Raw genomic sequence first — 57,495 nt, forward strand, 5'->3', positions numbered from 1 at the left:
AAATGCTTACACTTTCACAAGTTATGACGGACCAGAAGTAGATACTACAGCTGATCCTCTTACTGGAGTTCCTCAGCCCCGTACATGGACATTTGGACTTAAAGCCACTTTTTAACATCTTAAATACGACAGATTATGAAATATATAACAATAAAGATAACATTCGCCTTTATCGCAGGGTTGCTTGTTTTTACAACAGGTTGTAATGAAGATGAGTTTCTGACCCGATACTCAAAAGCAGAACCTAATCCGGAAAATTTCTTTGTGGACGATGCCACAGCACGTATGGCGGTTAATGCCTGTTACCATCCTTGGTTATATGGGGGAGCTAGCATGTTGAACAGGGATATGACCATTTTACTGGATGCTATGACCGACGATAGCTATTGGAGGCCAAATCGTGGGTCTTCGATCGCTCTTGAACGATGGGATATCAGTCCCACGCATGACAATGTCTCAAGTTGGTGGAATAATATTTATCAAAGTATCAATGCAGCCAACTTTGCTATTGAGAACATTCCAAATTCATCAGATGCTAATTTCACTTCGGAAGCCCAGGCTCCTTTCATTGCAGAAGCCAAATTTTTAAGAGGATACAATTATTTGTTTCTGACCTCTCTTTATGGTGGTGTTCCTTTGTTTACAAGTACAGCGTCCGATTTTGAAAAGTTTAATACCGGTAGATCTTCTAAAGATGAGATTTTGGAACAGGTTATTGCCGATTTTCAGGATGCCAAAGAGGATCTTCCGGACGGAATTTCTCAGCAAGGTACCCCTACCAGGGCTGCCGCCGCAGCTTTTCTCGCTAAAACGTATCTTGTTCTCGAAGATTGGCCAAATGCAGAAGCAGCAGCTCGTGAGGCCATACAAATAGCCGAAGCTGATGGGTACAGAATGTTAGATGATTACATGTCTATTTGGTCTGAAGAAGGTAATGCAGAACTTCTTTTTTATTGGAGTTTCGTAAATAACAGCGAAGATTACGGCCAGAACATGACTGTGCAGCGTTTGTGCCGAGATTTGCCTTCCGGACTTCGCATCCCTATTGGAGGTGATGGATGGGGATACTCACTCCCGCAACGTGATCTTTACGATGCCTTCGAGGTGAATGATCCACGTCGTGAATATACACTTTATTCTCCCGGGCAGAATTATGAAATATATCCGGGGGCCGAGCCATTTGATTATACCCATGAAATTATTCCCAGCCAGGGAGATACCGTTAGATGGGATGTGACTTATGAAGCTGGTGATATGGTGGAATATGATTATCGCTGGTCTCCTACGGGATTGAATGTGAGGAAAATGACAAAGTCTGTAAAAGACATTGCCAACGTTAGATGGGATGGTCTTGATATCCCCGTTATGCGGATGGCAGAGGTTTACCTTATTCTTGCAGAGGCACTTGCAGAGCAAGATGATGCAGAGGCGCTGACTTGGTTAAACAAGGTTAGGAGTCGTCCTTCTGTCAACATGCCTGATAAGACAACCGCAGATGGTGATCTGGTTGATCTGGTAAGACATGAACGTCGTGTAGAGCTTGCAATGGAAGGGTTGAGACTTTTTGATCTGTTGCGTTGGGGAACGTTAGAAGAAGTGTTTGGAGATGGCACGAAAGTGAAAAGAAACTTTTATTCCGATTATTTGCCTGAAAGTTCCAGCTTGAAATATGATGCTCCGGTTGGCAATCTTGCACTTGATCCTATTTTCCCAATTCCTCAGGATGAGATCGACCAAAACTCTGAAATTAATACCAACAATCCAGGTTGGTAAACTTCCTGATAAGTAAAGGAAGGCTGGCGATTCTGAAAACAGAAGCCGGCCTTCTTTCTCTTGTTTTAATATGATTCAAAAATCTACTCAAGGACAAATAGTGTGATCACAAAATGATATTTCACATCACTTTCTCCTTCCTTCATCGTTAAAGCTTTGCCTTGAAGGAAGAAAAATTGAAAGCAAAATATTTGAAACACTATTTAGTGTTTGTCTATAAAGTCCAACTTCTGCGTTGTTGCTCAAAATCTAAATCCTCATCCCGATTGTGCTTTTTGTTGGTTTTTTGTTTAAAAAACCTTACAAAAGCTACTTCGGGACTGCGGTTTAGATTTTTCACACGGCTTGAATTTGAACGTTCTATCTCAAATACGTGAAAAACGCTTAGTTTATGGACAGACTCTATTTAGCGAATACACTAATAGCGAAAGCAAAAATCTTAGAATATGATTAAAAGAAGTGACGTTGCAGGGTTTGTTTTTCTTTTAGGATTTTTCCTGTTTATTGGCAGTTGCCATCAAACCGGCAGGAACAGCATTAAGAATACGGTGGTCAAAGATGTAAGAGACTCTGAAATTGAAAGAGCAAATTCTTATTTAGACTCTGTGCCTGTAACGGTTACAGATTTCTATTGTCAGCGCAGCGCAGGCAACCGGCATGACTTTTACTCGGAAGGAGATTACTGGTGGCCAGACCCGGAGAATCCTGATGGACCCTATATCAGAAAGGATGGCCGGACCAATCCGGATAATTTTTCCAAGCACAGACTTGCAATGATTCGTTTGAATGAAATTGTTGCCACGCTAACTTCCGCATGGTTGCTTACAAATGACCCAATCTATGCAGATAAAGCACTTAGGCACTTAAATGCGTGGTTTGTAGATTCCACAACTTTAATGAATCCTCATATGCTATATGCTCAAGCCATTTTTGGGAAGGTTACCGGCCGGGGAATTGGTTTGATTGATGCTTATCATTTGGTTGAAGTAGCGCAGTCGGTGAAAGTACTTGCAAATAAAGGGGGAATTTTACCGGAAGAGACAGTTCCCATTAAGCTCTGGTTTAATAAGTTTTTGACTTGGATGACAACTCATGAGTATGGTATTGCAGAAATGAACTGGAAAAATAATCATGGCACCTGTTGGGCAGTAACAGCTTCCAGTATGGCAGTCTTGACAGGCAATCAGGAGGTTATTGAATTGTGTACAGACCGATTTAAAAATGTACTGCTACCTGACCAAATGGCCTTAAATGGTAGCTTCCCTTTAGAATTAGAACGTACCAAACCTTATGGATATTCACTTTTTAATATCGATGCTTTTTGCAGTCTGGCTGAAATCCTGAGTACCCCTGAGAATAATCTCTGGTCTTATGAAACAGAAGATGGGAAATCGTTAAAAAAGGGAATGGATTTTATTTATCCCTATATAAAAGACAAATCAAAATGGCCTTTCCCCAAGGATATTTATATTTGGGATGAATGGCCTGTCCGACATCCGTCTTTGCTTTTTTCTGCATTGGCATTTAACAAGAAAGAATATATTGATACCTACCTGAACTTACCGGTTTACCCCGATCATCCTGAGGTGATTAGAAATCTTCCGGTCAGGCACCCGGTTATTTGGCTGCTTGATTAAGGGGATTCTATTCTTTCATTGATATTATCAAGTAATTTGCAGTTGAGATTGAGTTCGGTTACTTTTTCAATGCTGTACTACTCTATACTCCCACTCCACAAGGATTACTGCCAGCCGGTTGAGTTAGTTCCGGAGTTTTTGCTTGCCCGGAAGGCATTGATCCATCAAAGCGCAGAAACCATGGTTTTGATGGTTTTCAATGAGGTAAACGAGTTTATGAACTAGGAAGTATTCAATGCAGAGGGTTGGTTTTTTGTTGGAATTGTATGGTCCATTTGGTTTCCTTTTTTTGCCCCCAATAAAGTTTAATCCATTGTAGGTTTGTATTAATGGGAGGATTAAATATGGGAAACAAATTGCAAAGTGTTTTGAGGTAATATTGCAAGAGGAAAGAATTAAACCAATCTCTTATTTCTAAAAGCAATTCCGGAGCCTGATTTTAAATACTTTTCAAAATTAAAAGCCTTGTATTTATCCGGAAACGCTAAATATGAGATAAGCATTACAGGAAGTCTGTTGCTTGTATAGTGGACATGACCTGCATTATGTTTTTTTAATCTTTCCTCAATGTTTTGCGTGCATCCTGTGTAATAAGAATGATCGGCACACTTTAGAATGTAAACGTAGTGCATTGGTTTATGGGTTTGGGTTTCTCCTACGCTACAGCTTCGGAGAACACGGTTCTGCTATGCTACAGCTTCGGAATTGAGATTCTCCGTGGACTGCGTCCACCGTAGCTCTCCGAAGTTTTAGTGAGAGAGCAAAGCTCTCCTACGCTAAAGCTTCGGAGAGCGAAGGTGGAGCTGCAGGGAACATGTTTTGTGTTTAGGATTCCTTTTAAACAGGGGATTTTAGGTTTAATTTTCATGTTTAGGTGAAACAAAGGTGAAACGCATTTTTGTGGAGTTGATGGAACAGAACCCTTGTTCTAATTTATGGTTTTTTAACAATTTTGGCAATGTGAATGTTTCCTTTTGTGCGTTTTTTTTCTCTTGTGAATTTCATTTTTTCGATTGATAAACTGAAATATTTGAGTAGTTCAGATAAAAGTTAAATTTCAATAAACTCCTTCCTGATATCATCAATGAGCCCAGCGTTAAGCTTTTCTTCCCTGGCATATGTGTCAAACCCGGAAATAGCATTGCCCACCTTGTCAATAAGACTTTTGTAGTTCTGTATGTCATTGTTTTGGCCAATAATTTCTAAGTCTGCCCGGGTGATATTTTCGTATTTCCCGTTAACCGACAGAGAATGCCTGTTGACATAGGCAGGTGCTGCTAAATCTACACTAAAGGTTAAGTCATAAGCAGGGGAGAGCTTCCATGAGCCATCCTTATGCATGCAAAAGGCAAAGTTTTTTGAGTGATCGTCCACATTTCTGGAAAGCACGTTAAATACCATTCTGATGTATTGTTGTTCCAGATCCTCATAAGGGAGTTTGAGTTTGCGGATTACTGAAAAGATGTCTTCATAACTGTTGCTGTCAGGGTCCATGGCAGCCAATGTTTGAATGTGTATTCTCTCATTGTGAACCCGGTCGAAACGACGGGTAAGGAAATGGGTGATATTTCCAAATGTTTTTAATTGAGAAGGCATCATCTTAATACCGGCATCTAAAGCCATTCTATAATAGATGTATTCCAGTTTCCCGAAAGGATAGGCAGAGTTGTCATCATATTTTAAAATGAAATGCTGATAATCTTCCGGGATTTTTCCCTGGCCTGAGATTATTTTGCCTGTCTTTTCATTTAAAGCTACAATAGCCTTTGGGCGCTTACCACCCGGAGAGGAACTGATTTTAATTAAGTCTTGCCATAAAACAGAGTTTTCCTGGTTTAAGATGGTAGTCTCTCTTTCATTTAAAACCTGCCGGGCAAATTCATAAAGCTTTTGTACATCAACAGAAAAGGCTTTTTGATCACCTAGTTTATGGGCAGGTTCATAAGTTAAAGCGCCCATAGCCCGATTGCCGATAAATGACAAATGGTCAACAGGTGTTACTTTTTTTTGTGATAACTGATTGTCCCTTAACCAGGCATTAAATAATGAATTTCCCCATTTGTCAGGGAGAGAGTCAGCAATCATAGGCGGCAACCCCTGATATAGTTTGTCACTATTGCCGGGCCAGGGGATCTGACGTTGGCTGCGGGGCGAGTAGATGGACATCGTTAATGGGGCAATATCCAGATTTTGGTTTAAAAACTCAGGGTCATATTCAAAATTAGCAACATGGGCACTCTGGTCCCATGATAAATAACCTGCATCCAGATTCCATAACTTTACTTTTACGACGTTCGATTCCATAGCGGTTACTTTTGTTTTTGCTTTTTGTATAGAGCACGTGGACTCTCAGGTAATGGGGGTAATATTTTTTCTATTTCATCCAGGCAATCAATTGCGCGGAGCAATTTGGTAAACGATGCCATTGTGATACCGGTACCACTGCCTTTTTCAAAACTGCTGATGGTGAATACACTTAACCCGGATTTATGAGAAACTTCTTTTTGTGTTAATCCCATACGTTTTCGGTAGTCCCTATATCGTCTGCCTACCTCGCTGATTAATTCAGCCCCCGATTTTTCGTATATATTGTCCTGCATTTAAATATAGTTATATCTGCAATTTTAGTAAATATATGGGGTAAAATAAAGATTTAGCTTTATTTTTTCAAGGACAAACCTGACCTTTTTCAATCTTTCTTCTCCTTTTTCATGATATTTCTTCCTTTTATGATATTTCCCTTACCTTTTCTTTACCTTTTCGGCAGCTAATCGTGGGTTTTGATAGATAATGCAGCATGTGAAGAGGCCAAAAAACATCTGAAATTTCAGGTTGTAATTCTATTTTTCCGGGATATTGTATTAATTTTCTTCTTTTTGAGATTGGAGTTGTATTAATGATCTTTTAACTATCTTGTTTTTGTTACCTGATTTGAAAAAACTATGATTCGAAAATCAGTAAATCCTTTTTCAGCATCTATTACTATGGGACTTGAACGAGGCTACTCGCGTGAATTGATTCATAAGTCAGATGTTATATCCTGGCTACAAGGTTGGCAGGATCGTCTGTTGAAAGAGAAAAAGGTAGGGTTGAGTGTTTGTATTTCTGAATGTGAGATTATTTTTAGTGGACAAGTTGAACCTCACCTGAAACTTAGCATGATTAATTATCCCAAGTTCCCACTGAAAGAGGAGGACTTAAAAGATGTAATAGAATTACTTGTTAGAGATCTGATGGAGGCATTTAATCAGAACCGAATAGTTATTGAATATTTGGATGAAACAATAATGCTTGAAAATTCACCGGATATTGATCCACGGATAAAGGAAAGTTGAAAAAGGGACTTAGCAAAAATGGGCTGAACAAATACTATTCCTTTTTTTTTGGGCAATTCGCGCTAAATTGAGCGTAAAAACTCAATTTTTTTGCTTTTGTTGCAGGCTTGTTGCTCGGGTAAGTGCCATTTAATGAGAGAGAAGCGATTTTTTATATATTGTTTTCTCTTTGTTTTTGGTTTGAAAAAACAGGTTTTAGCCTGCAACAAATATGTGGTGAATAGACGGTGAAAATATACGGTTAATTTCTTTAATTATTCTTTTTCAATGATTAAGGGTTTAAAAATATAGTGACGGAAAATTCTAAACTTGGAAGAGAATAATGCATCAACATCAAATAACCTTGAATAATGAGAAACCTTTTTACCTTTCTTTCTTGCCTTCTGATATCTCCTTTGGTAATTTCCCAAAATGAAGAACTGCTGCCTGATACTACATCAGAAGAAGAGGCTTTAATTTTTTTCATGGAACAAGCACCGGAATTTCCTGGTGGGATGGATTCATTGTGGTGTTTTCTTGAATCCAGTCTGGACTTTACTATTTTAAATCTTAATGATAAGAATGGGAGGGTAATCGTTACCTTTGAAATAGATACAGCTGGTACAGTTTTAAATATCAAAACCAATCCGGGTTACGTTCAGCAATTGGATGATCTCGTTAATGATAGTTTGATTGAGAAAGAGATAAAAAGAGTGCTGATGTTATCTCCAAAATGGTCTCCTGCGCAACAAGGAAAACATCCTATAAAAGTCAAATATACCATCTCGTTAAAGATTCCATATTCTGAATATAAATGCAAAAATATTGATAATCCATCATTGGCTTATTGGAAAGTTGATGAAAGTGCCAAATTCAATTATGGGGAAGGAGACAAAACGTATCAAAGTGTGCAGCTTTTTATTAGCGATAATATGCAGTGGCCAAGTCAGGATGATTGTATAGGCCGTGTCTTGGTGGGAGTTATAATAGATAAAAAGGGGGAAATTACGCATTCCAAAATAATCAGGGGGCTGGGCTCATGCCGTGGATTTAATGAAGAGGCTTTGAGGCTGGTGAAAATAATGCCGGAATGGGAGCCAGCTGAAATAGATGGTAATCCAGTGAAATCATACTTTGTGATTCCGGTAAATTTTGTGCTCTAAAAGGAATGGGAATTTATTTCAAAAAGATATTAAAGGAAACCATAGCATTGGAATGAATTAGTTATCAAGAATGATGACAATAAAATTTGTTTTATCCTGTCACCTGTCCTCCTCTATCTCCAAATCCCTTAACAATCTCAATTAATCTTCCAGCCTGTTCTTCTTTAAAGACCCCGTCAAGCCCTTGAGGATGGAACTTGGTAAACGGAGGATCAAAAAGCTTAACAAGGTCTATTTTCCCGTTTCGGGTAAGAAATTGTTTGAGGGTTTCCAGAAATTGAATTTGAACGGAGGAGAGCTGAAATTCATTGATGAAATTGGCAAAAGCGGCATCGACATGCTGTTTGTTAAGGCCGGTTAGCTGAATGATGAATTCCACAAGGTTGAGATTGGTGCCCAGTTCTTTTTCAAGTTCTTCTTTTTTAACCTGACCATCAAAAAGCACATTTTCTAATGAGCGGAGTTCTTCCTGCGTGATTTTCTCACCACGTCTGATGCGTTGAATGGTTATATTGTCCTCATGGTCCCGGATAATCTTCTCTAACCGGTGAATGTTATTTTGAAATGGTGATGCTGTCTGTTTCGGGTAAGCATCCCGGGCTTCACTACCAGAGTGAGCCACAAAGTCCTTTTCCGCTATTTTAGCCCGAATGATTTCATCTTTAAAGTCGGTGGTAACATATCGCTGTTCATCCCGGTCGATGTGTTTGATGAGATCTCGGACGCCCGCTCTGAGCTTTTCAAGATGAACAAGACGGTTGGCTTTCCAGAAGTCTTCATTGAGAGGTTGTTTAATCAGCTCCTCTTTTAACTTGATTTCCGGGATGGAAGTTTTTTTCAACAGGTTCTTTGAAAGAGCTGCCACCTTGGAGATGGCCGTGATAAAGTCGTTAATGAAGCGGTCAGTTTCCGGTGTTTGTGCTCGTTTTATCATAAGGGTATAGAGCAACCGGTCGTAAAAGCGGGCCAAATCAGACTCCCCCTTTTCAGGCTTAACCAGCGGAGCCAGTTCTTCTTCAATGGTGTGCAAATCGCGGTTGTCCAGGTGATTCCACAACTCACGGTTCTCTCCACCATAATTGAGTACCTGTTCAATTTGCATGCGCACATCAAACCGGTCATGATCAAGGCTGGCAATCTGACCATGCAACTCATCCAATAACCTTTGGCGAAATTGTTGAAACTCCTCATTCTCTTGCAGAGTATCGTCTTTGAGGGTTTCTGCCAGTTGCAGTTTCAGATTAAAAACCACTTCTGTCAGACTCTTCGAAACGGTTGCTTCAATGCCTTCAGGGTTTTCATCGAAAAACTCAAAGTTGCCACATAAGTCGAAGATCAGGAATTTGCTTTTATCCTCTCCCGGTCCAAAAAGATCGGGGCGAAGACGAGAGCCGCGACCTATCATTTGCCAGAACTTGGTGTATGACTTTACCGGCTTGTAAAAAACCAGATTCACCACACTGGGGGCGTCAATCCCTGTATCCATCATATCCACCGAGATGGCGATCTGGGGCAGTCGTTCTACCTCTTCATCACAAAATCGCCTTATGAATTCCTCGGCCTTGGGCTCACTGTGGGTAATCACTTTTACATAGTTATTTCCAAACTGCTGCTTGTCCATATCCAGCAAGGTATCCTTCAGGAAATGGGCATGTTTCTGATTTCGTGCAAAAATGATGGTTTTCCCGATTTCATCCCCTCCACGTTTGCGAATTCCGTGCTCCAAAACATATTGCAGCGTTTGTATGGCAGTATCTTTATTAAACAGCCAGGCATTCAGGGCGTTTTTATCTACCCTTTCTTTGCCTGTGGGCTGATTCCCTTCCAGAATTTCTTCCTCAAACATGGCCTGTTCTTCAGGAGTCAGATCCTTGTAGGCTATGCCTTTTGTGTGAAATTTGGTGGGAACTTCAATGGATTTATAGGGAACCAAATGATCATTGGCCACAGCTTCATCAAAGGTATAAGCATCGGTGGGATGCTTGTCCGGCAAGCCAAACACCGAATAGGTATTCCGATCGATGCTGTTTTTGGGCGTGGCGGTCAGTCCCAGTAATAAGGCATCAAAATAATGGAAAATGGCCTTGTATTTCTGATAGATCGAACGGTGAGCTTCATCAATAATCACCATGTCGAAATGACCTACTCCGTAGAATTTCTGCTTCCCGCTTTTGATCTCATCAATCATCCCCATCATGGTCTGATAGGTGGAGAAAACGAGACGGGTATCTCTGTTTTCCTTATCCTCTAAAAGGTTAACGGCTGAATGTTCCGGCAAGTGCTTGCTGAATTCCCTTTTAGCCTGACTCACCAGGCTGGTTCGATCAGCCAGAAATAAGATGCGTTTGGTCCAGTTACTTTCCAGCATCACTTTGCTGAGCGATATGGCCACCCTGGTTTTTCCGGTACCTGTTGCCAGCACGAGCAAAGCACCGCGATTGGTTCCAATTAAATTTCCGGTTTGCGCGTCACTTCCTGCAAAATGCTCGGTGATACTCCGGATGGCCCGCATCTGGTAATGCCGGTCGGTTATTCGTGTGGAGATTATCGCATCCCGGATGTCCTTGCGATGTTTACGTCTGAATAGTATGGTCTGGAGCTCATTTTTTGTGTAGAAACCATATACAGGTCGGGCCTTTTTGTAGAAGCAATCGTCCCAGATGTAAGTCTCGAAACCGTTGCTGTAAAACATGACAGGTCTTTGGCCATGCATTTTTTCCAAACTATCGGCATAGAGTTGCGCCTGATTTTCTCCATTAGTAGCACTTTCCATGGCTTTTTTGGCCTCTACCACGGCAAGAGGCTTCCCATCGTCATCCCACAATACATAGTCCACATAACCCGTTTCTGATCGGTTGGTTGTCGCCGGCATATAGCTGACTTTGTATTCACGGTCGTTAGCTCCGGTTAAATCCCATCCTGCTTCACGTAGCAGCACATCTATGAAAAACTTACGCGTTTCAAATTCATTGCGGGGGTGATGCACTTCATCTTCATGCGCGGCATTTTGCTTCGTTGCCTCAAGTCTTTTTTTCAGGTCTTCCAGTTGTTGCCTGTAAAACTCATTTTCCTCAAGCAGTGATTGATTTTTTTCCTGAGTTTTTTTCAGTTCATCCTGAAATTCTTCAATCTCGGCGTCAAACTGTTCCTGTCTCTTTTTTAGCTGATTGCGGGAAAGAGAGGCATCACCCTCAGTGGGGATCAATGAAAAATCAAAAGATTCTATTTCCGGAATTTCCTCTTCAGAATAGGATTTGGCAAACCACCGCGAGAAATAGAAAAGGTTGTATATAATCTTTTCGGAATCCTTTTGTGAAACATTTTTATTGTGAATGGCCAGGTTACCCAATTTCCGGATGAGATCTATTTCCCGATACAGCTTATGTGAGAGTTGCTCCCGGAAGTCCGGGGTTTTCATCAATGAATTCAGAGTGGTATCGTAAGGCAGCTCCAATTCAGGATCATTGTTATACATCCAGTTAACCATCAGTTCCAGCCCCATGCGCGCGTAGGCCAGAGATGCCCGGGGATCGGTAATCACCATTTTCTCGGCACGGGTGACCCGGTCAGAAATTTTTGGCCATTGTGAATGTATGAATGAAAAGTTGGTAGGCATGAGTGGGCTATTATGGTATTAGAAAAAGATATTAAAACTTCACGATGTAAATATTAATCTGTTTTGGGAAAGCAGGATTATAAAAGGGTTTTGACGAAAATAATAAAATATTCTTTGTTTACCACATTATGCTACCACGATAAGGCCTTTACCAGATTACTTCCTTAAGCAGCATTTCTTATATTTTTTCCCACTTCCGCATGGACAAGGATCGTTTCTTCCTGGTTCGGGTTTTTTAATATAGGGTTTTGATTCGGATGAAAGCCAAGTGGAATCCGGTTCGTACAAAGCATCCTCTGACAATCCGTTTCTTTCAGATCTGAAGGGTTTTATTGACGAGTCTACAAGTTCACCGGTTATTGCTTTATATCTCTGAAATATGTCTAATACTGCTCTTTTATTCATAGCAGGAGATGCTGTTTCCAGATCATCCAGCACATCTTCCATGTTGCCACAAATGTCGGCTGCTACCAGGTTGTTTTCATAAGCCTTGCGAATTAGAGGAGCTGCCTCTTCTATTTTCATATCCAGGATGTCCCAAACAATGTTGCCCATAAATTCAGAATCGGGCAAATAACCTTTTTCTGTCTCGTTGAGAAAGTCTTCCAGCAATGTGATGTACCATTGTTTGACTTCTTCCTGCCTATCCGGTTGGTGCCAATAAACCTGTTTTGCCACATCAAGAAATACAGATCTGTAAATAAATGAGATGTCATTTCTGAAAAGGAACAGGCGGAAAGCATCCAGCTTATGATTGGCAATACGGTAAATGGGTTCCCACATTCCTTCAATAACAATGTCCATCCCTATAAAGGTCTCAAGGTAATCATCGGACTGGCTGAGAATCCGGAAGAAGTAGTCGAGGCTGTTTTCAGACTTTAATTCGCCTAAAAGATAAATCGCATGGACAACAAATTGAAAGTTGACAACTTTTTCTTCCTGGGTTGGCTGTTCTTCAAGTGGAGCATTGATATAAATATTCTGATGTTGAATACTCTTGGTGATGATCTCATGCAGGTCATCAATGACTTTTTCGCGAGGCTTTGACAGGTAAAATCGCAAAAAGTCTTCTCCTTCCTCCATTGCCAGGCTGTAAAGTCTTTCACTTTCAGGAATTTTAAGTTTGGGAAGTTTGTCGTAGGAAATATACATGGTTGTTTTGTTTTTGCAGGTGTTATTTATTCCACGTCACACAATTAATCATTCCGCCTTTTTCAGCCAGTTTGCTTGCATTGATTGCGATGACTTTTTTATCGTAGAGGTGTTATTATCTCCTCCTCCAATTGAAGAGCTCCCATTGAGCAATGGAGAGATTGTCGCGCTTAGCAATTTCACGAATACAATCTATATATTGTTTGTAATCATTGATGTCATCTAATTTAGACCAATCGGGCAGGTTGCAATTAATCAGTTGGTTTTTGATATGGCTTTTTACAATTCCGTCAACAGGACAATGACAGGGTTCGGGTATTTCATCTGCAGCCCACATGTATTTCAGAAATAAGTTAATGATTTTTTGAGAGATACCTATTCTAAACCGGTTTTGAAATAAAAATTTTTGGTAAAGCTCCGAGATACGGTCAGACATTTTTATGATCTGCTGAAGGTGTTTTTCTTCGTTTATTCCTTTTGTTTTAATTTCTTCCAGATATTCACTGAGCAGATCGAAAAGATCGTACTTTAATTTACTCGTATTGTCGGTGTCATAGACTTTTTCTCTGGAGAAAACATTTATTTTATCCTTATCATAGATTGGATAGTTTTTGTTCCTTGTTTGCAGACCGGCCTGTACGGAGAAAAGCATGTATTCAGTAAGGAAGAACTGCTTTCGGTATTCGTCTAAAACGTCTTTCATATTGTATGGGTTTTATTGATTTACCGGTGATCCTTTTACTCCTAATGAAAATTTCACTCAAACCCCCGCCACTTCTTCAGCTTCACTTACCTCTATCTCTCCTTTAAAGGCTTTTTGCAACAATGCATTGAAAAGATTTTCACTCCCTTCCAGACTCTTTTTTGCAAGGTCTTTTTGTTGTTCTATTAGGGCAATGCTTTCTGCAAATTGGTTTTGGAGAGAAATAGATGGAAGGATTAAGTTAAAACGCTTCATAATTGAAGTGTTTAAATTAGGCTGTGTTCCATCTGGGGCTGTTTCGCGGAAATACCTAGTTATTGAGTTTAATGCTTTTAATAGAAATATTTTATTCAATCGGTCCGTGCTTATATCAGAAAACGCTAACCAACCGTCATGTATACAACCCTCAAATGTTATTATTCTAGCAAAACCTAAGCTAACACCACAATTAGCAAAGATAAGACTTCCATCTGGCAAAAGTCTTGTTTTTTTAAGTCCGTCTTTGGTTATATGTTCTTTGGTCTTTGTAATATAGATATCATTTCCTTTTGATCCATCTCCAATTTTTATCCATGGGAATGTTCCTCCTAGATAGTGCTCAATTGGACGAGGAGAACCTCCTCTAAGAATTGTCATTAAATCCGCCATGGGCTTTTTCTCCCACCCCATCGGATTCTTCACCGGATCCCCAAACATCTCCAAAAACAGTGATTGTGCCAGTTGGTCGTAATGGTCGATGATGGCCTGTGTTCTTTGGCGCAGTGCATCGGCGGTGTCGAGCAGGTCGGCTATCTTTTTTTGGGTGGAGAGGGGGGGGAGGGGGATTTGGAGATTTTTTAATGTTGATTGGGTTATAGCCGAAAACGTAGAGCCAGTGGCTTTATTGGCAAGTTGTGGCTCAATCCATCTTAAATAATGAATGAGATATTTAAAATACAGTTTCTCAGGATTACACCTAATTGCGCTTAGACCTCTACCAATGCAGGCTTCAGTTTTGTTAATATTGGTTGGCCCCACAGGAGCTCTTACTGAAATTAGAATATCATTGGGGTTTGAAATCTTTTTTGGTTGGCTGCACCAAAAGCGGGTTTTCGGAAACCATGGGCCGAAGTCGGCTTTTCCTTGAAAAAATGGAAGACCTTCACCAGTTATATTATAACTTGTTGATGGTGGTGATTGCCCTGCAATGACTTCTGAAATATCAGATAAAGTTTTAAATATCATTCTTCTTTTTTCTTTTAATAATGGTTACCCACTACTGGGGCTTTTCCTGGTAGGCCTTGTTTCTTGTAATCTAATAGATTATTAACAATGAGATTCTTCACCACGATCAGAATGACAAAGAACAGTAAACTAAGGACTTTACTGGCGGCGATTACTCACTTAACATCTCCTTCAATTTCCGTTGCAGCTCCATGCGTTCCTTGTCCAACGTAGATATCTTATCCAGAATGGCATCGGGGTGCTCATATTCCACTTCCTCATATACAATCTCTTTGTAACGGTTGATGGAGAGATTCCAGTCGTTGGTTTTGATCTCCTCCATGGGAACGCGGAAACTTTGCTCTGTACGTTCGCGGTTTTCATTGTCCCTATCGGGGTACCGCGCAATGATGTCGGGTAAATTAAAGTTTTCGTGTAACTTGATTTTCTCCCCCTCACTAAGGTTTTCAGGAACTTTCAGATTATTGAGGATGTCTTCATCTACCAGAAGAGAGCGCTTATCGTCCAGACTGCGACCATCGGCTTTCATATCGTAAAACCATACATGATCGGTCCCACCACTGCCTGTTTTGGTAAATATTAGAATGGCAGTACTCACTCCTGCGTAAGGTTTGAACACACCACTGGGCATAGAAATAACTGCTTCCAGTTTGTTGTTTTCCACAATCTCCTGCCGGATGCTTTTATAGGCTTTGTTGCTGCCAAAGAGCACGCCATCGGGCACAATGACTGCACAGCGACCGCCTGATTTAAGCATACGCAGCATCAGGGCCAGAAACAGCAGCTCGGTTTTATTGGTATTGGTGATGTTTTTCAGTCCGGGTGCAATACTGTCCTTGTCAATAGTGCCCTTAAATGGCGGATTGGCCAAAATAAGGGAATAAGCATCCGAAATGGTATTGTCTTTACTAACGGCATCCATGTCCATGATGTTGGGTTCCTGTACACCATGGAGAAACAGGTTCATGGAAGCAATACGCAGCATAGTGGCATCGAACTCCATGCCGTTGAACATCTCTTTGTTGATGTGGTTGGCATGTTTGTCAAGGGTTACTACATCGTTATTGTGGTCGATGTAATCTTTGGCATTCACCAGAAAACCTGCTGTCCCGGATGCCGGGTCACAAATGGTATCATCAAGAGAAGGTTGTACCAGTTGCACCATCATTTTTATGATGTGGCGGGGCGTACGAAACTGGCCTGAAGTACCGCCACCTTCAAGCTTTGAAAGCAGGTATTCGTAGATGTCGCCCTTGGTGTCCTGGTTGGTCATGTCGATGGTTTCCAGCTTCTCTATCACCGCATCCAAAACCATGGGTTTACTGATGCCAAAGGAAGCACCACGCATGTGGGCACTGAAAGCACTCTGGTCTTCACCCAGATTACGCAAAAACGGGAAAATGCCATTCACCGGGTCGGCAAAAATCTGATGCCGCTGCATCACATCCATCTCCTTTAGGTTTTTCCAGCGGAATTTTTGCTGATCTTCATTGAAGATGGGCTTATATTGAAATCCCAGCTTGGCTTTCCGCTCGTTACGCGATTCTGCTTCGTCCAGGTCTTTTATGAAAATCAGATAGGTCAGCTGCTCCACAATGGTGATGGTATTGCCAATACCTCCACTCCAGAAGGTATTCCATATCTGGTCTATCTTAGATTTGAGTTCTCCGGTGATCATAGATTGTTTTTGAAGTTATTTTGGTATGCGAAAATAGTTGTTTTAACGGATAAATGGGTTGAGTTTTTAACCCATTAAACAAGTATTCTCTTTTACTTAAACATTGTGACTGACTTTGAGTGCTTCCCGCCAGGCTTTAAAGATGGTTTGCTCCTTTATTTTTATGTCTGGGTAAGGTATTTCGTTTCCGGTTTCTTTATCAAAAAATATTGTACTAAAAGTATCACGAACAAAAGCCTGGTCATTCATTTTAATCTTAAAATGAAACACTTTTCCTCCACTTTGAAAAGAGCTTCCTTCATTCATTAATGTTGCTAAGCTTGAATATCCAATGAATGGTAAGAAATGACCAAACAAAAATCCCATGGAAAAAGGTCCTCCATCTAAGCTCAAATGGCCCGAAGGTCTTTCAGAGCAAATATCTAAAGCATTAGCTAGTTTTAAATTTTCTTTATTGAATACATGAAGAAAAAAACCATTTATAAAAAAATAGTCGAATGATTTTTCATGCACCTGATACTCCTGAAAGACCCGGGAAAAGCCATCAAGCTTTTCTGATGGGTTCAAAAATAGTTTCTCTAATTCTCTTATTTGTAAAACGCCTTCCATTACGAATTTTTCAAGAAGAGGTTCACAAATACGGTACATTAATTCAACAGCCCTTCTTTCTCTTTCATTTTTTTCAATAAGCGGCTTAATAATGTCTCTGATAGAACCTTTTATTTCTGACCTTATGTTATACTCAAAAATACTCTTCGAATAAAACTTATCAATGTAACCGGAGAAGTTAACATTCTGTCCGTATTTCTCATGAAAAATGTGACGTATATTCTCCACATCGCAAACAATAATGATTTTATCAAATCCAAACTTGTTCTTTTGCTCAATAGATGAATAGCTTTGATTATCAATATGGGCGGTTAACAAATTCAGGATTCTGAAAATCTGCTCCGGATCAATCCGGTCCAGATCATCTATAATCAATAGGTTTTGAAAGTTATTATTTTCTTTGAGTTTTTGAGAGATGAAACCAGTTAGATTATCAAGCTCATAAATTGAACCTTCCTCTTGCGGCAGCTGATCAATGATAGATTCGACATATTTTTCCTCTGAATTAGCAACCTGTTCTTCTTTATATTTTACAACAAATTCTTTCAGTTTTCTTGCTCCGGATATGAACCCACCAATTTGCGGAAGACTTTCCAGTAAATCTAACACAACATCTTTCCCGTTACCTCCAATAAATCGCTTCATGCTTTGAAGTTGAGAAACATCCTCTTTATCATTAATCAGACCATGCTCAATCAGTTTTAGGAGGATATCGTATTTCAAAAGCTTAAAAATATCCCGATTGGATGAGACCTGGTAATTAACGGGAAATAAGTGGAATGCTCGATAACGCTGCTTGTTTTGCTCAAAAAACTTTTTCAAGAAGAAAGTTTTTCCACACCCAAATGGGCCGGAAAAAAGGATTCTGTTGTTTTCACCATTACCATCATTTAGATGGACTTCAAAAGCTGACATCATATTATTTACCGGAATGTCGAAAGTTTCCATGGTTGGGGTATTTAATTTTTTTGTTTTGTTAATTAAAATGCAAGATACATTTTTTACCATATTTTTATATTACAGTATTGTTCAATGGTTGAAAATAAAGTTTGAGAAATAACTAGATAAATGGTAAAAGTTAAGAGTGATTAAGATATTTGAAAATATTTCATTCCTTGATTTACGCTAAAATTAAGTAGCTGCAATTAAAATTGTCCGTTTAATGTCGAATGAGATTGAAGATTTTATTGAAAGTAAAAGAGCTGTTGTAATATGGGGCATTGCCGGAATTATTACAGGCATATTTTTTACTTTAAGTTATATTGGTGTGCCATTATCCGGGATTCCATCCTTGATAATGATTATTCCTGTGATCTCGGCTTTGGTTTTTCTATTTGGACTCTTTCTTTACGGAGGGCAATTAAGTTTTGGCTTAATTTATTTTATTTTCTGGGGAATTGGCAAGGGAATAATGTTTGTAATTGTTTTTTTAGGAAAAATTCTGAAGGTGTTTTGACCGACAATATAAGTGTTAGGTCCATATAAGTTCTAGTAGGGAAATAACCGATAATCTCCGGTTATTTCCCTACTAAAAGTCCTTCATATCTGAGAATCCTGGATTGGTAAAACCGCACTTGTTGGATGTTCTCCTGTATGGTCTCTTTATTTGAAACAATGAGTGTTTCTGTTTTCCGGATTTGGTTCTGAATATTATCAGCTTGTCCTTCTAATTTAAGAATTTCGTTTTTCAGTCGCATTCGATAGTTGTTTATTCGTTGGCGAAAAGATTCACCGGAATATCCGGTTATTTCCCAATCAGTCTTTAATAGTTTTTCCGGATTCGCTTTATCCATTTTCTTTGCAGTGAGGTATTCGGTATTCAAATAATTGTTGAATATCTGAGAGTCAGTTAACTCTAGCACAAGCTCAATTTTTTTAATGTTTATCTCCCCCGTTGTTTTTACCTGTTCTTTGAGAGTGAAAATATCGTTTGCCAGCATGTTGTTTTGGGATTTTAACTCATTTATTTCATCGGTAAGCCGTTTTATCTCATTTTCCGATTTCTCAATAAAACCAAGCATTGAATCCATGGATAGTTCTCCTTTAAGTGGAGGGGATTGAATTTCAGGTACCATGGTAAATGGTTCAATGTTTTCATAGCTTTCAGTTTTTTCTTTGGCAGCAACTCGTTTTTTGTAATTTGCTTTTGCCCTGCATTTTTCTGAGCAATAGGAAGCATCTGAGCGTTTTGGGGTAAATTCCTTACCGCAGATTAAGCATATTTTTGCATTCATAGGACTTATTTTTTTTTGACACTTGACAGTTGTCAAATTGTGAAATTGTTGTTAGATGTTTGATAATTGGATTATTGTAAGTGTTGACTTGAGGTTTTGCTTGTCAATGTGATTAACACTTCCTATGGAGAGGTGTTGACAACCTTTCGATCTGATGTTGATTGATAAGGTGTTGATAAACAATATTTTATTATGTATGCTCTGAGATGTCAGTTGTCAATTGTCAATCAGATTTGCATTTACATATTGTCTGACTGCTTCGTGACTCATTCCGACTGTTGAACCTATCTCCCTGTAACTCATGTTGCTTTTGTTGTATAGTTCGAGAGCAAGCATTTTTCGGTGTTCAGTGGTTAAACTTTCGGGTTCCCTCAAATACTCAATAACCGATTTTGCGTTATTAATAAAGAAATTACTGAGAGTGATAGCGCCTTCCATGGCTCTCAAACCGATCTTTTCTTTGCGTTCTTCCCCGCAAACCCAATAAAGCAGTTGCAGGATTAGCGCAAATCTTATGGTGTAAGTATCTATTTTGGGATAAAACCCTTTAATTTTTTCGCAGGTATCCGGATCGTTGACAATAGCAGCGTTCTTATTAAAAAAAATCTTATAGGCCTGAAGAGCTTCAACTGACAGATCAACTATAGTGGGGTTGATGTCATTGTCTTTATCCATGTTCATTGGTAATTCAATAAGCCTGTTCATTATATTGCTGTATTTTTCTAATGCAGACATTGGCATATCGTTTTCCGGGAAGTTTTCCTTTTTCAAGTTATCCGGTTTTAACAAAAGCATTCGTTCAATGAAGCCGTTTTTATTCCGGTTTCCGCCAAAAAGTTCCCCAATAAGTTTTGTTTGAATACCGCCGATAACACTTATATGAGGAGCCATCAAAGATATTGGTTCACTGGAAACACGATTGACAATGACTGGTTTGCGCGACCACATTTTAAGCCATATTTCCTGATCACTTCCTTTGTTATATTTACCCATATTATTAAACCACCCCAGGATTTCATCATAATACACACCGATTCCTTTAATGTTAGCTTGATGTGATCGGTAAATAGCCTCCATGGTTGCATCGTCCAGCAATAGTTGTTTTAGTCTTGGGCGTTCAAGCAATTCCTTTTCTTCATCATTTTTACTTTTGGAGAGTTGATTCTGTTGATACTCCTTGAGCTCGTCAGTGTAGGATTTGTAATATTCCTGATTCTTTTTAAGTAGTGGGTTTATTGCCAGTGAAATGGCATGGCTTTTTGCAATCCCGGTTTCTCCAATAATTGATATAAAAAGACTGGAACCTTCATACCATCCGTTTTTTACTTTTACTTGATGTGTATTTCCGATAGCGACACTAGCTGCATACAGAATAGAACATAGCACAAAATCAACCGGAAGGTTAAGTCCCTCTTTTGCCTCCATGGTAAAGCATTGTATGTCATAAGGGAACACGTCAAATATTTTATTTTCCATACCTACTCCTTTCAATGAAGTTAAGTTCAGACTGATTACCCAGGTCTATTTTCCTGCTTAATGGGATTAAGATTTTCAAAACACTAACACCAAACTCTGAACTTTGGGTAATAGCTCTCTGAATATCTATAAGAAGGTCAAAGTTTACCAGAAAGGCCATGTCATCATGTATGTCCCACAGAAAATCGTTTTCCTTTTGTGTTTTCAAAATGAATGACCTGTACTTGTCCTGGTCGATGGATGCAATATATTTACTGCGGCGGACGAGGAATTCTTCCAATGAAGATGCTGGATTGCAGATTGGGTAGTTTCTATTGTTATCCGTCATAACGATTTACTTTAAGGAGGTTATGCAAATCGCTTTTCTTGTAATACACCCTGGAGCCTACTTTAGTATAAGGTAGTTTCCCATTTTGGCGTTGGTTCCAGAACCATGTGGTTTTTCTGTCGAATTCCTTTTTTGCATCTTTTTCCGAAATATATTCGTCTAATACTTCAGTTTTGCTTGATTGGTCACCACATAAGATGTTGTGAATGTTTTTGGTCAGTTCTAAAAGAGATTCATACTCTTCTGCGGGTAAAAACACCATACTATTCTTCAAGTGTTTTTTATTTGTTTCTAAATCTTTCATGTCTGCGAATTTGGTTCAGCAGACATTTTTTTCTTCCCTCCTGAAATGAAATAGATTTCCTTAACCAATCTTTTTTGAAAAACTTTCCTAAGAGTCTGATGTTAATTTGTTGTTTGATTTGATGGCCCAGCTAACAGTTTTTCTTAAACTTTCATTATTTACTCTCAAATTATCAGATGGTAAGTATTCAATGTCAAGGTCAATAATTCCCATATCCAGTGCTATAAATCCGCTTATTGTTTGGATTAAATGTTCCGAAACTTTTTTTCCCACAAACGCAGATTTAACTATATGGTATATTAGTGAAAGGAACGTGTTTTTTACTTTTTTGACTTCCTTGGGCTCATAAGAAAACGGATTTAATGCATCTGTTAACTTATCAGCAACATTGTAAAAAGCCTGGGCCCTTTCCGGGACTTGTTCAATTTCAGATACGCGATAAAGCTTTAGGCCTGAAGGAGGATAGTTTGAATTTATAAATCCGGATTCTGTTTGATTAGGGATGTAAAGTCCGTAGTAAAATTTTAAATTCTTAACAGAGATGCTTTCTAAGCATCCAAGTTCAGAGGTTGTTTCTATAGTGAAGCCAAAAGTGGATTTGCAAATTTTGAGGATGCGACCATCATGGTTAATGAATAAGGGTGTGTCATTGTCCAGAATATCTTCAATGTTTTCTGCTGTATTTGGGATTTCATCGGATATCTGAACCAGATGGTCCTCAATATTTATATAAAAAGGAAGATTGTAAAAATATTCGCTGTTGATTACCTGTTCAATCGGAAAATCGGGGAGCAGAGATTTTCTTATTTCTAGCGAATTCAGATATTCATCCATATTCTTTTGAAAGAGATTTTCGTATTCTTCTGCAATTTCAAGCGAAAGGAATGCCAATTCTGTTTTATTCCGTATTCTTTTATTCGATATGTGCATATTTTGAAGTAGTTCCCACAATATCTTTAACCCTATTATCTGGGAGAGATGCTCTGTTTGAATAAACTTAAAGAAATCACCCCGGGTAAAGAATTCATAATTTTTGCCTGCATCTTTTGTATTAAACTTCTTGCGGTTGTCTATTCGTTCAAATATGTTTTTTACGAATTGAATATCAGGAAGAATGTCATCATGCTTTAACCTGTCTGCTTTATTCGGGTCGTAAGAAATGGCATCAATAAGGCGTTGGATGTGAGGTTCATTGTTGGTTAAATTTTTGAGCAGGTTGATTTGTTCTATAAATTCTATTTCTTTACCTTTTATAATTTCTATTTTCACTGTTGATTTTTTAGAAGGTGAATTTCTGCATTTCTTTTTCCAATGTGCTGGTTTGCATTTTTGCGTAAATCTGGGTAGTCCTGATATTACGATGTCCCAGAATTTTCTGGACTACTTCGAGCGGCATTCCTCTATTAAGAGCTATAGTTGCAAAAGTATGACGGGCTACATGGTGAGTCATCTTTTTATTTATGCCAGCCATGGTAGCAACCATCTTTAGATATATATTTAATTTTTGGTTTGAATAGCGCGGAAGAATGGAGCCTTCTACTTTTCTTGCCGGATCTTCTTCATACTTGTCAATTATTTCCTGGGTAGGAGGGATTACTGGCACATAAACATTCTCTTTGGTTTTGCCCATTTGAATTGAGATCAGTCTTTTCCCATCTTCTGTATTAATGATGTCATCAAGTTTTAGATTTAAGGCATCCGAAAACCTTAAACTGGTGTAACAGGAAAAGAGAAAGACATCCCGGACTCGCTCAAGTGAAATGTTATTGGAGAAATCCAGTGACTTTATGTTGTTGACCTCTTCAATGGTTAGAAAAGCCCGGTTGGTAGGAGTGTTTTTGAGTGAAAACAATCGATAGGGGTTATTATGAATGAAGCCTTCTCTTACGGCTTTGTGAAGAAGTGTCCGTAAACGCGAGTGATGCTTGTTTACAGTGTTTCTTTTTACATGTCTTCCCAATTTATCAGTATAATCGGAAAGCATCCAATCGTCAAACCTTTTCAGGAAATCATAGTCGATTGAATGTATGGTAACATCAGATCTTTTAAATCTGTCTTTTATGAATTGCGCATAGATGTTTCTGGAACTTTTGTAGTGGTTAAGAGTGTTCTCTGCATGTTCCTTTTTGTGAGTTATTTCTTTAATGTGCTCATCAGTATATTCCAGAAGAGAGCGTTTTTCTTTTCGGTCTCCTTTTAGTATTTCAACAATTATTCTTGAGGAAATTGGTTTTTCATCGTCCAAAAGTTTTCTTCTGATACGATTTATTTGTGCTTCCAATTCTGAAAGTTCATCATTGATGACCTGGTTTCTTTTGGCACGTCCTCTGGCTTCGTCCCATTTGTCCTCTTCAATGTAATAGTTGGTGGCAAATTCACTTTTTTTGCGTTGGTGAATCAGTCGTCCATAGATTTTAAACTGTTCACCTTTCCCCTTATTCTTGTTCAGGTAGAATTTAATAGAAAATGAGCTAGACATTTGAAAATGAATTAGTAAAGGGTGTTTCTCCTTTTGTTTGTGAAACTTTTCACTGGTGAAACCCTGGTGAAGCAAATATAGAAAAAAAATGAAATGGAAGGAATTCTATAAAACAGCAAAACCCTTTGTTGTGAAGGGTTCTGAAAGTTTTTGAAATGTTAAAAAAGTGATTTCGTGGAGCTGCGGGGAATCGAACCCCGGTCCAGACAAGGAAGCCATAAGCTTTCTACATGCTTAGTCGCTTCTTGATTGTCGGGTCAGGCGAGGGTAGCGACACCCGAACAAGACCTTATCTCCTTAATTTCGCCTAAGGCACGGAGCGGGCCAAAGACTAGTTTCGGTTTACCTGCACCTTCTGATCGGATAGCCCCGAAACGACGGCATCCGGAAGATGTCTCGTCCCGGTCCCTAGGACCGGGATTAAGCATAACCTACTGTTATTCGGTTACGCAGCAAGAGCGTAATTGTTTTCGCCAGTTAAAAAGTTTGAGTCCTGGGATTTACGAGCCAGCTACACAACGCTCGGCATGCTTACTTACCACTTTACCTCACTGTCAATTCCATGTCAGCCCCTTTGGTATTGGTAGTAAATTCAGAACTGCAAAGATAATGCCTTTTTATCGTTTCCCAAGAGAAATACATTACTTCTTCAATTCAGAAATCGTCTGCACCGGGTTATCCGATTTAAAAATAAAACTCCCCGATACCAAAACGTCAGCTCCGGCCTTGTATAGTTGTGCCGAATTGTCAGTAGATATTCCGCCATCCACTTCAATCAGCGCTTTGCTGTTTTTCTTGTCGATGAGGTTTCTTAGTTGTTCTACGCGCTTGTAGGTATTTTCGATGTATTTTTGACCACCGAATCCCGGGTTGACAGACATAATCAATACCAAATCAACCATTTCAATGATGTCTTCAAGTAATGATATCGGTGTGTGGGGATTGAGGGTCACACCCGCCTTCATGCCGGCGTTGTGAATTTCCTGAACGGTGCGGTGCAAATGGGGGCTTGCCTCATAGTGCACGTTGAGGAGATCTGCACCCACATCCCGGAATGCGGTGATGTATTTTTCAGGTTGAACAATCATCAGGTGGACATCCAATGGTTTTTTTGCATGTTTTTTTACAGCTTCCACCACAGGAATGCCAAATGAAATATTGGGAACAAATACCCCATCCATGATATCAAGGTGAAACCAGTCTGCTTCACTCTGATTGACAATTTCAATGTCTTTGGAAAGATTGGAGAAATCTGCCGCAAGCAGCGATGGCGCAACCATTTTTTTCATTATCCAGCTTGTTTGATGTGTTTGTAAAAAGTAAAAGACGTACAAAGGTACGCCCTCAAAATCCTGCAAAGGCCCGTCATTGCGAATGTAGTGAAGCAATCTCAATTTATTAAGCGGACACCAATATTTTTAAAACGACTCCCAACTCAAAACCCCCAACTCTCAACTCCTGTCAGTCATCATTAATGAAATTCTTCAAAATGCGGCTTCTGTAGGTGTGTTTCAGGCGTTTGATGGCTTTTTCTTTGATTTGACGTACCCTTTCTCTGGTGAGATTAAAAAGCTTTCCAATTTCTTCGAGTGAGTATGGAGGTTCACCATTAAGGCCGTAATACAACTTGATGATGTCAGCCTCTCGGGATGATAAAGTCGATAGCGACCTTTCAATCTCTTTTTTCAGAGAATTATCCAGCAACTCTGCATCCGGACTCACTGAGTCGGAGGCCAGTAATACATCGTAAAGTGTATTTTCTTCATCGGGTTTGAGCGGAGCATCCATGGAAATGTGACGGTTTGAGACTTTGAGCGCTTCTTTCACGTCCTTAGGAGCCATTTCCAGTATATCCCCAATCTCTTCCGGGGTGGGTTCCCGCTGAAATTCCTGTTCCAATCGGGAAAAGGTATTGTTTACCTTGTTGACACTTCCGATTTTGTTGAGTGGCAGTCGTACGATACGTGCCTGTTCTGCCAGCGCCTGAAGAATGGACTGACGAATCCACCAAACCGCATAGGAGATGAATTTGAATCCGCGGGTTTCATCAAATCTCTGGGCGGCCTTGATTAATCCGAGATTACCTTCATTGATGAGATCCGGAAGGCTCAGTCCCTGATTTTGATATTGCTTGGCAACGGAGACGACAAAGCGTAAATTGGCATTGATCAGTTCTCCAAGTGCTTTTTCGTCTCCCTGTCGTATTTTTTTTGCCAGGGCGACTTCTTCTTCGGCGGTTATCAATTGAACTTTCCCTATCTCATGAAGGTACTTGTCAAGTGAAGGGGATTCCCGGTTGGTAACTTGTTTGGTTATTTTCAGTTGTCTCATAAAACCTGGTTCACTGTTTAGGGATTGTAATATTAACAAAAATCTTTATTGGGTGTTTAGTTACATGCCATTTTTTGATTAATTAATTCTAGAAACGTTAAACCTGGATTATTGACTTCGTCGAACTTCGTTTCATAAATTATCTTTTACGATGTTTAACTACCCGCTAAATTCAGGCGTCCTCAATAAAAGTGACTTGAAAATAGTTTACTATTTCTTTTATCAATTTTATCTGCAGTTGCCTGAATGTATTGGCATTTCAACATCTCACAACGAAAACTTACGAATAAACCAGGTAAAAACAGAATATTTGCACATTATAAATTAATAATGTATGTTTGCAAAATAATAAGCCGTCCCGGGCAACCATTCGTTCGTTGTTCCCGGTATTTACTTTAAGAAAATTAATCCACTCTTTATCTTTGTGTTACAGTTTTAAATTTATCTGATAGACAAAGTTCGAATAATTTAAAAATCCAAATTACTTATTAAAAGTTATAAGTGTATATATATGCTTGATATTCTCGAATTAAACAACAAGAAACTTGTTGAGTTACGTCAAATAGCCAAAGATCTTGGTATTAGACGTGTAGAATCGTTTAAAAAACAGGATTTGATCTACAGAATCCTGGATGAGCAGGCTATTCAGGAGTCTGAAAGAAAAAAGAAACCTGAGAATTCTAAGAAAAATGAAGAGGCTGCTAAGAATGAAAAACGTCCCAGACGCGGGCGTCCCCCTAAAAAAGTAGCTGAAGGTCGCAACGCCGATCAAAATCAGCCTGAAGTAAAAAGGGAGGAACCCAAAAAAGAGGAACCCAAAAGGGAAGATGTTAAAAGGGAAGATGTCAAAAAGGCTCCTCAGCAACACCGGAATGAAAAATCTGAAGAATCCAATGAAAAGCAAAAGCCGGTTGCTCAGAAAGAGAAGGCTCAACATGCCGGATCTGTTGATAAGAAAAGTGAAGTAAATAAAGGTGCTGAGCATGAAAAGGGCGATCAGGGCAGACAGAATACTGCCCCTTTGCAGAGTCAGTCACCCAAAAATGACCATTCGCGAGCCGATCAGCAACAGCCTCGTAAGCAGCAGGGTAAGTGGCAGCAGCGCGAGAAACAGCCACATCCGCATCAGCGTAAGCATCAGGATAAGCAAAATCAACAGGAGAACTTTAACGATAAGGCTTTTGAGTTTGAAGGCATTGTGTCTGCTGCAGGTGTGCTGGAAATCATGCCTGATGGATACGGATTTCTGAGATCCTCTGATTACAACTATTTTAACTCCCCTGATGATATTTATGTTTCTCAGTCGCAAATTAAGCTTTTTGGACTGAAAACTGGTGATACCGTGGAAGGAAGTATTCGTCCCCCCAAGGAGGGTGAAAAATATTTCCCCCTGATAAAGGTTGAATCAATTAACGGACGTACGCCTGATTTTGTGCGTGATCGTGTCCCGTTTGATCACCTGGTGCCTGTGTTTCCTGATCAGAAATTCAATCTTTCCGAAGGTCCTTTCAGTAATATATCCACAAGAATTGTGGATATGTTCGCCCCGATTGGTAAGGGACAGCGCGGTTTGATTGTGGCTCAGCCAAAAACAGGTAAGACAGTCCTTCTGAAAGATGTGGCCAATGCCATTGCTTCCAATCATCCTGAGGTTTACATGATGATTCTGCTTATCGATGAGCGGCCGGAGGAGGTTACCGATATGGCACGAAGTGTGAAGGCTGAAGTGATCTCTTCTACTTTTGATGAGCCTGCTGATCGTCATGTGAAAGTTGCTAATATTGTGCTTGAAAAAGCCAAACGCCTCGTGGAATGTGGACACGATGTGGTAATTCTTTTGGATTCCATTACCCGACTGGCGCGTGCTTATAATACTGTGTCCCCTGCATCCGGAAAGGTGCTTTCCGGTGGTGTGGATGCCAATGCTTTGCATCGTCCCAAGCGTTTCTTCGGTGCAGCCCGTAACATTGAAGGTGGAGGTTCATTAACCATTCTGGCGACGGCCCTTACCGATACGGGTTCCAAAATGGATGATGTGATCTTCGAAGAGTTTAAAGGTACTGGTAACATGGAGCTTCAGCTTGATCGCAGACTTTCCAATAAACGTATCTATCCTTCTGTGGATATCAATGCTTCCAGCACCCGTCGTGAAGAGTTGCTGATGGATAAGGAATCTATGAATCGTATCTGGATATTACGTAACTATCTGGCGGATATGAATCCGGTGGAAGCAATGGAGTTCCTGAAAGACAGAATTCGGAAAACTAGATCTAATGAAGAGTTTTTGGTTTCTATGAATGATGGATAGAAATTAGTGAGTAGTTTGTAGATAATAGTCAGTAGTAAATTACTCTTTTTTTTGGGGAGTTTCCTGATTGTTTATAAGTTGATATTATCAAATGAAAAAAGGTCGCTGATGAGCGGCCTTTTTTATTTAAGTGATTTTACTCACTACAATCTGAAAATCCTCTTCCGGAAACGCTCTACCTCCTCCGAGATGGAATCCTCTTGTGCCATATTGATGATCGGAGTGGTTTGGGTAACCTGATAGGTCGTTTCATTGCCTTCCATGTCATAAGTATTTTGGGGTTTCCCTATTTTTTCGGTTTTTATTTCGATGGAAGTCAACTGTTGTTTTAATGGTTGCAAGGCAGTCAAAATCTCCTTTACTTCATTATTGTGTTCAAATTTCTTCAACCATTCCTCCAGAATTGTCAGGCATATTTGCTGATCTCCCAGTCGAATCATCAGTGTCTCATCGTTCTGAGATCTGGCATAGTGATTAAGCAGATGCATTCCTTCAATCCAGGCTCCCAAAACCATGAAGAGTCCTGTTTCAATTCGTTGTGGAGTAAGTAATTCCCGCTCCATGTTATTGATTTGCATGGTACTCATCATTAACAGAGAATCCACCTCTTCAGCAGAAACAGAGGCTGTTGCTATGTCTTTTAAGGACTCAAAATCGAAGAACTGAGAAATGTAGAGTGCGTTAGACAGCTCCCTGATTTGATTTAAAGGACGAAGGGTTGCTGATTTTTGTTCAAAACTACTGATGTATATCAGGTCCGCTCCAATTGCTCCCAGTGCCAGGGCTTTTTCTTTGGGCGTGTGATATTTTGAGATGTCCGTATTCAAAAGAATCTTATTTGAAAACCGGTAATTTGAATATTTGATGGCGGCAGCAACTTCTGCAGGAGACGCAATATTAGAGGCCATTGTTTGAACTGTTTGCGACAGTTCTTCCTTTAATTGTTTATGATTATTAAAAAAAATGCTGTCAGAGGGACTCAAAGTCAACTCCTTTTCCTGATAATTTTGATTTTCGTGGAGGGTTAATGTTACAAAACCTAAGATTGAAATAATGAAAATGGAAGCCAGAATTAGGGTGTTTCTTTTGTTAGATAGATTTTTCATAGGTTAAAGTTTATGGGTTTATGAATGTTTTAGTCTCTATGTTGATTTCTTTTCAAATTATGCTCATGCAAAGTGGTGAAAGAAATCAGGTAAGCATAAAAAATCTCAGCTAATATTGACACTGAGGGGAGATTTTATAGGAATTTGAAGTGTTTTTCATTTTTTGGTTTGGTTAAACAATGATAATTCATTTGAAGGGAAATTCAAAGAAGCGGGGTAATTTTATATCGGTGGTTTTTATTCTAAGAGACTATTGTCTGGGGGAATATCTCATTTGAAAAGAGATTGCTTCGCCTTGCTCGCTATTATGCTTTTTGCAGACTTTATGGTGGTTGGAGGGGGTTGATTTTTGGCGAGGCCGAAAATCAACCCCCTCCAACCCTTCAACTCTTGTTGAGGCGCGTTCATTGCGAACGTAGTGAAGCAATCTTAAATTTTTAACCGGACACCACTGATTCTAAAATAATCAAAAACCGTTAAAAACCACGCTTTTTTGTCCCAACCTCAGTGCCAGTCTGATGTCCCCTTAATTTGCCCTCCCCTTTATTATCTTTACTAAATATAAATAACAATCAGGCGTAAAAAATGTAATCTGCATATTGCAAAAACAAAAAACCATTGTTTAAATTTGCCAACAAATACTAATAGTTTTGATGCAGGCATTTATAAAAACACACCGTTATTTATTGGAGCATTTAAGTGTTCCGATACATCGACATTTACTTGATTACATTGACTGGGATCATCGTCTCATCGGTGTTCAGGGTGCAAGAGGTGTGGGAAAAACAACCTTTCTGCTGGATTATGCCAAAACCTATTATGGTAACTCCAGATCATGCCTGTATGTGAATTTGAACAATCTTTATTTTTCTGAAATAAGTGTTGTTGCTTTTGCAGATGAATTTCGTAAGACAGGTGGTAAAATTCTTCTCCTGGATCAGGTATATAAATATCCCAACTGGGCTGAGGAGCTGAGGTATTGTTATGATCACTTTGAGGATCTGAAGATTGTCTTCAGTGGTTCTCCCCTGATGCGTCTGGATGAAGAAAATGCAGAGTTGAATGGATGTGCCAAAGTTTATAATCTGGAAGGTTTTACTTTTCGGGAATACCTGAATCTTAAAACCGGTAATGATTTTCAACCGGTTTCTTTGGATCAGTTACTGACCAACCATAAGGTAATTGCAGAGGAAATAGTGGCAAAAGTGCGACCGCTGGCGTATTTCACCGATTATCTTCATCATGGTTATTATCCGTTTTTCCTGGAAAAACGGAATTATCTGGAAAACCTGTTGAAGACCATTAACCTGGTTCTTGAAATTGACATCAGTTATCTGCAACAAATTGAATTGAAATATCTTCCCAAACTACGTAAATTGCTTTATATGGCAGGGAAGTCTGCTCCTTTTCAGCCCAATATCAGCCGGTTGAGCAACGAGGTGGAGACCAGCAGAGCAACGGTGATGAATTATTTGAACTATTTGCGGCAGGGGAGACTGATTAGTTTATTGTATGAAGACACCTTCGACCCGTTGAAAAAACCTTCTTGTGTCTATATGCAGAATCCAAATCTTGTGTATTCGGTGGCAAGAACCAGCGAGGTGGAGATGGATGTTTTGCATAAAACCTTTTTTTACAATCAGCTGGGATATTTGAATAAAGTGAATTACAGTTCTGATGCCGATTTTTTGATTAACGGGGATAAGCCCTTTTATATTGGTGGCCGAAATATTGAGAAAATAAGTCAGGATAAGGAGGGCTATTTTGCCCGTGATATGGTGGAGGTAGGAAATGGCAATCAGATTCCGCTCTGGTTATTTGGCTTTTTGTTTTAAGAGCCTTAAATTAAAAGGTTCCAAACTAAACATTACCGGTTTTACGCAACAGATTAGAATAAATATTGGTGAGTACAAAAGATAAGTGATTTTTAAAACAATAAGGAGAACAGACAAATGGTTAAAAACAAGAAGTTCATTACCTGTGACGGGAACTACGCTGCTGCTCACGTAGCATATATGTTTAGTGAGGTGGCAGCTATCTATCCCATCACTCCGTCATCCAACATGGCTGAAAACGTGGATGAGTGGGCAGCCAACGGACGGAAAAACATCTTTGGAGAAACTGTAAAAGTGGAAGAGATGCAGTCTGAAGCTGGTGCTGCAGGTGCGGTGCATGGTTCACTACAGGCCGGAGCGCTTACTTCAACCTTTACAGCTTCACAGGGATTGTTGCTGATGATTCCTAACATGTACAAGATTTCCGGTGAATTATTGCCCGGGGTTTTCCATGTGAGTGCCCGTAGTTTGGCAGCTCAGGCATTGTCGATTTTTGGCGATCACAGTGATGTGATGTCAACTCGTCAGACAGGATTTGCCATGCTGGCCACCGGAAGCGTGCAGGAAGTTATGGATTTGGCAGGTATTGCTCACCTGGCATCCATCAAAAGCCGCATTCCGTTTATGCATTTTTTCGATGGTTTCCGTACTTCACACGAAATTCAAAAGATTGAAGCCATCGATCAGGATGAATTGGCTAAACTTCTGGACTGGGATGCTTTGCAGAAATTCCGTGACAATGCCCTGAATCCGGAACATCCTGTGACTCGTGGTACTGCCCAGAACCCGGATATCTATTTCCAGTCGCGTGAGGCTTCTAACTCTTTCTACGACGCTATTCCGGACATTGTAGCCGATTATATGGACAAAGTTTCCGAAATTACCGGTCGCAAGTACCGTCCTTTCGATTACTATGGTGCTGATGATGCGGAGCACATTGTGGTGGCTATGGGATCTATTACAGATACCATTAAAGAAACTGTTGATTACCTGAATGCCAATGGTGAAAAAGTTGGTTTGATTGCGGTACATCTGTATCGTCCTTTCTCAGCCAAATACTTCTTTGAGGCATTCCCAAAAACCACTAAGCGAATTGCAGTGCTGGATCGTACAAAAGAGCCAGGTGCCAATGGTAACCCACTTTACCTTGATATTCGCGATCTCTTCTACGGAAAAGAAAATGCCCCCATTGTCGTTGGCGGACGCTACGGATTGTCTTCTAAAGATACTACACCGGCTCAGATTGTTTCAGTTTATGAAAATCTGAAGATGAATGAGCCCAAGAATGATTTCACCGTGGGTATTGTGGATGATGTGACCTTCAAGTCACTGCCTTTGAAGGAAGAAATAAATCTTGCACCGAACGGAACTTTTGCCGGTAAATTCTATGGTCTGGGATCTGATGGTACCGTTGGTGCTAATAAAAACTCGATCAAGATCATTGGTGAAAATACCGATAAATTTGCCCAGGCATACTTTGCCTACGATTCTAAAAAATCCGGTGGTATTACCATTTCTCACCTACGCTTTGGTGATGAGCCTATTCGCTCACCTTACCTGGTGAATACTCCTGATTTTGTTGCTTGTCACGTACCTGCTTACCTTCGTCAGTACGATATGCTCAAAGGTCTGAAAAAGGGAGGTACCTTCCTTTTGAATAGTATCTGGGACGAAGAGGAGACCAAGAGTCGTATCCCGGCCGATATGAAAAAGTATATGGCCGAGAATGATATTAAATTCTATATCATAAACGCCACCAAGATTGCACAGGAAATAGGATTGGGTAACCGTACCAATACCATTATGCAGTCAGCTTTCTTTAAGATTGCTGAAGTGATTCCTTACGATCAGGCTGTTGAGCAGATGAAGAAGTTCATTGTGAAGTCTTTCGGTAAGAAGGGTGAAGACATCGTAAATATGAACTATAAGGCTGTTGAAAAGGGGGGGGACGTAACTCAGATTGAAGTGCCTGCAGATTGGGCCAATGTTACGGCTGAGCCTGCAGCAAGTCAGAAAGACGTTCCCGAGTTCATCAGCAAAATCGTATTCCCCATCAATGCTCAGAAGGGTGATGACCTTCCTGTGAGTGCCTTTAAAGGTCGTGAAGATGGTACTTTCCCCGCAGGTACTGCTGCCTACGAAAAGCGTGGTATTGCAGTGGAAGTTCCCGAATGGCAAATGGACAACTGTATTCAATGTAACCAGTGTGCATATGTGTGTCCTCACGCAGCCATTCGTCCATTCCTGTTGGATGAAGAAGAGTTGGCCAATGCTCCTGAAGGTACTGAGGCTAAAAAGGCTAATGGTAAAGGATTTGATGGATTGAAGTTCCGCATTCAGGTAAGTGTGCTTGACTGTACCGGTTGTGGTAATTGTGCCGATGTGTGTCCGTCTAAAGAAAAGTCGCTTATTATGAAGCCGCTTGAAACTCAGATGGAAGAGGTAGAGCGTTGGGATTATATGGCTGATAAAGTTACCATTAAGGATGACATCACTCCTAAAACCACCAACCTGAAGGCTTCTCAGTTTGCCAAGCCTCTATTCGAGTTCTCCGGAGCTTGTGCCGGATGTGGTGAAACGCCTTACATTAAGCTGATTACTCAGTTGTTTGGAGACCGCATGATGGTTGCCAATGCTACCGGATGTTCCTCTATTTATGGCGGATCAGCTCCATCTACACCTTACTGTACCAATTCTGAAGGCCAGGGGCCTGCATGGGCCAACTCACTGTTTGAGGACAATGCCGAGTATGGTATGGGTATGGCTGTTGGTGTGGATAAAATGCGCGATCGTATTGAACGCCTGATGAATGAGAATTTGTCGGCTGTTGCTGCCGATACCAAAGCTGCTTTTGAGGCCTGGATTGAAGCAAAAGAGGATGGCGAAAAGACTCGTGAAGTTTCCAATGCTGTGGTTAAAGCCCTGGAGGATGAGAAACATGCTGTTGCTAAAGAGATTCTTGCGCTCAAAGACTATCTGGTGAAGAAATCAGTTTGGGTATTTGGTGGTGACGGATGGGCTTATGACATCGGTTACGGCGGTTTGGATCATGTTATTGCTTCCGGTCGTGACATCAATATTCTGGTAATGGATACCGAGGTTTACTCAAACACCGGAGGTCAGGCTTCCAAGTCAACTCCTGTGGGTGCTGTGGCTAAATTTGCTGCTGCCGGTAAGGCAATCCGTAAAAAAGACCTTGGCCTGATGGCTACTACCTATGGCTACGTTTATGTTGCTCAGGTGTCTATGGGAGCCAACCAGAACCAGTATTTCAAAGCTTTGAAAGAGGCTGAGGCTTATCCGGGACCTTCCATCATTATCGCTTACTCTCCATGTATTAACCATGGTTTGAAGGCTGGTATGGGAGCTTCTCAGGCTGAAGGTAAAAAAGCTGTGGAGAGTGGCTACTGGCACTTGTACCGCTACAACCCGATGTTGGAAGCAGAAGGAAAGAATCCGTTCCAGCTCGATTCGAAAGAGCCCGATTGGAGTAAATTCCAGGACTTCCTCAAAGGAGAGGTGCGTTACACAGCTCTTATGAAGTCGTTCCCCGAGCAGGCAGAAGAGCTCTTCAAAGCTGCAGAGGGTAATGCCAAATGGCGATACAATACTTACAAGCGCTTTGCTGCTATGGCATACGACGCTGAATAAGTATCATCATTATAGTTTTTTTGAAAGGCAGCTCCGTTTTGGGGCTGCCTTTTTTGATTTGTTATCCGAAATTTATTAACTTGAAATCACTTAATTTTTGTCCCTGACGCCAATGTTTGATAATGAGTCTGAAAGGCTTTTTTCAACAAAAAAGAGATTAAGATTGTTAATTATTCAGGTTAAAGTTATAAACCACTAAAACATACCCTTAGAATATGGATCTATCTACACATTACATGGGGATTCCCCTTAAAAATCCGTTAATTGTTGGTGCCAGTAACCTGGTGACTGATAAGGAAATGGTAAAAAAACTGGAAGAAGCCGGAGCTTCTGCCATTGTTTATAAATCGCTTTTCGAAGAGCAAATAAATCTTGAGGCAGCCGAATTGGATGAAGACTTGCATGAATACGATGACCGGCATGCCGAAATGATTGATCTTTTTCCAAATGTTGAACACTCCGGGCCCAGAGCGCATCTGATGGCAGTAAAAGAACTGAAGGAATCGGTGTCAATACCGGTAATTGCAAGTCTTAACTGCATTTATGACACCACTTGGGAGGATTATGCAGAAATGCTCGCTTCAACAGGGGTTGATGGTCTGGAGCTTAACTTCTACAGTACCATTACCGATGCCAATAAAACACCACAGGAGGTTGAACAGACCAGAATTGAGATTCTTAAGAGGGTGAAAAAGAAAGTGCAGATTCCTGTGTCTGTTAAATTGAGCCCTTTTTACACAAATGCCCTTGAGTTTATCAACCGGCTTAGTGAAGATGGTGCTGATGCGTTTGTCCTGTTCAATAGGTTGTTTCAACCTGATATCAATATCTGGAATGAAGAGTTTGAAATGCCCTATAATCTGAGTCACAAAGGGGATAATCGCCTGTCTTTGAGATATGCCGGTTTGTTGCACGGACGACTTCAGGCCAGTATTGCGGCAAATACGGGCATCCTGGATGGAGAAGATTTGATTGCATCTCTGCTGGCAGGTGCTGATGTAGCTCATGTTGTGAGTACCATTTACCGTAACGGCTCAGAACAAATAGCGAAGATGCTCAATGAGCTGAGCGACTGGATGAAGGAGAAAGGATACAACTCAATCGATGAATTTAAAGGTAAAATGGCGCACAGCAGGATTACCGAACCTTTTGCTTACAAGAGAGGACAGTATGTGGATTTCTTAATGAAATCGAAGGAGTATTTTAAAAAATATCCCATGCGCTAAAAGCGCCGGGAAAATATTTGCAACCGGATTTGTCCATCAGGGACAGTCCGGTTTTTTTAGTGAATTTCAGAACACCCTTGCCGTTGCGGATATAATGAAGCAATCTATTTTCTTTAACTGAACACTTGTGATTTATTATTATAAGAATTTAACAAGTTGGGCATCTAAACTATCAAATTATTGAATTTTCGACAGAAATTTGATTAATTTTAAGGCCGTAAAAACAAAAAATTATTAAGCTTTAATCATAAAACATTACAAAAGAAGCGATTATGAGTGATAAGCGTGTTTACACATTTGGAAATGGAAAAGCCGAGGGAAGAACCGACATGAAGGAGCTCCTTGGTGGTAAAGGAGCCAACCTGGCTGAAATGAACCTTATTGGTGTACCCGTACCTCCGGGATTTACCATCACAACTGATGTTTGTACCGAGTACAATGAGTTGGGACATGATAAGGTGGTTTCTCTTCTGAAAGATGAAGTTGAAAAAGCCATTGCCCAGGTAGAAGAGCAAACCGGAACTAAGTTTGGCGACAAGGAGAATCCTTTGTTGGTTTCTGTACGTTCAGGTGCCCGTGCTTCTATGCCCGGTATGATGGATACCATCCTGAACCTTGGTCTGAACGACGAAGTGGTGGAAGGAATGGCTAAGAAATCAGGTAATGAAAGATTTGCCTGGGACTCTTACCGCCGTTTTATCCAGATGTATGGTGACGTAGTGATGGGCTTGAAGCCTGAATCTAAAGAGGATTCAGATCCTTTTGAGGAAATCATGGAAAAAGTGAAAGAAGAAAAAGGTATCGAGCTGGATACTGAATTCACTGTTGATGACCTGAAAAGCCTCGTTAAGAAATTTAAAGAAGCTGTTAAGAAACGGACAGGTAAAGATTTCCCGGTTGATGCGTATGAGCAACTTTGGGGTGCCGTAGCTGCTGTATTTGACAGTTGGACCAACAGCCGTGCGGTTTATTATCGTCGATTGAATGGTATTCCTGACGAATGGGGTACTGCTGTTAACGTACAGGCCATGGTATTTGGTAACATGGGTAACTCTTCTGCTACAGGTGTGGCATTTACCCGTGACGCTGCTACCGGTGAGAACATTTTCAACGGTGAGTATCTTATCAATGCGCAGGGAGAAGACGTGGTTGCCGGTATTCGTACCCCGCAGGAAATCACTCTGGAAGGAAGTAAGCGTTGGGCCAAACTTCAGGGCATTTCTGAGGAGGAGCGTGCAAGCAAATTTCCTTCTCTGGAGGAGACCATGCCAAACCTTTTCAAAGAGTTGTTTGAAGTTCAGAAAAAGCTTGAGAATCACTATAAGGATATGCAGGATCTTGAGTTTACCATTCAGGAAGGTAAACTTTGGTTGCTGCAAACACGTAATGGAAAACGTACCGGTGCAGCTATGGTGAAAATTGCCATGGATATGTACCGTGACAAATTCATTGATGAGAAAACTGCTTTGCTGCGTCTGGAACCAGGCAAACTCGATGAATTACTTCACCCTGTATTTGATTCAACCGCAATTCGTTCGGCGAAGGTTCTGGCTAAAGGTTTGCCTGCATCTCCCGGTGCTGCTACCGGACAAGTCGTTTTCTTTGCCGATGAAGCAACTAAGTTTGAACAAGCTATCCTGGTGCGTACCGAGACTTCTCCCGAAGATCTCGAAGGGATGAACGTTGCCCGCGGTATTCTTACTGCCCGTGGTGGTATGACTTCCCACGCTGCTGTGGTGGCCCGCGGAATGGGTAAATGTTGTGTGTCAGGAGCCGGAAACGTTAAGCTTGATTACCGTGCACGTACCATGACAATTGATGGTAAGGTATATCAGGAAGGTGACTGGATTTCATTGAACGGTTCTACCGGTGAAGTTTACGAAGGAAAAGTGGAGACTCGCAAACCTGACATGAGTGGAGATTTCGCTCTGATCATGGAGTTGTCGGACAAGTTCGCAAAGATGAGTGTTCGTACCAATGCAGATTCTCCCAACGATGCGAAAGTTGCCCGTGATTTTGGTGCCAAAGGTATCGGCCTTTGCCGGACTGAGCACATGTTTTTCGAAGGTGCGCGTATCAAAGCTATGCGTGAGATGATCCTTTCATCATCCGTGGAAGGACGTAAGAAGGCACTTGCTAAGTTGCTGCCTTATCAGCGCGAAGACTTTGAAGGAATCTTTGAGGCTATGGCCGGATACGGCGTAACTGTTCGTCTGCTTGATCCACCGTTGCATGAGTTTGTGCCTCATCAGCAGGCTACTCAGAAAGCTCTGGCCGAAGAAATGGGAGTGCCCATCGAGCAAATTCGCAACACGGTTGCCGACCTGGAAGAGTTTAACCCCATGTTGGGACACCGTGGTTGTCGTTTGGGAATCACTTACCCTGAAATTACTGAAATGCAGGCACGTGCCATTATTGAGGCGGCTCTTAATCTGAAGAAAAAAGGTGTGGATGCCCGTCCCGAGATTATGGTACCACTGATCGGAACCCTTAAAGAGTTCAAGATGCAGGCTGATATTATTCGTGCTACTGCAGAGACTGTGTTTAAGGAGCGTGGTGATAAAATCGACTATCTGGTAGGTACCATGATTGAGATTCCACGTGCTGCACTTACTGCTGATTTAATTGCAGCGGAAGCAGACTTCTTCTCATTCGGAACCAACGACCTTACGCAGATGACTTTTGGTTATTCTCGTGATGATGCCGGAAAATTCCTGCCCATTTATCTTGATAAAGGTGTGCTGAAGGATGATCCTTTCCAGGTGTTGGATCAGGAAGGTGTTGGCCAGTTGGTTGAACTGGGAACCAAACGCGGTCGTGATGCCAAGAGCGATCTGAAAGTAGGTATCTGTGGTGAGCACGGAGGTGAGCCTTCTTCAGTTGAGTTCTGTCACCGTACCGGAATGAACTATGTAAGTTGTTCGCCTTATCGGGTGCCCATTGCACGTCTGGCCGCTGCTCAGGCTGCTGCCCGCGAGCAATAACAACTTGTTTTACATTTTATTTAGAAAGCGGGAGCCGGTTGGTTCCCGCTTTTTTTGTTAATTTTGCACCTGAAAAATAAATAACAGTGGGAAGAATCCTTGCTTTTGATTACGGAAAAAAGAAAATCGGACTGGCAGTAACAGATCCGTTGCAGATTATTGCCAACGGACTGGATACCATTCCTTCGGCCAAAATTTACTCTTTTTTGGAAGAGTATCTGGCCAAAGAGGAGGTTGAGGCTTTTGTGGTCGGACATGCCACCAAAGACTCAGGTGAGGAGTCGGAATCCATGAAGCAAATCCGACCGTTTGTGCGCTCGTTGCAGAACAAATATCCGCACATCCCTGTTCATATGGTTGATGAGCGTTATACCAGTAAAATGGCCTTCCAGACCATGATAGATGCCGGACTCAGTAAAAAGAAACGGCAAAATAAAATGCTGGTGGATAAGATTAGTGCAACGATTATACTTCAGACTTTTATGGAGGAGCGGAATGGTGGAAGGTTTGGCTGAATGAGCCAGGGGCATGGAGCTGAGCGATGATAGGTGATGGGTCCTTTATACTGAAGCTGGATCTCCTGCATGACCAGGTATTTTTCAATTTATTGGTGGAGGTTATTGCTGTTTGATTTTCCCTTTTCCTGGAAGTACAGCCCCGGCGGGGCGACAGTTTGGTAGCAATGGCGTTGCAATGAATGGAAAAGCCCCGGTAGGGGTGACACCTTGATTAAAAAATTTAAGAAATACGAATATTAACGGTTGATCCCGTTTTCAGGGGAGAATACTTCCTCCTGAACACACAAAAAACCAACAATGAAAAAGAAATGATATATCCTGTAGTAGTTTACGGGCATCCGGTATTGAGGAAAGAAGCAGAGGATTTTTTGCCCGAAGAAAAAGAGGGTCTCCAACAGTTGATTGATGATATGTTTGAGACGATGTACAAAGCTGATGGTATTGGTTTAGCTGGTCCTCAGATTGGTTTGTCTAAACGGATTTTTACGATTGATGCTACTCCTTTGGCAGATGAGATGCCGGAATTGGCAGATTTTAAGAAGGTATTCATTAATGCCCGTATTGTTGAACGTGACGGAGCATCCGTTTCCGATAATGAAGGCTGTTTAAGTTTACCCGGAATCAATGAGAGCGTAGGTCGTCTCTCCAGAATCCGTATTCAGTATGTGGATGCTGATTTTAAGGAGCATGATGAGGTATATGAAGGTTGGGCTGCCCGGGTGATTCAGCATGAGTATGACCACATCGATGGAATTCTTTTTGTGGATCATCTGGCTCCATTGAAAAAACGCCTTCTTAAGAGTAAACTTAATGCCATTAGCAAAGGTAAAGTTAATGTGAATTACAGAATTAAACTGCCCAAATAAGCAGAATTGATACGATTTGATAAAGCCATCGGAGTGAAAATTCCGGTGGCTTTTTTGATGATAGGTTTTGGGTGGGCCGGATGGTTTATGTCTTTGGAATATTCTTGGTATTGATCTGGAAAATCCTATATTTACTATTGTTATCCCTTGATTGATAGGAAAGTATAACAAATGAGTAAGATTGTATCAGTAATTATATCCAAAGCTATGTATTACAAACTTTTTTTGCGTTCGGGAGCGAATATTTTATCGCTCATTATGATTTTTTTTCTGATCAATGGTTGCCAGGCAAAGGAAATTCCTGTTCCGGTGGCCCCTCAAAACAAAGAGATCGTTGTTTCTAATACGCCCGTATTGGCTTGGAAGCCTGTGGAATGCGACTGGCAGTGGCTGTTTGTAAACGGAGTTAAAATGGATTCCTTGGGACCAGCGGTTAATACCTACGTCCCGTTTGCTTTATCGTTTGGTGAGAATGAGTGGCAGATTGTAGCCGTTAAGGACAGGGAGCGTATCAACGGTGAAAAATCAACTTTTATAATTGATGATGAACCTCTGGGTGATTTGGTTGAACCGGCTCAGTTATTGCGTCATAACTGGAAGGTGAAGTCTTCTTCACTTGTTAATAATGATGGAAAAGATCTTTCGTCTAACTGCATGAGTCTGAAAGAATGGCACAAAACATCTTTGCCCGCCACTGCACTTACCGCCTTGGTGCGCAACGGGGTTTATCCCAACCCATACATTGGCAAGAACAACATGCTCATTCCTGATGCAAATGATGATTTCAATGTTGAACATGATTTGCTGAAATACAGTCACATTAAGGGAGAAAATCCCTGGAAGTCTCCTTACTGGTATGTAAACTCTTTTGTAGTAAAAGGGGAATCCAAAGGTAAGAAGGTATGGCTTAATTTTAATGAAATCAACTATCGGGCCGAGTTGTGGCTCAACGGGAAGTTGTTGGCCGATTCATCTGAAATGGTAGGTATGGAGCGTCAATTTCGGTTTGATGTAACTAACCTGATTAAAAAAGAAGGAAAGAACCATCTTGCGGTGGCTGTTTATCCTGTGGATGTTCCCGGTGAACCAGGAGTACCTCCTCTTGAACCTTTTGGCGATCCCGGGGTAAATATGGGGGACGGCGTGATTGGGAAGAACTACACTAAGTGGGATGCCTTGGGCTGGGACTGGCAACCGGCCGTGAGAGACCGGGATATGGGCATCACTGAAGATGTGTTTCTGTCGTTTACAGACGAGGTAGAATTACAAGATGTTTACATTACCTCAGATCCTCATCTGCCTGAAGGGGATTATGCCGATATGGTAATTTCTGGAAATCTGGTAAATTATTCTTCAAAAGTGAAAGAGGGAAAAATGTCCGGGGAGATCATTTTTGAGATGGACACCATTAAATTTGTGGTCCCTTTTCAGTTGACAGCAGGCGAAAAAAAGAACCTGGAAATGACCAGGGATGATCTGAATCAGTTAAGAATTCCGGATCCTGAATTATGGATGCCTGTTGGTTATGGAGATCCTAATCTTTATCAGGTGAATCTTACAGCAGCTACAAATGAGGGCGATATTTCCAGGGTAACAGAATACCATGGTATCCGCGAGATTGAGTCCCGGGTTGAGGATAGCCGCATCTTTACAATCAACGGGCAGGATATTTTTCTGAAAGGGGGCAACTGGGTTATGGATATGACTCTGAACTGGACTGCCTCCAGGTACGAAGAAGAGGTTTTACTCTCAAAGAATGCCAACCTTAATGTTCTGAGAGTCTGGGGCCCGACCGGTGTGCCTCCAAAAGCGTTCTTTGAAGCTGCCGATAAGCATGGAATTCTAATCTGGCAGGATTTTCTGAACGATTACTGGGGGACGTTTAAAAATACCCCCGGCTATCAGCCTGAAAAAGATTTGTTCAAAACTATCTCAACAGCCATTGTAAAGCGGTATCGCAATCATCCGGCCTTGTTTATGTGGTGTGGTGGGAATGAGGGTGTTAATCCGCGTGAAGATTTGTTGGTGAATGAGGTGTTGGCGAATTACGATAACCGGTCTGGTCGTTTTTATCTGAAAACCTCCAACGGTTACGGGCTGCATGGTGGTGGCCCGTATCATTCTATCCGTCCGGAGGAGTTTTTCACGCATCCCAAACTACATGGGTACAGTAGTGAGATTGGGGCAAGTGGCGTCCCTGTGATAGAGAGTGTGCGTAGGTTTATTCCGCAAATTGGAGAGGATAAAAATCTGGAACGTTATCCTGTAGATGGCACATGGGCTTATCATGATGCTGCCAACTTTCCCGGGCAGGATCTGAGAAAATTTACTGCATTAGATGACATCATTAGGAACGATTATGGAGGATCCGAAACTCAAACTCAACAGGGGGTGGATAAATATTTTGCCAAGGCTCAGTTGCAAAACTATGCTGCCTATCAGTCCGCCATAGGTTCCATTGGGATTCAAATGTGGGACAACTCCACAGGCATGTTGTTATGGAAGTCTAACTCCAGTTGGCCCAGTCTGGTGTGGCAACTCTATGACTGGTATCAACAGGCACATGCAGGTTATTATGCAGCCCAAAAATCTTTTGCTCCCTTCAGTGTACAAATGAATCGGGCTACCGGAGAGGTGTTTGTTGTTAATGCAAATAATCAGTCGCTCGGTGAAGTGCTGGTTTCTGTTGATGTTTATGATGCGTCCATGAATCAGAAATGGAAGACCGTTCGCGGGATAAATATTCCATCGGCAACTTCCGTGAATACCGGAGTGATGGTGCCGGAAGCAGAAAAATTGGTTTTAGTGAAGCTGACGGTGAAAGATCTTGATGAAAACTTGTTGGCTGATAATATTTACTGGATTCATCCGGAGAACGATTTTACTAAACTTTCAGTGTTTCCTTCACCGGAATTAAAAACCGACCTGAAAGAATTAGGTAATGATTCCGGAAAATATGAGGTTTCTGTAGATAATGAAGGCCATTCAATAGCTTTGCTGATACAGATGAAGTTGGTGGATAGTCGTAGTGGGCATGAGATTTTGCCAGCTCTTTGGAGTGATAATTTTGTGACTTTGCTGCCCAATGAAAAAGGCTTCTATCAGGTGGAGTTGCCCAGGGGCGGTTATGAGGGGCCGGTTAAACTGATGATTGAGACCGGAATATCGAAAAAGGTTAATTGATAAGCAGGTCGGGTGTTTGCAGGGAGCCTGATTTCTTTGTAAAGAGGATATGTTATTGTTTAAAGTACCGTCAATGCAGTTTGTTTCTGCATTGACGGTACTTTTTTTTGCCCTAATTGAAGTTGAAAATTTCTGTCATCACTATTTATATACATTTCATGTAAATATTCCTGTCACCAAACAAATAGAGGTGGAAAAAGAGACTGTGTCCGCTTAACTTGCCGTGAAAGGATGGGATAAAGCAGTCCTCCCAAAAGCGGGGCTTTTCCCTTTTAAGGAAATACTTAATTCCGCTTTGACAAGGTGAGGTTGTGTTTTTAAAAGGGCGAAGGTCTTTGAGCTATTGCTCTCAGGCTTTCAGCCTGTTTACACCTTACCTGTTTTATGTATAAGGTAGGTAATCATTCATATAACAGCCGTTAAATGTGTGGGATAGCAGGTTTTTTTGGAAATATTGGTGAAGAAAAGTACAGACATTCGGTACTTAACAGGATGCTGTCCCGAATCAGGCATCGAGGTCCTGATGAATCGGGGGTGTTTTTGTCTCCTGAGTTGAGTATGGGGAGTGTCCGCCTCAGTATTATTGATTTGACATCGGGGCAACAGCCTTTGTGTGATGACAGTGGCCGGTACTGGATTGCTTTTAATGGAGAAATCTTTAATTACCGGGAACTACGGACGGAACTGGAACAGATGGGATGCCGGTTCAGAACGCATAGTGATACTGAGGTATTGCTGTTGGCCTTCAGGGAGTTTGGTGCAGAATGCTTGAATAAACTCAACGGGCAGTTTGCTTTTGCAGTCTGGGATACGCTGGAGAAACGGCTGTTTCTTGCTCGTGACCGGGTTGGAATACGACCTCTTTTTTATACTTTCAGAGGGGAACATCTGGTTTTTGGTTCTGAAATAAAAGCCTTGTTTGAATTTCCGGGGGTGCAACGAAGGCTGGATGAATATTCTTTACAGCAGGTGTTTACATTTTGGACTACTTTATCCCCCCGTACAGCTTTCGAAAATGTTCATGAGCTTCCTCCTGCACATTATATGATATTTGAAAACGGACATGCTGGTTTAAAAAAATATTGGGCACCTTCTTTCCCATCAGACGATAATAGGTTTAAGGGAAATATTAATGAGGCAGGAGAGGAACTGGAGTATTTGCTGAATGAATCTGTGGCATTGCGGTTGCGGGCAGATGTACCGGTAGGAGCCTATTTAAGTGGTGGGCTCGATTCTTCCGTTATTGCCCTACTTATACGAAATCAGGTCCCTGAAGGGTTGTTGGAGACTTTCTCGATTGGTTTTTCGGATGCTGAATATGATGAGGGCACTTACCAGAATAAAATGGTGGAGTTGTTGAAAACCCGGCATCATCGTGCTTATTGCAGTCAGGATGATATTGTTGATGGTATTCCGGAGACAGTCTGGCATGCTGAAATGCCTTTGTTGCGGACGGCACCATTACCAATGAAGCAGCTTTCCGGGTTAGTACAGAAAAATAATATAAAGGTGGTGATGACAGGCGAAGGTGCTGATGAGATGCTGGGGGGATACAATATTTTCAAGGAAATGGTAATCCGTCGATTCTGGGCCCGAAATCCAGATTCTGTAATTCGCCCGTTGTTGCTCGGACGTCTGTATCCATACCTGCCACAGTTGAAGAAGATGGGACCCAATGCACTTAAAATGTTCTTTGGATTCCGTTTGCAGGACACGGACTCGGTACTTTATTCTCATCTTCTGAGATGGAACAATACTTCTAAAATCAGGAAGATGATGCGAAATAACTCTGCCAGCAATCAGCAAATGATCGGTCATTTGGAGCAGATGCTTACTCCGATTCTCGGGAGGCAAAGCGATTTGAGTAAGGCTCAGTTTATCGAATCCGAGATCTTTATGTCTGGGTATTTGCTTTCTTCACAGGGGGACCGGATGGCAATGAGCAATAGTGTGGAAGGACGCTACCCGTTTCTGGATCATCGTGTTATGGAGTTCTGTCATTTATTGCCGGATGACTTTAAATTGAGAGGTTTGAAGGAGAAAGTTCTTTTGAAACATCAGTTTAAAAAGCGGTTGCCTGATGATGTGGTAAATAGAGCAAAACAAGCCTACAGAGCACCGTTGGCCGCTCCTTTTTTACGTTCGGGAACTTCCGGGTATGTATCAGAACTTATTTCTTCCGGCACCTGTAAAGATGCCGGGATCTTTGAAGAAAAGGCGGTGGAGATGTTGTTGACAAGGCTGAGAAACGGGAATAATTATTCAGAGGTTGATCAGATGGCTTTTGTGGCAGTACTTTCCACGCATCTGTTGTGGAAGCAGTTTGTTGATGAGTTCAACCCGCTTCCCCCAGGAGAGATAAGAGAAGCAGAGGTGCGCGGTGTAATTAAAGGGTAATCATTAATTTAATATGAAAAAAAATGCCTGAAAAAAAGAAGTTTACAAAAGATGTTTTAAAAATTAAGGAGCCGGAAGTACTGGTGGATAGTATTTGCAATAAACTGAGAGAAGATATTTTTCATCGGTTTCGCAGAAGAGGTGCCGTGGTTGGAATAAGTGGTGGGATTGATTCTTCTGTAACATTGGCTATTGCAGTCAGGGCGTTCGGTGCAGAGAAAGTTTTGGGCGTATTGCTGCCTGAGCATGATTCAAGCCCTGACAGTAAAAATCTTGCACTGGAACTCGCGGATACTTTTAATACGGCTACTGTTGAAGAAAATATCAGCGAAGCATTGAAAGGATTTGGTTGTTACGCGCGGCGCGATGAAGCTGTGAAGAGCATTGTTCCTGAATACAATCCGGAGACTGATAAAATGAAAATTGTAATTCCACGGGATATTCTGGAGCGAAAACTGCCTCCCGTTTTTTACGTGACGGTTGTATTCTCCAATGGTAAAGAGGTCTCAAAAAGATTGACACCTAAGGCTTATCTGCAAATTGTTGCGGCATCCAACTTCAAACAAAGAAGTCGGATGTCAATGCTTTATTATCACGCAGAGGCCAATAATTATGCGGTTATTGGTACGCCCAACAAGCATGAGGTAAAACAGGGCTTTTTTGTAAAGTTCGGAGATGGGGGCGCAGATGTGATGCCCATAGGAAATCTGTACAAAACACAGGTTTTTCAGTTGGCTCGTTATTTAGGGGTGCCCAATGAAATTATCGAAAGGGTTCCAACGACTGATACCTATACCGCTGAGCAGACCCAGGAAGAATTTTTCTATCAAATGCCTTTTGAACAAATGGACTTATTATGGTATGGCTGGGAAAACGGATTCCCGGCTGAAGAGGTCGCTCCTGTGCTGAAAATGACTAAAGAGGATGTTTTGAATAACTACTCCAACTTTGAGCGAAAAATGAAGACTACCGATTACCTAAGAAGTGCACCAATACATGATTATGATTTTTGGGATTAAAAAAGCAAAACATGAATGTTGTTGATGATTTTTTCAGAAAATCCGCAAGACTGGATAAGGATGTACTTGTTTCTTCCCGTGAAAAAATAAGTTACAGAGAGCTCGCTCAGAACGTTTTTACCCTTTCATTATGGTTTCGTGAGAATTTTGACCAGGGAACGCCTGTTCTTTTGGTGTCGCCGAATAATGTTTTTTTTGTGACCGTTTATCTGGCCATAATGAAAGGTGGTTGTGTATGTGTTCCAGTGAATCCTTCTGTGGAGCCGGACGGTTTTTCTTTTGTTAAAGAGAAGACCAGGGCTCCTTATGCCTTTCTTCATTCGTCGGTTGCTTCGCGATTAAATCCTGAAGGAATTTATGCTGATGAGAAAGAAACCCTGGAATGGATCTTGAATCATCAAAAGACTGATTATAAGACCGGACCGGCAATGCCCCCCGATTCTCTGGCTCAAATTATTTTTACCTCCGGATCCACGGCTGTGCCAAAGGGTGTCATGTTGACTCATGAAAACCTTATGGCGAATACCTCATCTATTTTAAAATATCTGAAGTTATGTATCGATGACACCATGATGGTGGTGTTGCCTTTCTTTTACTGCTATGGTCTGTCCTTATTGCACACTCATCTGAAGGTGGGAGGCACTCTGGTTTTGAACAATAACTTTATGTTTCTGGGTAGCGTTCTGAATGAATTAAAGAAATACCGGTGTACCGGTTTTGCCGGAGTTCCGAGTCACTTTCAGATTCTGTTGCGAAAATCAGACTCTTTTAGAAAAAATCATTTTCCAGATTTACGGTATGTGACCCAGGCAGGAGGTAAGTTACATAAAGCTTTTATTTTGGAGTTTAATCAGGTTTTCCCGGAAATCAATTTTTTTGTAATGTACGGGCAGACAGAGGCTACAGCCAGACTGTCTTGTCTTTCACCATCGATGCTGCCCCCAAAGGCAGGGTCCATAGGCAAAGGGATTCCCGGGGTACAGTTGAAGGTGGTGGATGAAACCGGACACCCGGTGGCACCCGGAGAAACAGGTGAGATTATTGCATCAGGCAAAAATATAATGAAGGGCTATTTTGAAGATGAAGAGGCCACCAATGCAACCATCCGTAACGGGTGGTTGCATACCGGTGATCTGGGGACGGTGGACAACGATGGATTCATTTATTTAAGTGCCAGGAAAAAAGAGATTGTTAAAGTGGGCGGTAAACGGGTTAGTCCTAAGGAAATAGAAGAGGTTATTGTGGATATGGCCGGAGTGGTTGATTGTACTGTGGAGGGTATGGAACACCCGGTTTTGGGAGAGGCACTGAAAGCAACCGTGGTCCGAAGTCCTCAAAGTGATTTTTCGGAAGAGGATGTTCGTGCTTTTTGTTCTAAACGGCTTGCACCCTACAAAATTCCCACTGAAGTGGTTTTTAAGGACCAAATGGAGGTTAGCTCTACAGGGAAAAAAATAAAAGGGGTTTTGTAATTTTATCCTGGTTTATTCATGAGCTTTCGTTAGGAGATGTTTAAATACCAATAAACCGCGGGGTTGGGGGGAACTGCAACCCCAGGAGGTTGCCCTGGGCTATTGCTTTCAGGCTTTCAGCCTGTTTCCGTATTGCCTGCTGTATTGTTTTATGTATAAGGTAGGTTAAAAAGTCTATCAATAAATTTCGAAAGACAAAAAGAGCTTCAGCCATTTCTTTTTTTTCAAAAAAACAGTTTCATTGGACAAGAGTTAATTGAAATATTTCAAGTAACAATATTGGTTTGGGTTGATTCTTTTTTGAAAAATCATTAGCTTGTTCTCTTAAAATTAATGCATTATCGGGTTTTTTGTATTGCAAAATAGTTCATTCCCCGGAAGGGGAGTGTTGTTAGTTTGTTATGCACTAAACCTGTCTTTATGAAATTAAAGGACCTGGCAAGGCGAATTCCTTTTTTATTTTTTGCTTTTGCGCTTGGAACAGGCATCTGGCTTGCCCGGTTTGTGGGTGATGAGAGTTACCTGTTCCTTCGGATTCTTCCGATTCTTGTGGTATTGATTTCTTTTTTTCTTCTTTTTTCATTGAGGTTTTCCGGTAGATACAGGAACCGTTGGATTTCCGGAGGGTGCTTTTATCTGATGTTGATTTTTACCGGTCTGTTCATGGCATTGATTAATCGTCCGTCTCGGATTAACAATGGCTTTAATGTGAAAGGAACCGCAAGAGTAGTAGAGGCCGATGTGACCACCTCGGGTTATCATAACTATACTGTGAAGCCTCTTGATTTAAAGGCGGATTCTTTATTGTCAGAAAGGTCAAAAATGATCTGGCGATTGATTGTGGAACCGGCCGACTCAATGCTTCAGCCACCGGCAAAGCCCGGAAATATAGTGGAATTTGCCGTCTTTATTTCCGGTCATAAAAAACCCTCAAATCCCGGCGCATTTGATTATGGTGAATATCTTTTTCGTCAGGGGATCTCAGGTTGGGGATTTGTGGAAAGGGAAGATTTTAAAATTTTGCGAAAGAGTCCATTACAGGGACTGATTGGTCGGATGAGTCATTTGAGACTCAAAACGATTGAAATATACCGGCGGCATGGCATTAGCGGAGAGGAGTTGCAGGTTTTATCGGCACTGACTCTTGGAGTACGTTCGATGCTGGACGATGAGATAAAGGACTGGTTTATACATTCAGGAGCAGTTCATGTGTTGGCCGTATCTGGCCTTCACACAGGTATTATATTTCTTTTGATCAACTGGCTGCTCAATATGTTTTTGCCCGAGAGAAGCAGCATTCGTGTAATTATTGTTATCGGAGTGCTGATTTTTTATGCCCTGTTAACAGGAGGTGCTCCATCGGTATTTCGGGCTGTGGTAATGCTTTCTGTCATCCAAATTGGGAATTATTCTCAAAGGAGTAGTAATATTTACAATTTGCTGGGCGTTTCTGCGTTCTTGATTCTTCTGATTCATCCCATGTCACTTTTTCACATGGGCTTTTTGTTGTCACATTTGGCTGTGGCCGGCATTGTTACATTTTATCCGGTGTTTGCAAAACTTTATTCCAGCCGGAATATATTTATCAGATGGGGTGGTGATTTGGCCGCTGTTTCACTTTCGGCACAATTAGGTACCCTGCCACTTTCATTATTTACATTCCGGGCATTCCCTTCGTGGTTTCTGCTGTCCAATTTTTTAGTTCTACCTATGGTGGCGCCCATACTTGTACTGGCAAAATGTTTGGTGATATTTTCAGAGTTTCGTTTTCTGTCACTAATGATTGCCGGGATTCTGAATGATTTATTAAGGTTTATGCTTGAAGTGGTGGAGTGGCTCGATTCTTTGCCGTGGTCTTACGTGCAAGGATTATGGATCAATGAGAGCACAGTTTGGATCTTGTATGCATTGATGGTGTTGCTAATGCTTTGGTTCCATACCCGGATGAGGTTAATGTTGAAGGGAACCCTTTTTTTGTTCTTGCTTCTGATGATTGTTTTGCATCTGGATTATTGGAGAAAAAGCAGGACTGACAGGTTTGTGATTTTTGATGTGAAGAGAGAACGTGTTATTGGTCTTATTGAATCCGGGCAAGGCTTGGTTATTGCTGATACTACTGTTTCCAATCGAAGTCTTGATTTTGCCTGCAGTGGGTTCTTTTCAGGAAATTCTTTTAATTTGAAGAGAAAAGTTTTTTCTGAATGTTGGAGTAAAAAAGGAGAAGCAATGATTTGTTCCGTTAGAGAAAGTCCGTTTCTTGTATTGGGAGATGTAGATGTGGATCAGATGAGATTTTCAGGAATCCCCCGTTTTGAGGGGGTCGTTTTCTCCGGAGATCTGAAAGGAGATGTCCCTGGTTTTTTATCTCAAATCATGACTGAGCGATTGATTGTTGCCAAATCATGTCCACCCTGGTGCATTAAAAAATTCAGGAAAGAAATTGAAGGTTTGTCCATGGAACTCCATTTTGTAGCAGAAGATGGTGCGTTCGTTTATCCATAAATCTGGTTAAGCACAACAGACGTTATTTTTCCAATCATTCCATGTAATATTTCTTTACTTCACCTTTTATCTTTTATATTTGTCTTTTAATTTTACTTTAGCCTGTTAAATTCATGAATTTTCGTCGCGAGATGCTCAAACACCAAGAAATACAAGAAATCGCAGACAAATTTGAAAAAAGAAATGGTGAATTATTTTCAAATCAAATTTGTTGAGGGCGCTTGTATTTTTGCTGGTAATTAGAATGTTTATGAATTAATAAGTCCTCCGAAAATCGAGGCTTTATCCTTTTTAAGGAAAATACGATATTGCTGGGTTTTTAAAAGGCCGAAGATCTTTAAGCAATCCCAGGGCGTTGCCTTGGGCTATTGCTCTCAGGCTTTCAGCCTGTTTACACCTTACCTGTCTTATGTATAAGGTGGGTTAGCATAGTAGAATTAATATAAGACGCGTTTTATTGAAAAGATGAGTTCGGGAAGGACTGAAGTGTCCAACAAGAAATAACACACAAATTTATTTTATAATGAATATTCTGATTGCCGGAGCTGGAGAGGTGGGTACACATTTGGCAAGACTTTTTTCCAATGCCGATCATGATGTGATTTTGCTTGATGACGATGAAGTCAAGCTAAGACGTCTGAGTCGTATTTTGGATGTAATGCCGGTGAAAGGTTCGGTAACATCAATCAGTGACCTGATAGAGGCAAAAGTTAAATCTGCTGATTTGTTCATTGCCGTTCCTCCCTATGAAGAGGTAAGTATCTTGTCTGCCATGCTTGCTAAAAAGCTGGGTGCCAAAACAACCATTGCCCGGATCAATAACTACGAATATCTGGTTCCCGCAAACAAGGAATATTTTAAACAGTTGGGAGTGGATGAGATGGTTTATCCGGAGCATCTTGGTTCTCAGGAGATTATTGCGTCTCTTAAACAGGTGGGTACCCGTCAGTTGTTTGAATTTTCTGATGGTCGTTTGTTGTTGCTTGCGCTCAAAATACGCGATAATGCACCAATAGCCAACCTTTCGCTTTCAGAAGCTGCTGAATTGCATGAGATCAACGATTATTATACTGTGGCTATTTACCGTGACGGAAAAACAATTATTCCCCGTGGGGACAATCGTTTTAAACACGGGGATTTGGCTTATGTGATTACAACACGCCCGGGCATTCCGCAGGTATTGGCGGATGCAGGCAAACAGCAATTCGAAATTCACAATGTAATGATTTTGGGCGGAAGTCGCATTGGGAAGAAGGTCGCCAAAGAATTGGAGCATCATTATAAAATAAAATTAATTGAGTTAAATCGTGAAAAGACGATGCGTCTTGCTGATTTTCTTGAAAACACTCAGGTGGTAAGTGGTGATGGTCGAAGCCTGGAATTGCTCAAGGAGGAAGGAATTCACAAGACGGATGCATTTGTGGCGGTCACAGATAATTCTGAGGTAAACATCCTTGCTTGTCAGATGGCCAAGAAAATGGGAGTCCGAAAAACGGTGGCTGAAGTTGAAAATATGGATTACATCGATTTGGCTGAAAATATTGGTATAGGTACGCTAATCAACAAAAAACTCATCGCTGCCAGTTACATTTATCGTTATACCATGAAGGCAAGTGTGTCGCATGTGAAGTGTCTTACAGCTACCGATGCTGAAGTTCTTGAACTTACAGCGCAACCCAATTCTAAAATTACACGCGGACCTCTTAAAAATATTGATTTACCTAAAGATATGAATGTGGGTGGTATAACTCGTGGAAAAGAAGTTTTTATTGCCAATGGAGAAACACGAATTCAGCCCGGAGATAAGGTGGTGGTTTTTGCATTGCCATCAGGACTTAAGAAGGTGGAGAAGATGTTTTCGTGAGAGGTATCCAATTTAAGTAAAAGCAAAACTGCAATATGGAATTAATCCAGATTGAAGGTTCTTTTGTCTTTGTTTTTCCTCATTTTGTCAAACTTGAATTTGCAGAAAATCAATTGAATTGGTCGGAAAGGGACTCTGCGAATCCCTTTGTTTACCGGGGTGTGACGTGTGTTTTATTGAGATCAGGCTTCTTTTTTCAGATCTTTTTTCGATAAAATTGCTATTGACTTATATTCATTTCTGTTGTTGATTTGCTCTTAGTTTGGTTCAGGTCTTTATCTGATAGATAACAGATTGAATCCGATTATTTACCGACAAAAATTTATTTGAACTAATAAAAACGATGGTCATGAAGAAAAGTGTAATTTATTTCCTGGCATTCCTGCTTATGGTGCCATTTTACTCATGTGAAAAGGATTCGGGTGAGGAGCCCGGTTCAATTGCCGGTATGGGAGAAGCATCCGGTGACATAGCTGTGACTTCTTTCGACTTACCGGAAGGCCTCTCTCTGGATGGCGATATCAGTGGTGTTGACCTTAACGGGGAGGATGGCGTTGTTGCTTCCGTTGAGGATAAGGATTTGCTAAAAAGCTGGAATTTCGGAAATTTATTTCCTGATTATGGAAACGGTGGTCAGTGGATTAAACTGAAACTGACCATTTCCAATAATCATGAAATTCCAAGAACTCTCTTTTTCCCAAAGGGATTGGTTTTTAAAGTAAACAAATCTGAGTACCAGCATGGTATTCTGTTGCAGTGGACATGGTTTGTGATTAAAGCCCATTCCTCACGCACGATTTATCTAAATCTGTTTTGTATTAACAAGGGGCGGCATGGTTCATCTTCAGATGTGCAATATACCATGGCCGGAATTGCCCAATCCTCTGTTATGTGGAACTTACTAAACAGGATAGGTTGGCGTAAAATTAATTGTGAGCATTATTTTAATCAAAGTGAAGATCTTAAATCTGCAGGAGGTTTGAAGAGTGAAGAGGATTTGGTTGCACAGTATGAAGAAATTTCAGAATTGTTGCAGGATGCCGTATGGTCGATTACCAATGGAGATGGATTAACGGCTCAGCAAATTCAGGACATTGAGGCGCTGCCCATGTTGGAAGAGGGTACTTATCCGGAAGGGCTTGAAGATAATGGAGAGAATGCTCCTTTTTTCTTTGAGGAGTATCCTGGTGCTGCAGAAGATTGATGCTTGAATTCTTTATGACGATGCTTCATGAAAGGGAGTCTCGGCTAATCAAGTTAATTGAATAAAGAGGGTGGGTTTTCGACAAAGTTGAAAACTTACCCTTTCTTTTTCTAAATCATCTTTTTTAGAAAGTGTGTCAGTCTATTGTCAGGCAGGGTGCGACCAATGTTTAAAAGAGGATTTAATGCCTTTTGGGGAAACTGAATAAAGTTTGTTGTAGCCCCATAGGTTACGTATGCTTTCGCTCCCAGGCGGGTTTTATATAGAGCCAATCCGTCACCATCTTTTTCCTGAGGCCTGCCTCCCAGGTTGTAGCATATAAAACCTTTCTTTTTGTACTCTTCAATTACTTTAATATTTAAAAGTGATGATAATCCTTTTTGGTATCCAAAATTGTCGGTAGCTTTAAGAAGCATGTATGCCTGATGGCAACACTCGAGAACCAGTTCAATGGCATGTATGCCTTCATTTGATTGAATGGTAAATATCCTCGCATCTTCACTTTTGATCAGCCTTTCTATAGTCTCAGGGGTGAAGTGCCTTAAGTATAAAGGGTTATAATCTGAACGTGATTTTTTTAATCTTTCGTTTTTTACATTGTTCAGCAACTCCATGAGTCTTGGAATAGCACTGATATCTGATACCTCACGGAAGATAGTCTCAGTCTTTACAGCCTTTTTCAGATGACGTTTTATTTGATGGTGCAGGTCTTTTTCAGTGTGTTGGCTGAGCATGATTTTATACTCAAACCGCTTTGTTGACCAATAAGCAGAATGTCCCGGGTTTTCCAGAAATGGGGCATAACCATATGAGGATATGATAATGCGGTCTATATTATTGTCTGATGCATATTTGTAAAGGGCATCCAATAATGCATGGGGAGATGCAGAAGATTTTTGTTTAACTGCAAAACCGGCATGAAAAAAGAGTTGGTTTTTTCCCAGGCGATGATTGCTTTCCCGCATTCCTGATATTTTCCCTTCAATCTCCCCATTAGGATTGATCAAATCAAAATACACAGGCTCCAGGTCTTTATTTGCAATCGAGTTTATCCATCCGGGATTCAGGAAAACACTGCTTTCAAATTCATTCAAGTTTTTGATCCAATCCTTCTCTGTTTTTCTGAAAACAATTAGCATAAATATCTTATTAGTTGTTTGTTTTAGTAACGATGGTTAAATGAATTTGTTTGAAAAGGGGCAACCAGAAAGCTTGAAGTTTTGATTGAGGTTTTACTCACACGAGATAAAGCGCTGTCGTTTTGTTCTTCCATCACCGGGAATATCAGAAACTCGTTGGATATCTATGTTAATCTCTTCTTTTGCATGTCTGTTAATGGTCTTTTTCAGAGTTTCTTTTTGAATTTCCGAAAGTGGATGACCTGAAATTAACTTCATTTCTATGGAGAAGTCATCTTTTTGAATAGCCTGGAACTGATAAATGAGATTTGGGAATTTTCTGTTAAACTCTTCCATTACAAAATGAAACAAAGTGTCTCCCGGCATTCTTCTTCCTGATGGAAGCTTTAGCATTGCTTCTTTTCTTCCTTGTAACTGTGTGATGTAACGTTTGCCATCAATAGTTTTTATGGCTGCTAAATCACCAACATCATATCTGATGAATGGGGTTCCTTGTTGAAAAAGTTGTGTACATACGACCCTGCCAACTTCTCCGTCTTTCACCGGGAATCCTTCGTCATCTACTATTTCAATGTGGAGCGTCTCTTCAGAAATTTTCCAGTTTCCGGTATCTCCAAATCCTAATATTCCCACTTCCGATGCGCCATATTCATTATACACATTAAAGCCAAAGGCATTCTCCATAAGTTCTTGTTCTTCGTGGGAACACATCTCTGAGGTTATTATACAGCTTCTTAATGAAGGAACGAGATCCTTAAGAGTTGCATTTCTTGAGTTCAGATGTTTTGCGAAAAAAAATAATGGGAAAGAATAGCCATACAGATAGATAAACTTTCTGCTTTTCATTCTTTGCAACCATTTTTCGATGTTATTTTCGGATAGGTTAATTACCTGAAAACGCACCCTTCTGGATAGAAAATCTTTGGTTTTTTCTTTTAATCGGCTAAAAAAAGGAGACGGAATCCCGAAAAACCGTGCTTGTAATGAATTCAGTGAAATCTCTGCCTGATTGTAGTTTCTTTCAATAATTGCCCAGATAAGGGCATGAGTAAGATAATCTGAGTAAAATGTGAATGGAGATCCGGTAGAGCCACTAGTGGATTGCCTGTAATATCTCCTGTATTTTGAATGATCAGGCTTTAGGGAAATGTTGGCATTGAAAAAATCTTTTTTGCTTAGAACTGGGATCTCTTCCCATTTAGCAGGTATGTTTCCCACATAGTTTCGGTATGAACTATTGTTTTCGAAATGGAATTGAAAGGCCTCCCACCTTTTTTGTGTGTGCCAGTTCCGAAAATCATTTCCATCCGGAATTGATTGAAGAATTTGGGATGCTTTCTTTATCGGAAACCCCAGTATTTTTAATGTAGTAAACAGGTTTGTCATTCGTTCTCTATTGACACAAAAACAGTTTTAGGAAAACATTACAAGATAGGAATCTTCAGGCAATTTTGGGAGAATGTAAAGCGCTCTTTGACGTGGCTCTGAAAATATATGATAAAGGACCTTGAATGGTTTGATAAACTGATTAGATCTTAGTGTTTATAGGGGAAGGCGGGATTTTTCGTGATAATTTATTTAGTTTATAGAATGCATCCATTGGTGAAAGCATATCTACATTTGATGTAAAAAGAGTGGAACTTACAAGTGCCTTGTTGTAATTTACAACCATTCCGGATTTAATACTCTGGAAATACTTTTTTAAAATCAGTCCCGTTAATAGTTGGGACTGAGGAGGCGAAGCTGTATCATAAACTACCATTTTTGCTGAGCTGAAGTGAAAAAAAATAATTGTTTAGAAATGTAAAAAAGACTATTGTTTTTGTTAATTTTTTTGACGAGTGTAACAAATTTGTTGATTAACTCGTTATTGCCTGTGATAAAAGTATTTATTCACAGGGCCATTCTTTGGATTATTTCAGGTTTTAAAAGGCTTGAACTGAAATTCGGGAGTGAAAAAATTAACAAAAATGGAATTAAAGAGAAGTTGGATTGTTGTAGTTGTTACTTTAATAATTGGATTAGGAAACGTTCAGGCCAAAGGGCTTCATGTAACAGTGGATGGTAAGACGAGAGCAAGCGGAGATATTGATTCCCCCATGAGTCTGGAATGGGCCTTTGCCTCACTGAACAGAGCAGGCGATACAATTTTGATTCATGGAGGGGATTATTACGGAACTCATACCGTATGGGCATCAGG

41 protein-coding genes and 1 other RNA gene (1 of these 42 cut by a window edge) are annotated in these 57,495 nt (G+C 40.8%); 21 read left to right on the forward strand and 21 right to left on the reverse strand.

Going from position 1 to position 57,495, the window contains the following annotated elements:
* The 3 genes from W7W_RS0104685 to W7W_RS0104695 form a co-directional block, all read left to right on the forward strand.
* Nucleotides 1-115: the end of a SusC/RagA family TonB-linked outer membrane protein gene (locus tag W7W_RS0104685; RefSeq protein ID WP_010662679.1), read on the forward strand. The gene continues 2,912 nt to the left of window position 1, outside the view; 115 of the gene's 3,027 nt are visible here — the last part of the coding sequence; the start codon falls outside the window, past its left edge; it ends in the stop codon at nt 113-115.
* Nucleotides 116-135: 20 nt separating this feature from the next.
* Nucleotides 136-1,773 carry a RagB/SusD family nutrient uptake outer membrane protein gene (locus W7W_RS0104690; RefSeq protein WP_010662680.1) on the forward strand — a complete coding sequence of 546 codons (1,638 nt, stop codon included), beginning with the start codon at nt 136-138 and terminating at the stop codon, nt 1,771-1,773.
* A 446-nt stretch (nt 1,774-2,219) separates the two neighbouring features.
* On the forward strand, nt 2,220-3,410 hold the full coding sequence (locus tag W7W_RS0104695) for an alginate lyase family protein (RefSeq protein WP_010662681.1): 1,191 nt from the start codon (nt 2,220-2,222) through the stop codon (nt 3,408-3,410).
* A gap of 395 nt (nt 3,411-3,805) precedes the next feature.
* On the opposite strand, the gene W7W_RS24035 is transcribed toward W7W_RS0104695, so the two are convergent.
* The 3 genes from W7W_RS24035 to W7W_RS0104715 all read right to left on the reverse strand — a co-directional run bounded on the left by W7W_RS24035 (nt 3,806) and on the right by W7W_RS0104715 (nt 6,010).
* Entirely contained in the window at nt 3,806-4,042 is a 237-nt protein-coding gene (locus W7W_RS24035; RefSeq protein ID WP_010662682.1) for a GIY-YIG nuclease family protein, read from the reverse strand.
* A 418-nt stretch (nt 4,043-4,460) separates the two neighbouring features.
* The gene (locus W7W_RS0104710) at nt 4,461-5,714 is read right to left on the reverse strand and encodes a type II toxin-antitoxin system HipA family toxin (protein ID WP_010662683.1); all 1,254 of its coding nucleotides are present in this window, start codon (nt 5,712-5,714) and stop codon (nt 4,461-4,463) included.
* Between the two features lie 5 nt (nt 5,715-5,719).
* A complete protein-coding gene (locus W7W_RS0104715; protein WP_010662684.1) occupies nt 5,720-6,010 on the reverse strand; it encodes a helix-turn-helix domain-containing protein in 291 nt (96 codons plus the stop codon).
* A gap of 342 nt (nt 6,011-6,352) precedes the next feature.
* Between W7W_RS0104715 and W7W_RS0104720 the strand changes: the two genes are divergently transcribed.
* Both W7W_RS0104720 and W7W_RS0104725 read left to right on the forward strand, forming a co-directional pair.
* Nucleotides 6,353-6,745 carry a hypothetical protein gene (locus W7W_RS0104720; RefSeq protein WP_010662685.1) on the forward strand — a complete coding sequence of 131 codons (393 nt, stop codon included), beginning with the start codon at nt 6,353-6,355 and terminating at the stop codon, nt 6,743-6,745.
* A gap of 350 nt (nt 6,746-7,095) precedes the next feature.
* Nucleotides 7,096-7,887 (forward strand): energy transducer TonB, encoded by a 792-nt coding sequence (locus W7W_RS0104725; RefSeq protein ID WP_010662686.1) that lies wholly within the window; start codon nt 7,096-7,098, stop codon nt 7,885-7,887.
* Between the two features lie 91 nt (nt 7,888-7,978).
* Here W7W_RS0104725 and W7W_RS0104730 read toward each other — a convergent pair whose 3' ends face one another.
* The 6 genes from W7W_RS0104730 to W7W_RS21740 form a co-directional block, all read right to left on the reverse strand.
* Nucleotides 7,979-11,503, reverse strand: coding sequence for a DEAD/DEAH box helicase family protein (locus W7W_RS0104730; RefSeq protein ID WP_010662687.1), 3,525 nt, complete (start codon nt 11,501-11,503; stop codon nt 7,979-7,981).
* A gap of 156 nt (nt 11,504-11,659) precedes the next feature.
* Entirely contained in the window at nt 11,660-12,655 is a 996-nt protein-coding gene (locus W7W_RS0104735) for a YecA/YgfB family protein (RefSeq protein WP_010662688.1), read from the reverse strand.
* A gap of 115 nt (nt 12,656-12,770) precedes the next feature.
* On the reverse strand, nt 12,771-13,358 hold the full coding sequence (locus W7W_RS0104740; protein WP_010662689.1) for a hypothetical protein: 588 nt from the start codon (nt 13,356-13,358) through the stop codon (nt 12,771-12,773).
* 57 nt (nt 13,359-13,415) lie between these two features.
* Nucleotides 13,416-14,582, reverse strand: coding sequence for a restriction endonuclease subunit S (locus tag W7W_RS22805; protein ID WP_010662690.1), 1,167 nt, complete (start codon nt 14,580-14,582; stop codon nt 13,416-13,418).
* A gap of 151 nt (nt 14,583-14,733) precedes the next feature.
* Nucleotides 14,734-16,260 (reverse strand): class I SAM-dependent DNA methyltransferase, encoded by a 1,527-nt coding sequence (locus W7W_RS0104750; RefSeq protein ID WP_010662691.1) that lies wholly within the window; start codon nt 16,258-16,260, stop codon nt 14,734-14,736.
* Between the two features lie 96 nt (nt 16,261-16,356).
* A complete protein-coding gene (locus W7W_RS21740) occupies nt 16,357-17,877 on the reverse strand; it encodes a P-loop NTPase fold protein (protein WP_025006934.1) in 1,521 nt (506 codons plus the stop codon).
* 154 nt (nt 17,878-18,031) lie between these two features.
* On the opposite strand from W7W_RS21740, the gene W7W_RS0104760 reads away from it, so the two are divergent.
* Entirely contained in the window at nt 18,032-18,325 is a 294-nt protein-coding gene (locus W7W_RS0104760; protein ID WP_010662693.1) for a hypothetical protein, read from the forward strand.
* A gap of 61 nt (nt 18,326-18,386) precedes the next feature.
* Here the strand turns inward: W7W_RS0104760 and W7W_RS21745 are convergent, their stop codons facing one another.
* From W7W_RS21745 to W7W_RS0104800, 9 genes are all read right to left on the reverse strand, one after another.
* The gene (locus tag W7W_RS21745; protein ID WP_010662694.1) at nt 18,387-19,103 is read right to left on the reverse strand and encodes a DUF2256 domain-containing protein; all 717 of its coding nucleotides are present in this window, start codon (nt 19,101-19,103) and stop codon (nt 18,387-18,389) included.
* 216 nt (nt 19,104-19,319) lie between these two features.
* Nucleotides 19,320-20,579 carry a DUF3987 domain-containing protein gene (locus W7W_RS0104770; RefSeq protein ID WP_010662695.1) on the reverse strand — a complete coding sequence of 420 codons (1,260 nt, stop codon included), beginning with the start codon at nt 20,577-20,579 and terminating at the stop codon, nt 19,320-19,322.
* The gene (locus W7W_RS0104775) at nt 20,569-20,907 is read right to left on the reverse strand and encodes a hypothetical protein (protein WP_010662696.1); all 339 of its coding nucleotides are present in this window, start codon (nt 20,905-20,907) and stop codon (nt 20,569-20,571) included. The genes W7W_RS0104770 and W7W_RS0104775 overlap by 11 nt, the downstream gene beginning before the upstream one ends.
* Complete coding sequence (locus tag W7W_RS0104780; protein ID WP_025006935.1) at nt 20,897-21,211, reverse strand: helix-turn-helix transcriptional regulator; 315 nt, start codon at nt 21,209-21,211, stop codon at nt 20,897-20,899. The genes W7W_RS0104775 and W7W_RS0104780 overlap by 11 nt, the downstream gene beginning before the upstream one ends.
* A gap of 87 nt (nt 21,212-21,298) precedes the next feature.
* Nucleotides 21,299-22,480: a hypothetical protein gene (locus tag W7W_RS0104785; RefSeq protein WP_010662698.1), complete on the reverse strand. Its 1,182-nt coding sequence runs from the start codon at nt 22,478-22,480 to the stop codon at nt 21,299-21,301.
* A 10-nt stretch (nt 22,481-22,490) separates the two neighbouring features.
* Nucleotides 22,491-23,690 (reverse strand): site-specific integrase, encoded by a 1,200-nt coding sequence (locus W7W_RS0104790; RefSeq protein ID WP_010662699.1) that lies wholly within the window; start codon nt 23,688-23,690, stop codon nt 22,491-22,493.
* A 172-nt stretch (nt 23,691-23,862) separates the two neighbouring features.
* Nucleotides 23,863-24,263: a transfer-messenger RNA gene (gene ssrA / locus W7W_RS23100) on the reverse strand.
* A gap of 68 nt (nt 24,264-24,331) precedes the next feature.
* Nucleotides 24,332-24,979, reverse strand: a complete 648-nt coding sequence (gene rpe, locus W7W_RS0104795; RefSeq protein ID WP_010662700.1) for a ribulose-phosphate 3-epimerase — start codon at nt 24,977-24,979, stop codon at nt 24,332-24,334.
* A gap of 172 nt (nt 24,980-25,151) precedes the next feature.
* Nucleotides 25,152-26,021 carry a sigma-70 family RNA polymerase sigma factor gene (locus W7W_RS0104800; protein ID WP_010662701.1) on the reverse strand — a complete coding sequence of 290 codons (870 nt, stop codon included), beginning with the start codon at nt 26,019-26,021 and terminating at the stop codon, nt 25,152-25,154.
* Nucleotides 26,022-26,532: 511 nt separating this feature from the next.
* Between W7W_RS0104800 and rho the strand changes: the two genes are divergently transcribed.
* Nucleotides 26,533-28,329 carry a transcription termination factor Rho gene (gene rho / locus W7W_RS0104805; protein WP_010662702.1) on the forward strand — a complete coding sequence of 599 codons (1,797 nt, stop codon included), beginning with the start codon at nt 26,533-26,535 and terminating at the stop codon, nt 28,327-28,329.
* Between the two features lie 143 nt (nt 28,330-28,472).
* On the opposite strand, the gene W7W_RS0104810 is transcribed toward rho, so the two are convergent.
* Complete coding sequence (locus W7W_RS0104810) at nt 28,473-29,435, reverse strand: hypothetical protein (RefSeq protein ID WP_010662703.1); 963 nt, start codon at nt 29,433-29,435, stop codon at nt 28,473-28,475.
* Nucleotides 29,436-30,088: 653 nt separating this feature from the next.
* Between W7W_RS0104810 and W7W_RS0104820 the strand changes: the two genes are divergently transcribed.
* The 13 genes from W7W_RS0104820 (at nt 30,089) to W7W_RS0104900 (ending at nt 54,156) form a co-directional block, all read left to right on the forward strand.
* Entirely contained in the window at nt 30,089-31,270 is a 1,182-nt protein-coding gene (locus tag W7W_RS0104820; RefSeq protein ID WP_010662704.1) for an AAA family ATPase, read from the forward strand.
* A 117-nt stretch (nt 31,271-31,387) separates the two neighbouring features.
* A complete protein-coding gene (gene nifJ, locus W7W_RS0104825; protein ID WP_010662705.1) occupies nt 31,388-34,921 on the forward strand; it encodes a pyruvate:ferredoxin (flavodoxin) oxidoreductase in 3,534 nt (1,177 codons plus the stop codon).
* A 215-nt stretch (nt 34,922-35,136) separates the two neighbouring features.
* Complete coding sequence (locus W7W_RS0104830; RefSeq protein ID WP_010662706.1) at nt 35,137-36,147, forward strand: dihydroorotate dehydrogenase-like protein; 1,011 nt, start codon at nt 35,137-35,139, stop codon at nt 36,145-36,147.
* A gap of 272 nt (nt 36,148-36,419) precedes the next feature.
* A complete protein-coding gene (ppdK, locus tag W7W_RS0104835; RefSeq protein WP_010662707.1) occupies nt 36,420-39,131 on the forward strand; it encodes a pyruvate, phosphate dikinase in 2,712 nt (903 codons plus the stop codon).
* Nucleotides 39,132-39,217: 86 nt separating this feature from the next.
* A complete protein-coding gene (gene ruvX, locus W7W_RS0104840; RefSeq protein WP_010662708.1) occupies nt 39,218-39,646 on the forward strand; it encodes a Holliday junction resolvase RuvX in 429 nt (142 codons plus the stop codon).
* A 311-nt stretch (nt 39,647-39,957) separates the two neighbouring features.
* Nucleotides 39,958-40,515 carry a peptide deformylase gene (gene def, locus W7W_RS0104845; protein ID WP_010662709.1) on the forward strand — a complete coding sequence of 186 codons (558 nt, stop codon included), beginning with the start codon at nt 39,958-39,960 and terminating at the stop codon, nt 40,513-40,515.
* A 171-nt stretch (nt 40,516-40,686) separates the two neighbouring features.
* Nucleotides 40,687-43,698, forward strand: coding sequence for a glycoside hydrolase family 2 protein (locus W7W_RS0104855; RefSeq protein WP_010662710.1), 3,012 nt, complete (start codon nt 40,687-40,689; stop codon nt 43,696-43,698).
* A gap of 423 nt (nt 43,699-44,121) precedes the next feature.
* Nucleotides 44,122-46,095, forward strand: coding sequence for an asparagine synthase (glutamine-hydrolyzing) (asnB, locus tag W7W_RS0104865; RefSeq protein ID WP_010662711.1), 1,974 nt, complete (start codon nt 44,122-44,124; stop codon nt 46,093-46,095).
* Nucleotides 46,096-46,118: 23 nt separating this feature from the next.
* Nucleotides 46,119-47,114 carry an NAD(+) synthase gene (gene nadE / locus W7W_RS0104870; protein WP_010662712.1) on the forward strand — a complete coding sequence of 332 codons (996 nt, stop codon included), beginning with the start codon at nt 46,119-46,121 and terminating at the stop codon, nt 47,112-47,114.
* 11 nt (nt 47,115-47,125) lie between these two features.
* Nucleotides 47,126-48,586: a class I adenylate-forming enzyme family protein gene (locus tag W7W_RS0104875; protein ID WP_010662713.1), complete on the forward strand. Its 1,461-nt coding sequence runs from the start codon at nt 47,126-47,128 to the stop codon at nt 48,584-48,586.
* A gap of 420 nt (nt 48,587-49,006) precedes the next feature.
* Complete coding sequence (locus W7W_RS0104885; RefSeq protein WP_010662714.1) at nt 49,007-51,088, forward strand: ComEC/Rec2 family competence protein; 2,082 nt, start codon at nt 49,007-49,009, stop codon at nt 51,086-51,088.
* Nucleotides 51,089-51,611: 523 nt separating this feature from the next.
* Nucleotides 51,612-52,952: a Trk system potassium transporter TrkA gene (gene trkA, locus W7W_RS0104890; RefSeq protein ID WP_010662715.1), complete on the forward strand. Its 1,341-nt coding sequence runs from the start codon at nt 51,612-51,614 to the stop codon at nt 52,950-52,952.
* Nucleotides 52,953-53,301: 349 nt separating this feature from the next.
* Complete coding sequence (locus W7W_RS0104900; RefSeq protein WP_025006942.1) at nt 53,302-54,156, forward strand: hypothetical protein; 855 nt, start codon at nt 53,302-53,304, stop codon at nt 54,154-54,156.
* A 110-nt stretch (nt 54,157-54,266) separates the two neighbouring features.
* On the opposite strand, the gene W7W_RS0104905 is transcribed toward W7W_RS0104900, so the two are convergent.
* Complete coding sequence (locus W7W_RS0104905; protein WP_010662717.1) at nt 54,267-55,295, reverse strand: GNAT family N-acetyltransferase; 1,029 nt, start codon at nt 55,293-55,295, stop codon at nt 54,267-54,269.
* A 93-nt stretch (nt 55,296-55,388) separates the two neighbouring features.
* Nucleotides 55,389-56,681 carry a phenylacetate--CoA ligase family protein gene (locus W7W_RS21750; RefSeq protein WP_010662718.1) on the reverse strand — a complete coding sequence of 431 codons (1,293 nt, stop codon included), beginning with the start codon at nt 56,679-56,681 and terminating at the stop codon, nt 55,389-55,391.
* A 584-nt stretch (nt 56,682-57,265) separates the two neighbouring features.
* On the opposite strand from W7W_RS21750, the gene W7W_RS0104920 reads away from it, so the two are divergent.
* Nucleotides 57,266-57,495 (forward strand): hypothetical protein (locus tag W7W_RS0104920; RefSeq protein ID WP_010662719.1); only part of this gene is annotated, 230 nt, incomplete at its 3' end.

Source organism: Marinilabilia salmonicolor JCM 21150, assembly GCF_000259075.1.
Taxonomy (GTDB): Bacteria; Bacteroidota; Bacteroidia; order Bacteroidales; family Marinilabiliaceae; genus Marinilabilia; species Marinilabilia salmonicolor.

Coding starts and splice junctions, on each gene's coding strand:
- W7W_RS0104715 (WP_010662684.1), bottom strand. CDS start 6,010: ATGCAGGACAATATATACGAAAAATCGGGGGCTGAATTAATCAGCGAG.
- W7W_RS22805 (WP_010662690.1), bottom strand. CDS start 14,582: ATGATATTTAAAACTTTATCTGATATTTCAGAAGTCATTGCAGGGCAA.
- rho (WP_010662702.1), top strand. CDS start 26,533: ATGCTTGATATTCTCGAATTAAACAACAAGAAACTTGTTGAGTTACGT.
- W7W_RS0104900 (WP_025006942.1), top strand. CDS start 53,302: ATGAAGAAAAGTGTAATTTATTTCCTGGCATTCCTGCTTATGGTGCCA.
- W7W_RS0104750 (WP_010662691.1), bottom strand. CDS start 16,260: ATGATCACCGGAGAACTCAAATCTAAGATAGACCAGATATGGAATACC.
- rpe (WP_010662700.1), bottom strand. CDS start 24,979: ATGAAAAAAATGGTTGCGCCATCGCTGCTTGCGGCAGATTTCTCCAAT.
- W7W_RS0104775 (WP_010662696.1), bottom strand. CDS start 20,907: ATGACGGATAACAATAGAAACTACCCAATCTGCAATCCAGCATCTTCA.
- nadE (WP_010662712.1), top strand. CDS start 46,119: ATGCCTGAAAAAAAGAAGTTTACAAAAGATGTTTTAAAAATTAAGGAG.
- W7W_RS0104810 (WP_010662703.1), bottom strand. CDS start 29,435: ATGAAAAATCTATCTAACAAAAGAAACACCCTAATTCTGGCTTCCATT.
- W7W_RS0104740 (WP_010662689.1), bottom strand. CDS start 13,358: ATGAAAGACGTTTTAGACGAATACCGAAAGCAGTTCTTCCTTACTGAA.
- W7W_RS24035 (WP_010662682.1), bottom strand. CDS start 4,042: ATGCACTACGTTTACATTCTAAAGTGTGCCGATCATTCTTATTACACA.
- ppdK (WP_010662707.1), top strand. CDS start 36,420: ATGAGTGATAAGCGTGTTTACACATTTGGAAATGGAAAAGCCGAGGGA.
- W7W_RS0104730 (WP_010662687.1), bottom strand. CDS start 11,503: ATGCCTACCAACTTTTCATTCATACATTCACAATGGCCAAAAATTTCT.
- W7W_RS0104790 (WP_010662699.1), bottom strand. CDS start 23,690: ATGTCTAGCTCATTTTCTATTAAATTCTACCTGAACAAGAATAAGGGG.
- W7W_RS0104720 (WP_010662685.1), top strand. CDS start 6,353: ATGATTCGAAAATCAGTAAATCCTTTTTCAGCATCTATTACTATGGGA.
- W7W_RS0104760 (WP_010662693.1), top strand. CDS start 18,032: ATGTCGAATGAGATTGAAGATTTTATTGAAAGTAAAAGAGCTGTTGTA.
- W7W_RS0104855 (WP_010662710.1), top strand. CDS start 40,687: ATGAGTAAGATTGTATCAGTAATTATATCCAAAGCTATGTATTACAAA.
- W7W_RS0104770 (WP_010662695.1), bottom strand. CDS start 20,579: ATGGAAAATAAAATATTTGACGTGTTCCCTTATGACATACAATGCTTT.
- W7W_RS0104875 (WP_010662713.1), top strand. CDS start 47,126: ATGAATGTTGTTGATGATTTTTTCAGAAAATCCGCAAGACTGGATAAG.
- W7W_RS0104830 (WP_010662706.1), top strand. CDS start 35,137: ATGGATCTATCTACACATTACATGGGGATTCCCCTTAAAAATCCGTTA.
- W7W_RS0104800 (WP_010662701.1), bottom strand. CDS start 26,021: ATGAGACAACTGAAAATAACCAAACAAGTTACCAACCGGGAATCCCCT.
- W7W_RS0104725 (WP_010662686.1), top strand. CDS start 7,096: ATGAGAAACCTTTTTACCTTTCTTTCTTGCCTTCTGATATCTCCTTTG.
- trkA (WP_010662715.1), top strand. CDS start 51,612: ATGAATATTCTGATTGCCGGAGCTGGAGAGGTGGGTACACATTTGGCA.
- W7W_RS0104735 (WP_010662688.1), bottom strand. CDS start 12,655: ATGTATATTTCCTACGACAAACTTCCCAAACTTAAAATTCCTGAAAGT.
- asnB (WP_010662711.1), top strand. CDS start 44,122: ATGTGTGGGATAGCAGGTTTTTTTGGAAATATTGGTGAAGAAAAGTAC.
- W7W_RS0104695 (WP_010662681.1), top strand. CDS start 2,220: ATGATTAAAAGAAGTGACGTTGCAGGGTTTGTTTTTCTTTTAGGATTT.
- W7W_RS0104780 (WP_025006935.1), bottom strand. CDS start 21,211: ATGAAAGATTTAGAAACAAATAAAAAACACTTGAAGAATAGTATGGTG.
- nifJ (WP_010662705.1), top strand. CDS start 31,388: ATGGTTAAAAACAAGAAGTTCATTACCTGTGACGGGAACTACGCTGCT.
- W7W_RS21740 (WP_025006934.1), bottom strand. CDS start 17,877: ATGGTAAAAAATGTATCTTGCATTTTAATTAACAAAACAAAAAAATTA.
- W7W_RS0104710 (WP_010662683.1), bottom strand. CDS start 5,714: ATGGAATCGAACGTCGTAAAAGTAAAGTTATGGAATCTGGATGCAGGT.
- W7W_RS0104885 (WP_010662714.1), top strand. CDS start 49,007: ATGAAATTAAAGGACCTGGCAAGGCGAATTCCTTTTTTATTTTTTGCT.
- def (WP_010662709.1), top strand. CDS start 39,958: ATGATATATCCTGTAGTAGTTTACGGGCATCCGGTATTGAGGAAAGAA.
- W7W_RS0104820 (WP_010662704.1), top strand. CDS start 30,089: ATGCAGGCATTTATAAAAACACACCGTTATTTATTGGAGCATTTAAGT.
- W7W_RS21750 (WP_010662718.1), bottom strand. CDS start 56,681: ATGACAAACCTGTTTACTACATTAAAAATACTGGGGTTTCCGATAAAG.
- W7W_RS0104690 (WP_010662680.1), top strand. CDS start 136: ATGAAATATATAACAATAAAGATAACATTCGCCTTTATCGCAGGGTTG.
- W7W_RS0104905 (WP_010662717.1), bottom strand. CDS start 55,295: ATGCTAATTGTTTTCAGAAAAACAGAGAAGGATTGGATCAAAAACTTG.
- W7W_RS21745 (WP_010662694.1), bottom strand. CDS start 19,103: ATGAATGCAAAAATATGCTTAATCTGCGGTAAGGAATTTACCCCAAAA.